This is a genomic window from Corynebacterium yudongzhengii, assembly GCF_003065405.1.
In the GTDB taxonomy this organism is placed as follows: domain Bacteria; phylum Actinomycetota; class Actinomycetes; order Mycobacteriales; family Mycobacteriaceae; genus Corynebacterium; species Corynebacterium yudongzhengii.
This window is the reverse complement of the sequence record NZ_CP026947.1, coordinates 1,838,966-1,896,123: the sequence shown is the minus strand read 5'-3', so window position 1 is coordinate 1,896,123 and position 57,158 is coordinate 1,838,966. Positions and strand designations below refer to the sequence as shown.

Annotated in this window: 53 protein-coding genes, 6 pseudogenes and 1 CRISPR repeat array (2 of these 60 running past the window's edge); of the genes and pseudogenes, 28 read left to right on the top strand and 31 right to left on the bottom strand. The window is 62.0% G+C overall.

The genetic code is table 11. The annotated features are described in order from the left end of the window. Positions 1 to 1,143, top strand: partial view of a YeeE/YedE thiosulfate transporter family protein gene (locus C3B44_RS08810; RefSeq protein ID WP_108432045.1) — the 3' portion only. 261 nt of this gene lie to the left of the window's left edge; the window shows 1,143 of its 1,404 coding nt (coding positions 262–1,404); the start codon falls outside the window, past its left edge; it ends in the stop codon at positions 1,141 to 1,143. Here C3B44_RS08810 and C3B44_RS08805 read toward each other — a convergent pair. Then, positions 1,140 to 1,898: an aldose epimerase family protein gene (locus C3B44_RS08805; RefSeq protein ID WP_108432044.1), complete on the bottom strand. Its 759-nt coding sequence runs from the start codon at positions 1,896 to 1,898 to the stop codon at positions 1,140 to 1,142. The genes C3B44_RS08810 and C3B44_RS08805 overlap by 4 nt on opposite strands. A gap of 62 nt (positions 1,899 to 1,960) precedes the next feature. Between C3B44_RS08805 and C3B44_RS11685 the strand changes: the two genes are divergently transcribed. The 4 genes and pseudogenes from C3B44_RS11685 to C3B44_RS08790 all read left to right on the top strand — a co-directional run bounded on the left by C3B44_RS11685 (position 1,961) and on the right by C3B44_RS08790 (position 6,738). After that, complete coding sequence (locus tag C3B44_RS11685) at positions 1,961 to 2,101, top strand: hypothetical protein (protein ID WP_158268621.1); 141 nt, start codon at positions 1,961 to 1,963, stop codon at positions 2,099 to 2,101. Positions 2,102 to 2,103: 2 nt separating this feature from the next. Then, positions 2,104 to 2,616, top strand: coding sequence for a hypothetical protein (locus tag C3B44_RS08800; RefSeq protein WP_108432043.1), 513 nt, complete (start codon positions 2,104 to 2,106; stop codon positions 2,614 to 2,616). Positions 2,617 to 3,219: 603 nt separating this feature from the next. Further along, positions 3,220 to 4,571: pseudogene (locus tag C3B44_RS08795) on the top strand (IS256 family transposase). Between the two features lie 703 nt (positions 4,572 to 5,274). Continuing rightward, positions 5,275 to 6,738: an HNH endonuclease signature motif containing protein gene (locus C3B44_RS08790; protein ID WP_108432042.1), complete on the top strand. Its 1,464-nt coding sequence runs from the start codon at positions 5,275 to 5,277 to the stop codon at positions 6,736 to 6,738. Between the two features lie 225 nt (positions 6,739 to 6,963). On the opposite strand, the gene C3B44_RS11805 is transcribed toward C3B44_RS08790, so the two are convergent. From C3B44_RS11805 to C3B44_RS08715, 16 genes and pseudogenes are all read right to left on the bottom strand, one after another. Further along, positions 6,964 to 7,194, bottom strand: coding sequence for a carboxymuconolactone decarboxylase family protein (locus C3B44_RS11805; protein WP_412841961.1), 231 nt, complete (start codon positions 7,192 to 7,194; stop codon positions 6,964 to 6,966). 17 nt (positions 7,195 to 7,211) lie between these two features. Continuing rightward, positions 7,212 to 7,370, bottom strand: a complete 159-nt coding sequence (locus tag C3B44_RS11800; protein ID WP_199222465.1) for a hypothetical protein — start codon at positions 7,368 to 7,370, stop codon at positions 7,212 to 7,214. A gap of 2 nt (positions 7,371 to 7,372) precedes the next feature. Further along, positions 7,373 to 7,597 (bottom strand): hypothetical protein, encoded by a 225-nt coding sequence (locus tag C3B44_RS08780; RefSeq protein WP_108432041.1) that lies wholly within the window; start codon positions 7,595 to 7,597, stop codon positions 7,373 to 7,375. Positions 7,598 to 7,600: 3 nt separating this feature from the next. Continuing rightward, positions 7,601 to 7,933: pseudogene (locus C3B44_RS08775) on the bottom strand (FAD/NAD(P)-binding protein); the annotation flags it as partial. A gap of 102 nt (positions 7,934 to 8,035) precedes the next feature. Then, a complete protein-coding gene (locus tag C3B44_RS08770; protein ID WP_108432039.1) occupies positions 8,036 to 9,118 on the bottom strand; it encodes an NAD(P)H-dependent flavin oxidoreductase in 1,083 nt (360 codons plus the stop codon). Between the two features lie 194 nt (positions 9,119 to 9,312). Beyond that, positions 9,313 to 10,740 (bottom strand): ATP-binding cassette domain-containing protein, encoded by a 1,428-nt coding sequence (locus tag C3B44_RS08765; RefSeq protein ID WP_235840505.1) that lies wholly within the window; start codon positions 10,738 to 10,740, stop codon positions 9,313 to 9,315. After that, positions 10,733 to 11,557, bottom strand: coding sequence for an ABC transporter permease (locus tag C3B44_RS08760; protein WP_108432037.1), 825 nt, complete (start codon positions 11,555 to 11,557; stop codon positions 10,733 to 10,735). The genes C3B44_RS08765 and C3B44_RS08760 overlap by 8 nt, the downstream gene beginning before the upstream one ends. Beyond that, positions 11,554 to 12,498 (bottom strand): ABC transporter permease, encoded by a 945-nt coding sequence (locus tag C3B44_RS08755; RefSeq protein WP_108432036.1) that lies wholly within the window; start codon positions 12,496 to 12,498, stop codon positions 11,554 to 11,556. Before C3B44_RS08755 ends, C3B44_RS08760 begins: the two co-directional genes overlap by 4 nt. Beyond that, entirely contained in the window at positions 12,495 to 14,006 is a 1,512-nt protein-coding gene (locus C3B44_RS08750; RefSeq protein WP_235840504.1) for an ABC transporter substrate-binding protein, read from the bottom strand. The genes C3B44_RS08755 and C3B44_RS08750 overlap by 4 nt, the downstream gene beginning before the upstream one ends. Continuing rightward, entirely contained in the window at positions 13,999 to 14,754 is a 756-nt protein-coding gene (locus tag C3B44_RS08745) for a GntR family transcriptional regulator (protein WP_108432035.1), read from the bottom strand. Before C3B44_RS08745 ends, C3B44_RS08750 begins: the two co-directional genes overlap by 8 nt. A gap of 75 nt (positions 14,755 to 14,829) precedes the next feature. Further along, entirely contained in the window at positions 14,830 to 15,870 is a 1,041-nt protein-coding gene (locus C3B44_RS08740) for an LLM class flavin-dependent oxidoreductase (RefSeq protein ID WP_108432034.1), read from the bottom strand. A gap of 37 nt (positions 15,871 to 15,907) precedes the next feature. Continuing rightward, positions 15,908 to 17,254: a branched-chain amino acid transport system II carrier protein gene (gene brnQ / locus C3B44_RS08735; RefSeq protein ID WP_108432033.1), complete on the bottom strand. Its 1,347-nt coding sequence runs from the start codon at positions 17,252 to 17,254 to the stop codon at positions 15,908 to 15,910. 80 nt (positions 17,255 to 17,334) lie between these two features. Beyond that, positions 17,335 to 18,507: a hypothetical protein gene (locus C3B44_RS08730; protein ID WP_108432032.1), complete on the bottom strand. Its 1,173-nt coding sequence runs from the start codon at positions 18,505 to 18,507 to the stop codon at positions 17,335 to 17,337. Next, positions 18,507 to 20,321: a maltose alpha-D-glucosyltransferase gene (gene treS / locus C3B44_RS08725; RefSeq protein WP_108432031.1), complete on the bottom strand. Its 1,815-nt coding sequence runs from the start codon at positions 20,319 to 20,321 to the stop codon at positions 18,507 to 18,509. Before treS ends, C3B44_RS08730 begins: the two co-directional genes overlap by 1 nt. Before the next feature lie 21 nt (positions 20,322 to 20,342). After that, positions 20,343 to 21,479 (bottom strand): MalY/PatB family protein, encoded by a 1,137-nt coding sequence (locus C3B44_RS08720; protein ID WP_108432626.1) that lies wholly within the window; start codon positions 21,477 to 21,479, stop codon positions 20,343 to 20,345. A gap of 10 nt (positions 21,480 to 21,489) precedes the next feature. Further along, a complete protein-coding gene (locus C3B44_RS08715) occupies positions 21,490 to 23,361 on the bottom strand; it encodes an ABC transporter ATP-binding protein (protein ID WP_108432030.1) in 1,872 nt (623 codons plus the stop codon). Positions 23,362 to 23,479: 118 nt separating this feature from the next. On the opposite strand from C3B44_RS08715, the gene C3B44_RS08710 reads away from it, so the two are divergent. Beyond that, positions 23,480 to 24,034 (top strand): hypothetical protein, encoded by a 555-nt coding sequence (locus C3B44_RS08710; protein ID WP_108432029.1) that lies wholly within the window; start codon positions 23,480 to 23,482, stop codon positions 24,032 to 24,034. 21 nt (positions 24,035 to 24,055) lie between these two features. After that, entirely contained in the window at positions 24,056 to 24,619 is a 564-nt protein-coding gene (gene idi / locus C3B44_RS08705) for an isopentenyl-diphosphate Delta-isomerase (protein ID WP_108432028.1), read from the top strand. On the opposite strand, the gene C3B44_RS08700 is transcribed toward idi, so the two are convergent. Then, positions 24,589 to 25,887, bottom strand: a complete 1,299-nt coding sequence (locus C3B44_RS08700; RefSeq protein ID WP_108432027.1) for a carboxylesterase family protein — start codon at positions 25,885 to 25,887, stop codon at positions 24,589 to 24,591. The two genes, idi and C3B44_RS08700, sit on opposite strands and share 31 nt — an antisense overlap. A gap of 38 nt (positions 25,888 to 25,925) precedes the next feature. On the opposite strand from C3B44_RS08700, the gene C3B44_RS08695 reads away from it, so the two are divergent. The 4 genes from C3B44_RS08695 to C3B44_RS08685 all read left to right on the top strand — a co-directional run bounded on the left by C3B44_RS08695 (position 25,926) and on the right by C3B44_RS08685 (position 30,201). Beyond that, positions 25,926 to 27,986, top strand: coding sequence for a M3 family metallopeptidase (locus C3B44_RS08695; protein ID WP_108432026.1), 2,061 nt, complete (start codon positions 25,926 to 25,928; stop codon positions 27,984 to 27,986). Beyond that, on the top strand, positions 27,983 to 28,168 hold the full coding sequence (locus C3B44_RS08690) for a hypothetical protein (RefSeq protein ID WP_108432025.1): 186 nt from the start codon (positions 27,983 to 27,985) through the stop codon (positions 28,166 to 28,168). Before C3B44_RS08695 ends, C3B44_RS08690 begins: the two co-directional genes overlap by 4 nt. 2 nt (positions 28,169 to 28,170) lie before the next feature. Next, a complete protein-coding gene (locus C3B44_RS11795) occupies positions 28,171 to 28,311 on the top strand; it encodes a hypothetical protein (protein ID WP_199222464.1) in 141 nt (46 codons plus the stop codon). A 636-nt stretch (positions 28,312 to 28,947) separates the two neighbouring features. Continuing rightward, positions 28,948 to 30,201: an IS256 family transposase gene (locus C3B44_RS08685; protein ID WP_108430618.1), complete on the top strand. Its 1,254-nt coding sequence runs from the start codon at positions 28,948 to 28,950 to the stop codon at positions 30,199 to 30,201. Positions 30,202 to 30,242: 41 nt separating this feature from the next. Continuing rightward, a CRISPR array of direct repeats spans positions 30,243 to 31,308; the repeat unit is 29 nt; unit sequence GGAAATACCTCCGCGTGCGCGGAGAAGAG. A gap of 18 nt (positions 31,309 to 31,326) precedes the next feature. Here the strand turns inward: C3B44_RS08685 and cas2e are convergent. From cas2e to cas6e, 4 genes are read right to left on the bottom strand one after another with little or no spacing between them, the layout of a single operon-like run. Then, positions 31,327 to 31,641 carry a type I-E CRISPR-associated endoribonuclease Cas2e gene (gene cas2e, locus C3B44_RS08680; protein WP_108432024.1) on the bottom strand — a complete coding sequence of 105 codons (315 nt, stop codon included), beginning with the start codon at positions 31,639 to 31,641 and terminating at the stop codon, positions 31,327 to 31,329. A 9-nt stretch (positions 31,642 to 31,650) separates the two neighbouring features. Further along, complete coding sequence (cas1e, locus tag C3B44_RS08675; RefSeq protein WP_108432023.1) at positions 31,651 to 32,583, bottom strand: type I-E CRISPR-associated endonuclease Cas1e; 933 nt, start codon at positions 32,581 to 32,583, stop codon at positions 31,651 to 31,653. Between the two features lie 4 nt (positions 32,584 to 32,587). After that, positions 32,588 to 35,230, bottom strand: a complete 2,643-nt coding sequence (gene cas3, locus C3B44_RS08670) for a CRISPR-associated helicase Cas3' (protein WP_146183503.1) — start codon at positions 35,228 to 35,230, stop codon at positions 32,588 to 32,590. Next, positions 35,230 to 35,889, bottom strand: coding sequence for a type I-E CRISPR-associated protein Cas6/Cse3/CasE (gene cas6e, locus C3B44_RS08665; RefSeq protein WP_158268676.1), 660 nt, complete (start codon positions 35,887 to 35,889; stop codon positions 35,230 to 35,232). Before cas6e ends, cas3 begins: the two co-directional genes overlap by 1 nt. A gap of 218 nt (positions 35,890 to 36,107) precedes the next feature. On the opposite strand from cas6e, the gene C3B44_RS08660 reads away from it, so the two are divergent. The 8 genes from C3B44_RS08660 to C3B44_RS08630 all read left to right on the top strand — a co-directional run bounded on the left by C3B44_RS08660 (position 36,108) and on the right by C3B44_RS08630 (position 42,716). Next, positions 36,108 to 37,703 carry a type I-E CRISPR-associated protein Cse1/CasA gene (locus C3B44_RS08660; protein WP_108432020.1) on the top strand — a complete coding sequence of 532 codons (1,596 nt, stop codon included), beginning with the start codon at positions 36,108 to 36,110 and terminating at the stop codon, positions 37,701 to 37,703. Continuing rightward, positions 37,703 to 38,323 carry a type I-E CRISPR-associated protein Cse2/CasB gene (casB, locus tag C3B44_RS08655; protein WP_108432019.1) on the top strand — a complete coding sequence of 207 codons (621 nt, stop codon included), beginning with the start codon at positions 37,703 to 37,705 and terminating at the stop codon, positions 38,321 to 38,323. Before C3B44_RS08660 ends, casB begins: the two co-directional genes overlap by 1 nt. 17 nt (positions 38,324 to 38,340) lie before the next feature. Then, positions 38,341 to 39,426 carry a type I-E CRISPR-associated protein Cas7/Cse4/CasC gene (cas7e, locus tag C3B44_RS08650; protein ID WP_108432018.1) on the top strand — a complete coding sequence of 362 codons (1,086 nt, stop codon included), beginning with the start codon at positions 38,341 to 38,343 and terminating at the stop codon, positions 39,424 to 39,426. After that, entirely contained in the window at positions 39,419 to 40,117 is a 699-nt protein-coding gene (gene cas5e / locus C3B44_RS08645; protein ID WP_108432017.1) for a type I-E CRISPR-associated protein Cas5/CasD, read from the top strand. The genes cas7e and cas5e overlap by 8 nt, the downstream gene beginning before the upstream one ends. 376 nt (positions 40,118 to 40,493) lie before the next feature. Next, complete coding sequence (locus C3B44_RS11790) at positions 40,494 to 40,733, top strand: transposase (RefSeq protein WP_108430616.1); 240 nt, start codon at positions 40,494 to 40,496, stop codon at positions 40,731 to 40,733. 105 nt (positions 40,734 to 40,838) lie between these two features. Further along, entirely contained in the window at positions 40,839 to 41,324 is a 486-nt protein-coding gene (locus tag C3B44_RS11785) for a transposase (RefSeq protein ID WP_199906014.1), read from the top strand. Continuing rightward, entirely contained in the window at positions 41,209 to 42,096 is an 888-nt protein-coding gene (locus C3B44_RS08635) for an N-6 DNA methylase (RefSeq protein WP_341458501.1), read from the top strand. Before C3B44_RS11785 ends, C3B44_RS08635 begins: the two co-directional genes overlap by 116 nt. Before the next feature lie 200 nt (positions 42,097 to 42,296). Beyond that, entirely contained in the window at positions 42,297 to 42,716 is a 420-nt protein-coding gene (locus C3B44_RS08630; protein ID WP_268876473.1) for a TIGR02391 family protein, read from the top strand. Between the two features lie 32 nt (positions 42,717 to 42,748). On the opposite strand, the gene C3B44_RS08625 is transcribed toward C3B44_RS08630, so the two are convergent. After that, positions 42,749 to 43,573 (bottom strand): IS30 family transposase, encoded by an 825-nt coding sequence (locus C3B44_RS08625; protein WP_235840518.1) that lies wholly within the window; start codon positions 43,571 to 43,573, stop codon positions 42,749 to 42,751. After that, complete coding sequence (locus C3B44_RS12200; RefSeq protein WP_235840517.1) at positions 43,563 to 43,721, bottom strand: helix-turn-helix domain-containing protein; 159 nt, start codon at positions 43,719 to 43,721, stop codon at positions 43,563 to 43,565. The genes C3B44_RS08625 and C3B44_RS12200 overlap by 11 nt, the downstream gene beginning before the upstream one ends. 130 nt (positions 43,722 to 43,851) lie before the next feature. Between C3B44_RS12200 and C3B44_RS11970 the strand changes: the two genes are divergently transcribed. From C3B44_RS11970 to C3B44_RS12195, 7 genes and pseudogenes are all read left to right on the top strand, one after another. Beyond that, complete coding sequence (locus C3B44_RS11970; protein WP_235840516.1) at positions 43,852 to 44,451, top strand: alcohol dehydrogenase catalytic domain-containing protein; 600 nt, start codon at positions 43,852 to 43,854, stop codon at positions 44,449 to 44,451. Continuing rightward, positions 44,348 to 44,884: a zinc-binding dehydrogenase gene (locus C3B44_RS11965; RefSeq protein ID WP_412841965.1), complete on the top strand. Its 537-nt coding sequence runs from the start codon at positions 44,348 to 44,350 to the stop codon at positions 44,882 to 44,884. The genes C3B44_RS11970 and C3B44_RS11965 overlap by 104 nt, the downstream gene beginning before the upstream one ends. 88 nt (positions 44,885 to 44,972) lie before the next feature. Then, the gene (locus C3B44_RS08615) at positions 44,973 to 45,254 is read left to right on the top strand and encodes a CDP-alcohol phosphatidyltransferase family protein (RefSeq protein WP_108432014.1); all 282 of its coding nucleotides are present in this window, start codon (positions 44,973 to 44,975) and stop codon (positions 45,252 to 45,254) included. A 104-nt stretch (positions 45,255 to 45,358) separates the two neighbouring features. Beyond that, positions 45,359 to 45,667: pseudogene (locus C3B44_RS08610) on the top strand (transposase); the annotation flags it as partial. A 410-nt stretch (positions 45,668 to 46,077) separates the two neighbouring features. Continuing rightward, positions 46,078 to 47,332, top strand: a pseudogene (locus C3B44_RS08605) (IS3 family transposase). A 42-nt stretch (positions 47,333 to 47,374) separates the two neighbouring features. After that, a complete protein-coding gene (locus C3B44_RS08600) occupies positions 47,375 to 48,451 on the top strand; it encodes a S66 family peptidase (RefSeq protein ID WP_235840514.1) in 1,077 nt (358 codons plus the stop codon). Between the two features lie 99 nt (positions 48,452 to 48,550). Beyond that, the gene (locus C3B44_RS12195) at positions 48,551 to 49,009 is read left to right on the top strand and encodes an ABC transporter transmembrane domain-containing protein (RefSeq protein ID WP_158268677.1); all 459 of its coding nucleotides are present in this window, start codon (positions 48,551 to 48,553) and stop codon (positions 49,007 to 49,009) included. An 18-nt stretch (positions 49,010 to 49,027) separates the two neighbouring features. Here the strand turns inward: C3B44_RS12195 and C3B44_RS08590 are convergent. Continuing rightward, positions 49,028 to 49,171, bottom strand: a pseudogene (locus tag C3B44_RS08590) (IS256 family transposase); the annotation flags it as partial. A gap of 48 nt (positions 49,172 to 49,219) precedes the next feature. On the opposite strand from C3B44_RS08590, the gene C3B44_RS08585 reads away from it, so the two are divergent. Further along, a protein-coding gene (locus C3B44_RS08585) for an IS3 family transposase (RefSeq protein WP_108431797.1) occupies positions 49,220 to 50,445 on the top strand; the annotation gives its coding sequence in 2 pieces (ribosomal slippage) (positions 49,220 to 49,499 and positions 49,499 to 50,445; 1,227 coding nt in all). 31 nt (positions 50,446 to 50,476) lie between these two features. Beyond that, positions 50,477 to 50,942: pseudogene (locus C3B44_RS08580) on the top strand (transposase); the annotation flags it as partial. Here C3B44_RS08580 and C3B44_RS08575 read toward each other — a convergent pair. From C3B44_RS08575 to C3B44_RS08550, 6 genes are all read right to left on the bottom strand, one after another. Continuing rightward, complete coding sequence (locus tag C3B44_RS08575) at positions 50,938 to 52,053, bottom strand: IS630 family transposase (RefSeq protein WP_108432012.1); 1,116 nt, start codon at positions 52,051 to 52,053, stop codon at positions 50,938 to 50,940. The pseudogene C3B44_RS08580 and the gene C3B44_RS08575 overlap by 5 nt on opposite strands. Before the next feature lie 65 nt (positions 52,054 to 52,118). Then, entirely contained in the window at positions 52,119 to 52,451 is a 333-nt protein-coding gene (locus tag C3B44_RS08570; protein WP_108432011.1) for a hypothetical protein, read from the bottom strand. Then, positions 52,433 to 53,239, bottom strand: a complete 807-nt coding sequence (locus C3B44_RS08565) for an MFS transporter (RefSeq protein ID WP_108432010.1) — start codon at positions 53,237 to 53,239, stop codon at positions 52,433 to 52,435. The genes C3B44_RS08570 and C3B44_RS08565 overlap by 19 nt, the downstream gene beginning before the upstream one ends. Before the next feature lie 32 nt (positions 53,240 to 53,271). Next, complete coding sequence (locus C3B44_RS08560) at positions 53,272 to 53,754, bottom strand: response regulator (protein ID WP_108432009.1); 483 nt, start codon at positions 53,752 to 53,754, stop codon at positions 53,272 to 53,274. After that, positions 53,751 to 55,667 carry a sensor histidine kinase gene (locus tag C3B44_RS08555; protein WP_108432008.1) on the bottom strand — a complete coding sequence of 639 codons (1,917 nt, stop codon included), beginning with the start codon at positions 55,665 to 55,667 and terminating at the stop codon, positions 53,751 to 53,753. The genes C3B44_RS08560 and C3B44_RS08555 overlap by 4 nt, the downstream gene beginning before the upstream one ends. Continuing rightward, positions 55,668 to 57,158: the 3' portion of an SLC13 family permease gene (locus C3B44_RS08550; protein ID WP_108432007.1), read on the bottom strand. Its footprint extends 3 nt past the window's final position; 1,491 of the gene's 1,494 nt are visible here — the last part of the coding sequence; its start codon lies beyond the right edge, outside the window — the gene reads right to left on this strand; it ends in the stop codon at positions 55,668 to 55,670.

Here is a 57,158-nt window from a genome sequence, read left to right as displayed (position 1 = left end):
GCCGGTGGCTGTGCCTCGGGCACGTGGTATCGCTCGGGCGAAGGCCTGGTCGGCTCCTGGATCGCGCTGATTATGTACGGCTTGTCGGCGGCGGCGATGAAATACGGCATCCTCGCCGACTTCGACGCCTGGATGAAGTCCTGGGATACCGGATTGACCACCATCCCGGCCCTACTGAACGTGAGCCCCTGGGTCTTCGTGATCGCTTTCGGCGCCTTCACCATCCTGATGGTGCGCCACTTTTTGGCCAAGGACGCCGGGCAGGCGAAGGCGAGGCTGGATCAGCCCTGGTACAAAAAGCCGCTGCACATGTACACCGCCGGTGCGCTCATCGGCCTGCTCGGTGTGATCGCCTGGCCGCTGTCCGCCGCGACCGGCCGTAACTATGGTTTGGGCATCACGACGCCGACCGCCGACGTCGTCACCTATCCCGTCACCGCCGATGCCCAGCACCTGAACTGGGGCACCATGCTGGTTATCGGCCTGCTCATCGGCTCGTTCATCGCCGCGAAGGCCTCTGGCGAGTTTCGCGTGCGCGTGCCGGATGCGACCACGACGAAGCGTTCCGTCGCTGGCGGCCTGCTCATGGGTGTCGGCGCCAGCCTGGCCGGCGGCTGCACCGTGGGTAACGGCATGGTCGAGACCTCGATGTTCAGCATCAAGGGCTGGGTGGCGCTCGGCATGATTGCGCTGGGTATCGGCGTGGGCGCGAAGCTGTGGATCAAGCCCGCTAAGACCGCGACCACCGGCGAGGGCTACTCCACGCACGAGTCCATCGGCACGCATGCCCCGGTCTCGGCTGAAGACAAGGTCTTAGATGGCACTCATAACTTCTCGGTGGCCACGGGGTTGGTGTCCGTCGCTACGAAGCCGAAGGCGGCCGACAAGCTCACCCCGCTCGGTGATCACCGCTACCACCTCGATGCCATGGGCATGGTCTGCCCGTTCCCGACGGTCGAGGCGAAGGATGCTATCGCCACGCTGGATGATGGCGACGAGATGGTCATCGACTTCGACTGCACCCAGGGCACGGAGGCGATCCCGCAGTGGGCGGCCGACGCCGGGCACTCGGTGACCGAGTTCAACCAGAAGGAAGCCGCCGGCTGGTCGATCACCGTGAAGAAGAACGGCCTGAACGCTTAGAGCTCTTCCGCGCTGACCGTCATCTCGAGGGTGTTGATCTCGCCCGGGGACAGCATGATCCCCTCGAGGCTCGGCCCCAGCAGCGCCGGCTCCACGCAGATGAACTTCGCCCACTCCTTGGGGTTCAGATCGGCGAAGGAGTCGGCGAGCTTTTCGCCCGGGTTCCACACGACTACGGAGTCATGGCCCTCGGCGCGCACCGTCAGGCGGCGCTGGGAATCAGTGACCGTCACCGCCTCGGTGGTCTGGTAGATCTTGTCGTGCTCACCAGAGATGGTGAACTTATCTTCGGTCTCGGACTCTTCGTCGGTGTTCCGGTCGATCGCGGTCGCGCCGCCTAAGCCCTCGACCGTGACGTCCACAATGTCCGTCACCGCGAAATACGGGTGGAAACCGATCTGCACCCGAGCCGAATCCGGCCGAGCGTTTTCGGCGGTCAGCCGCATTTTCAGCTCATTGTCGACGAGAATCGCATCGAGGCCGAGCACCAGCCCGTCGTTTTCCAGGGAGGCACGGAAGCCGTCGGCAACCTTCTCGATCTCCCAGTCGCTCGTTCGCGCCCACCCGTGCTTTGGCTCGCCGAGCAGCGTGGCAAAGCCCGGAAAAATGATCGGGACACCGCCGCGGATGGCCTTGCCGGTGACGTTCGTGGCCGCCGAGGAGACGAATAAGAGGTCGCCGCTTGGGTGCTCGGCGCTCAGCAGAGTCGCGCCATGATCAGTGATGGTTAGCTTGTTGTTCTCGGCATCAGTCATATCTCACAGCTTACGGCCACTTCGGTGAGCGCGCTTCGGCCGCGAAGAGTAGAGTGACCGTCATGGCTGGGCATGATCATCGCGAATCACTGTTCACCGACGCAGCAGAGGCCGCATTCTGGGCCGAGCTCGCCGGCCAATTCGAGGTCCCGGAAGAACACCTGCCCGATCCCGACCTTCTGCCCCGCATCTACCGGAGCTGACGGTGTCGGGCACGATCGCCGACTACCTCGCCGCCTCCTGTGAGGCAGGGGAGACGGATATCCAAACACTTATTGACACCTCCGAGTTCCCCTCTCCCGCCGTCCGTTTTATCGCCTCCACCTGCGACTTCCGCATCGTCGACGGGCATGTCACCCGCGTCGATCCTGACCCTGAAACCTGGTTTCCCGATAAGGCCCTAAAGCGCCGCGGCAGCAGCTGGCTGGTGCCGGTTACGGTGACCACAGAGCTTCTCGACGGCGCCGCCCTCCACCTGCCCATGGCACTCGGCAACGTCTTCCAACTCTCCTACAGGCAATCGACCTCACTCGATACGGGCGGGCGCACCCGACAGGTACTCACGCTTTTCGACGACCACGTCCTCCTCGGCCCCATCCGCCGCCAGCTCGCGGAGCTCGGGGCGGAAGAAAGCGAGCGCGTGGACCTCCTCTTCGGCCCCGGGCGGCGTTTCCGGGTCGAAAAGGCGGACCGCTTGCCGGATGCGGTTTGTGGGTAGCGCTTCTCCGGCAAGACGGTTTCGGCGGTTTCCGGGTAATTTTCGGGTGCTTAGTAGCAGCCGTCCGGACCCGGCTGCCTCGTCCCAGCCTCGGGGTGCAGCAGATTCCCACCCCTCAGCACACCCTGAGTGCGGTGGCGCCCGTGCTCGCCGCACGGCGAAGGTGTGTCCCGCATGCCTATGAGTTTTTCGGATTCCATTGATTTTCGATTACACACGTGCGTAAAGCTTTCAGCCCGTACTTTGTGTCGGCAGAGTGAGCCTAGGGCTGTTCTGGTTGTGGGGGTCGTTGCGATGGCCTTGTGAAGGTGAAGGGTGAGGGAGTTCGACCCTGTTTTACGCACGTGCGTAAAAAGTAGAGGCCTCAGGTGACAATGTGGCTCGTATACCTATGAGTGCCCCGGGATTCATAGATTTCCGATTACGCACGTGCGTAAAAATCCCGGTCCGCACTGTGCGGCGGCATAGGGAATCTGGGACTGTTCTGCTTGCGGGGTCGTTGCGGTGGCCCAGTTGGGTCGAAGGACCGAGCGACTCCGATAACCGAGAGGGTGTCAGGAAATTTGTGTGTGAGGCTCTGATCCAGAAGGAGTTTCACCGATAATGACAACGGTGACAACGAAGAAAAACCATGACCAGGACAAGGTCAACGAGATCAGCGAGAAGCTGATGGAAAATCCTGAGCTCGCCAAGCTGATTGGCGAGTTGTCGACGTCCACCGATAACGCCAGCGACCTGGTCAAAGCCCTGTTGCAGGCATCGATTAACGCTGGTTTTGCAGGCGGAAATGGATGCCCATTTGGGCTACGGTCATTCCGACCGGACGATGAAGGCCCAGGTTGAACCAACACAGGGTAGTAACCACCGCAACGGGTCGTAGACCAAGACCGTCAATTCTGGGCACGGCGCGTTGGAAGGGATCGTGCCCAGGGATCGTTCCGGCACGTTTACTGCCCAGATGGTGCCCAAGGGCTCACGCCGGCTGACAGAGCTCGATGACATGATCATCTCGCTGTACGCCGGTGGGATGACAGTGCGTGATATTCAGCACCATCTTGGCTCCACCCTGGGGGTGGATATGAGCCCGGATACGATCAGCACGATTACCGATGCAGTCTTAGACGAGGTGATGATCTGGCAGAACCGTCAACTCGACGAGTTCTACCCAGTAATCTTTTTTGATGCGCTACGCGTGAAGATCCGCGATGGCCACCGTGTAGTCAACAAGGCGTGCTACATGGCGGTGGGCATCGACATAGACGGTATCAAGCACATCCTGGGCTTGTGGATTGCTGATAATGAAGGTGCCGCCTTTTGGGCATCTGTGTGCGCAGATCTGGCCAACCGTGGCGTCCAGGATGTCTTCATCGTCTGCTGTGATGGTCTTAAAGGTCTACCGGAAGCTTGTGGAGGCAACCTGGCCACATTCGATGGTACAAACCTGCATCGTGCACCTGATCCGGGCGGCGAATAGGTGGGTGTCCTATCAGGACCGAAAACCCGTCTCCAGTGCGCTACGTGCGATCTAGACGGCCGTAAACGAAGATACCGCCCGTGCCAGCTTAGATGCGTTCGAAACCTCTGAGCTTGGCCAGAAGTACCCGCAGTCGGTGAATATCTGGCGTGATGCGTGGGAACGGTTCGTGGGGTTTCTGCAGTTCCCGCCAGCGGCGCGCAAGGTGATATACACCACGAATTCAATCGAGTCACTCAATGCTGAGCTGCGTAAAGCTACCCGAAACCGGGGCCAGTTCCCGAACGATACAGCAGCACTGAAGACGCTTTGGTTGATGATGTGCACCATCGAAGACTAACGCGTTGCCAAACGCGCGAAGCAAGCCAAGCGTGCCGTTGAGTGCAACGGGTATGTTCAAGGAGCGAAGGCCAATGGCTGGAAACAAGCCATCAACCAACTAGCTGTGGCATACCCAGACCGATTCGCGGACTACCTGTAAACCACCCCCCGCACACAAACTATCGGACGCTCTCATAACCGAACCTATGAGTTCTCCGGGATCCATTGGATCCGGATTACGCACGTGCGTAAAACCACTCATCCGCACTATGCCGCGGCATAGACGCGTAGATGGTGTTTCTTCACCTAGCTCAGTAGGCCAAGACGGCGATCCGGCAATTCTTTTCCGGCTGACCGCCTCGGTGCGAGAAACACTCCAGCAGGCACATTCCGGTAAGAAAAACTTCGCGGGGTCACACACCGTGAAATCAGGCGTATCGCCGGAGCCTCTGTGTACCCAAGAAGAAGAATTCCCTTCCATATGGCCGACACAGGAAACACCGAACCCTGGGATCTCCGCATCAGAGATGCGAAGGGGTTAGGGGTGCTACCAGGTAGCCGGAACCCTAGCACCCACCACACGGACACCCGCTATCACCTACCCCGAACCAACATGCGGGGTGCCGATTACATTTTCGAAAGTGTTCAGGAGCACTGCGCTGGCCTAAAGGTGCCTCCTCGAGGCTTGTGTGCGAGCGCGGGACGTTGAGGATCCACGTGAACGGCTAGTGTATTTACACTGCTAGTAGCCTTTCTACCGGCGTTCCCACCCCCGGCTTTTACCCCCGTCGGGGGTCAGTGTCCACCCCATATTCTAGTGTACAAACCACATCGAACACATGAACTAATACCGGGGGTTATTCATGGACGACCACACCAACCTCACCAACGACGAACTCCTCGACCGCATCACCACCGCCTACGCCATGATGCAACACCACAAAGCCCAATTCCTCCTCGCACTCGCCGTCTTTGATGCCCGCGAACTTGCCCGTCTAGCCGGGGCACCGACTACCGCGGACTGGATGACACGTGCCCTTGATATCGCACCGACTACCGCCTACGACTACTTAAGAGTCGCACGCTTGTTGTTGGAGTTCGCGTATGTGGCGAAATCCTTCGAAGACGGCAAAATCACCTACTCCACCGTCCGCCTGTTAAGCAGCTATTTGAACAAAGACAACGAAATCGAGTTGCTCTTGTTGGCGGAGGAGTATTCCTACCGGGAACTCGAACGCATCCTCATGACCCGAAGAGACAACCGGAACAACGATGCCCCTAGGAAAAATACGTTTAAGATATGGGTTGATAAACACAACGGGCGTATCCGGTTCTCCGGTGATCTGGATCCGATGTTGGGGGCGAAGTTCATGGCGGCGTTGAAAATCGGGGAACTCGCCAACCTCGTCGACCTCGATGACATCGACCCCGAAGTCTTCAGCGACGATGAACGCTTGGGTGAAGAGTTAGCGAAAGCAGAAGCTGAAGCCCTCGCCGCCGAAGACGGGGCAGAATCCGTTCCGGTTGCCGAGGTCATCGACGATGCCGGTGAGAAGGGCGAGGCCTCTGGTGCTGCCACCGGTGACGCTGACGCTGATGGTGTTGACGCTGATGGTGCCGGCGCTGATGGTGACGGTGATTCAGAGACAAGGCGGGTAGCGTCGGTCAGTGGGTATGGCAGGACGAGTGCCTCGCAGTTGTTGCCCGCACTTTTGGGGTTAATCAATATTGCCCGCTCCTCGCCGGTGAATAAGCGTCGAGCCCCGGGTACTCAGGTGCATTTGATTCAGACCGAGGATGGGCAGTCTATTTTGCCGGGTCTTCCGGTTCCTAGTGAAAAGGCGTTGAGTGCGGAGGTCATTAATGGTGAGTTGCGGGATCATTTCTTAGATACCCAGGGTGTGCCGTTGATGATGACGACGAAACGCAGGTTTGTCTCCGATGCGCAGGCGTTGGCGATTTTGGTGCGCTGGGGGATGCAGTGTGCGGCTCCGGGGTGTCGCCATACGCAGTTTATGGAGTTTCATCATGTGCATCCGTGGTCGATGGATGGGAAGACGAAACCGGATAATATGGCACCGTTGTGTGGTTTTTGTCACGCGTTGGTGACGGCGGGGTTGTTGGAGCTTGTGCCTGCAAGCTCTGGTGTGTGGTTGTTTCGGTATCGCACGGGTGAGGTGTATGCCTCGAAGGCGCGTCGTTTGCCGATGAAACAGCTGGGGGAGGCGTCGTGTTTGGATGAGCCGGTGGAGGTGCCGACCGTGGTGGAGGTGTTGGAGGATGGGGCATTGAGTTTCGATGATTCGGATACCATCAACGCGGACTAACCCCAAGGGCCTCCCGGGGCCGGACCTTCGGTCATTACGCACGTGCGTAATCCGGTAGCAGGGCTGGGGCTGCGGTCAGCGTGTGGGATAACCCCCGAGTCTCAGGTTCATTACGCACATGCGTAACGAACCCCGCCGTTCCGAGAGATCGAACAGCGGTCACCTGTGCCGTGAGCACGTGCGCGACCGTTGACCATGACGTGAGATTCGTTCCCCGCGTCGAAGTTAGTCGCGCGCGGTCGCATCGTCGGGTCCCGCTTCTTGTTGCTTTTCCTGCGCGATCGCTTGGGCGACTTTCGCGCCTGCGACAGCGGCGGGCATACCGGAGTAGACCCCGGCGTGCAGGATCGCCTCGACGATCTCTTCGAACATGCAGCCGTTGCGGCGGGCGCCGCGGATATGCGTGCGCAACTCGCGTGTGCGGTCGAGAGCGGCGAGGATGCTCACAGTGATCAGTCTTCGTTCGCGCAGAGTCAGCTCGTCGCGGGGCCAGAGGACCCCGACGGAGTGTTCTCGAGCAGTTCGAGCACCGGCTCAGCAGGAGCCCAGCCTTTCAGGCTCGTGTTGACGTAGTTGTTGCCGAGCACCTGTCGCCGGATCGCGTCGGCGTCGGGTCGTTCTGCGGTGGTCATGGCTAGCTTCCTTCGTGGTGAGTTGCCGCTGGGTTGTCGCTGTCGCCTGTGAGCATCGTATGGGCGATGGAGTTCGCGTCCTCCGCCGTCATCAACCACCGGTTCTCCCTCGAAGTTGGCCGGGCCTTCAAGTGCCCCACAGCGAGCGCGACGTAGTCATAGTCCCGCTGGGCGTCGTCGCTGGTAGAGATCCGGCGGATCTCCCGGTCGCGCTCAAGAGCGGTCACCCTCTACGAGATACGCCGGATCCGCAGGTTTGGTCCGGCAGTGCTGACAATACGGTCGGCGGACCAGGTCAGGTAGGCACCGTAGAGGGCACAGGAGGTGTAGGTGTTCGGCTCGACATCGGCCCGTTCGGCTTGGAGGACAGGGTCATCCTTGAGCCAGTGCGCGGCCTCGGATGTCTGGAGCCAGTCATAGAACGCCGGGCCGTGCACGTAGTCCTCCCCGAACCCGGCCGAAGTATCGGGAAAAGCGGACAGCTGGGAGCACACAGTGTTCATCAGCAGCGCGGTCGTCTGGTACGGGCTCCACACCCGTCCGGCCCCGAACGCAGTGTCGTCGTACCAGCCGACATCGAACTACCTGCCGGTGGCCGCGGCCAGGGACACGAGACGCTCGATGACAGCCAACCCACGCGGTCCAGCGTCAACGACCGCGACGCACTACCGCCGGGAACCACCCTTGGCCGCGGCGACCTCTTCCACGGGTGGTGTGTATGGGAGAAGCCCGCGCACGATGCTGGCGGCGGGTTGTGCGTTCACGTGAGTGAAGCCGGTTCCGGCCCAGAGATTGAGGTTCTCGGCATCGTTGTGCTCGTCGGCGTCCTTGCGCAGAGCGGACGTGAGGAAGTGCAGCTGCGGGTAGAAGCCCGGGGCGATCTCGGACAGGGAGTCGGTGAACCGGTTCGCGATCGCACGCGCTGGTCGCCCGGTGAAGGCCGTCGTGATAACCGTGTTCCGGTCGGTGAGCTCATGAAGTGCCCTACGGTGGGTCTTTTTGGTTCCTGCCTCGTCGGCATCGAGGAACAGGGTGCCGACCTGGACGGCGGTCGCTCCGGCGCGCAGCAGGGCAAGTACATCGGCAGCGGTGGCAACACCGCCACCGGCGAACACGGGGTTATCGGAAACAGTCAAGGCGTGCTCGATCAGCGTGACGAGCGACTCGTTGGAGTCATCGTCGATTCCAGCGACAGTGGCCCGGTGGCCACCAGCCTCCGGACCCTGGATACCGATCACGTCGGCTTGCGATGCTGCGATGGCGTCGATGCCCGGGCGGCTCGTCGCGTAGAGCACGACGAGCTTTCCGGCCTCGTGGATACGCTCGATCACCGATGGCGAGGGATGACCGAAGGTGAAGGACACGAAGCGCGCGGTTGAGGCGAGGACGACCTCGAGCTTGTCATCGAAGGCGTCATCGGACCAGACCGGTTCCTCCGGCAACAGTGCCTCGTCGGCATTGGCAGCGTCGAGGACCTTGTCCCGGTAGCGTTGATAGGTGTCGAGATCGCAGTCCTGGCCGCTCGGGTCCGGGGTGAAGAGATTCACGCCGAAGGGCGCCGAGGTCCGGCTCTCGAAGTCCTCGATGTCCTCCCGGAGCTTGCCGGGGGTCAAGTACCCGGCTGCCAGGAACGGAAGTGCGCCGGTCTCTGCGACGGCGGCGGCTAGTCGCGGTGTTGACGGTCCTCCGGCCATCGGTGCGAGCACCAGGGGGCGCGCAAGTCTCAGCACAGGTTCCTCGGAGTTCATGATGTTGTCCTATGCGTGTCTGGATCTCGGGCATGGGGTGTCGGCTTCATCTTCAAACCGAGAGTCTAGTTGGGCGAAGCGATCGGCGCGGAGGCCTTCCAGTACGTAGTCGACTCCGTCTGCGGTGCAAGACCACTAGGAGCTTCAAGCCGGCCGCTCCTGCTTTACGCACGTGCGTAAAACACCCCACAGCCCTACAACGTCAACACTCCATCCCGCAGGCGACGCGTGTAGTCGTGCTGCGGGTGGTCGAGCACGTCGGCGGTCTCTCCGCGTTCGACCAGCTGGCCATCGTGCATGACAGCGATCTCCGGGCACACCTCGCGCACCACCGAGAGGTCGTGGGTGACGAAGATGAGGGTGAGCCCGTAGTCGTCGACGAGCGCGTTGAGCGCGTCGAGCACCTGGGCGCGCACGGAGACGTCGAGGGCGGAAACGGGCTCGTCGGCAAGCAAAATCTCGGGCCGGGCGGCCAGTGCGCGGGCGATCGAGATGCGCTGGCGCTGCCCGCCGGAGAACTCGTGAGGGAAGCGCTGCAGCCAGTCGGGCGTTCCGCCGACGGCGGTGATGACTTCGCGGACCCAGTCGCGGTCGCCGTCGCAGGCCTCTGCGATCGAACGCTCGATGCTCAGCCGCGGATTCAGGGAGGAGTAGGGGTCCTGGAAAACCATCTGCACCCCGCCGCGCACGTTCACGGTGCCGTCGGTGGGGTCGTCGAGACCCGCGATGAGCCTAAGCAGCGTCGTTTTCCCCGAGCCCGATCCGCCGACGAGGCCCAGCCTCTCGCCGCGACGAACCTGCAGATCCACCCCGTCGACGGCCGGGACCCCGCGGTAGGTGCGCTTGAGCTGCGAGATCTCGACGACCGGCTCACCCACCGGGCGCGCCACCGCCGCCGGGCCCGGCTGCGAGGACTCCACGAGCCGCGCAGTGTAGTCATGCGCCGGCGCCGAGAGCACCTCTCTGGTCGCCCCGCGCTCGACGATCTCGCCGTCACGCATGACCACGACCTCGGGGCACATCCGCGAGATCACCGCGAGGTCGTGGGTGACAAACAGCAGCGCCATCTTCCGGGAATCCGCCAGCGTTTCCAGCAGGCTTAGGATCTGGTCCTGGACGTCGACGTCTAAGGCGGTGGTCGGCTCGTCGCAGATGAGCAGGTCGGGATCCCCGGCGATCGCCATCGCGATGAGCACGCGCTGACGCTGGCCACCGGAGAGCTCAAGCGGGTAGCGAGACGCCAGCTCCGGGGGCAGCTGGACGGCGTTAAGGAGCTCATCGACACGCGAGCGGCCCGCGGCCTCAGCGATCTGGCGGCCGATGCGCATGAGTGGATCGAGCGCCGTCATCGGTTCCTGGAAGATCATGGCGATGTGCTTCCCGCGGATGCGGCGCAGGCGGCGATCGCTCAGGCCCTGCAGGTCGGTGCCGTCGAAGGTGATGGTGCCGGAGGCGTGCAGGTGGTCGTCGAGAAGCCCCATCAGCGCCAGGGCCGTCAGCGTCTTGCCGGAGCCGGATTCGCCGATGATGCCCAGGCGCTCGCCGGCTTCAAGCTGGAAGCTGATGCCGCGCACGAGTTCTTCGTCGCGGGTGGAGATTCGCAGGTCAGAGACATTAAGCACGACGCGACCTCCGGGCGGTGCGGGGATCGAAGACATCGCGCAGGCCGTCGCCCAACAGGTTGAAACCGAGCACCGTGATGGCGATGGCGAGCGCCGGGTAGATCGCCAGCTGCGGCGCGGAGGCGAGGTAGGCCTGGGAGGCCTGGAGCATCCGCCCCCACGAGGGATCGGGCGGCGGGGTGCCGAGCCCGAGGAAGGACAGCCCGGCCTCGGCGAGCACGGCCATCGGGAAAGCGACGGTGACCTGCACGATGAGCAGGCCCGCGAGGTTCGGCACCACGTGGCGCAGGGCGATGATCGGGCCGGGAACCCGCGAGAGGCGGGCGGCGTCGATGAAGTCTTGCGTCATGACGCGCAGCGTGCCGGCGTGGACCACGCGGGCGAAGGCGGGGATGCCCGCGATGCCGATCGCGATCATGGCCGTCAGCGTCGAGGCGCCGAACACCGCCGTGGCGATGATCGCCATGAGCAGGGCGGGGAAGGCGAGCAGGATATCGTTGCCGCGCATGATCAGCCGCTCGGCCCACCCGCGGCGCATACCGGCGATCAGACCGATGGCCGTGCCGATCACCCCGGAGATCACGACGGCGACCGCACCGACGAACAGGGTGATCTGTGCGCCTGCCAACAGGCGCGACAGCAGGTCGCGGCCGTAGCGGTCCGTGCCCAGCAAATAGCCCTCGCCCGGGCCCTGGAGGCGGTCGGCGGGATGCGCCTGGAGGGGGTCGAAAGGCGTCCAGAAGACGGAGAGCACGGCGCATAGGATCACGCCGACGACGAGGATAAGGCCGATACGGCCGGTCACGGGAAGTTTCATGCTACCTTCCTGCGCAGTCGGGGATCGAGGACTTTCTGGCTGAGGTCGATGAGCAGGTTCACCGTCAGGGTGAACGCCACTAAGAGCATGACGATCGTCTGCACGACGGGGATGTCACGGTTGGCCACGCCGTCGAGAAGCATCGTGCCCAGCCCGGGGATGACGAACACCTGCTCGATGACCACCGCGCCGACAATCAGCGTGCTCAGCTGCACGCCGGTGACCGTGAGCACCGGCAACGCCGCCGAGCGCAGCCCGTGGACGAGGAGCACACGCATCGGCGATTTCCCGAGCGCCCGGGCGGTGCGCAGGTGGTCGGCGCCGATGACGTCGAGCACCGCCGTGCGCACATAGCGGGTCAAAATCGCCGCCTGCACGAGGCTCAGCGCGATCACCGGCATGACCAAGCGAGCGAGGAAAGCGCCGAAGTCCGCCCCCGGCGGCACCCAGCCACTGGCGGGCATCCAGCCGAGGTGCACCGATAGCACGGCGATCAAGAGGATGCCCACGAGGAAACTCGGCACCGCGATACCGGCCTGGGTGACCAGCGCGATGACGACCGCCGGCCAGCGGCCCCGACGCACCGCCGCGATCACCCCCAGCGGCACGGCGATGAACAGCGCTAACACCATGGCGCTGAGACACAGGATGAGGGAGACCTGCGCGCGGTCGATGATCAGCTCGGTGACTGGGGCGCGCGAGACCAGCGAGTAGCCGAAATCGCCGGTCAATAACCCACCGATCCACGAGAAGTACTGCTCGATCAGCGGGCGGTCGGTGCCTAGGAGATGCGAGAGCTCCGCGACGGCGGCGTCGGTGGCCGTGGTGCCTAGGGCGATGCGCGCGGGGTCTCCCGGGATGAGACGCATGATCACGAAGATCGCCACCGAGGCGACCAACAACCCGATCACGTAGCGGGCCACGATGCGAGGAAAGCTCATGCGTCCTCCCGGCTAAGCGGTGAGAGCTCGACGACGTCGGTCGCCGAGGTGGCCTTCACGCCCTCGATGCCGGGGGCGGTGAGCACGATGTTCGGCATGTTCGCCACGGTCAGCGATCCGGTCTCAGCCATGATCTGCGAGACGGCCTCTTCCATGAGCGCGGCCTGCTCCTCCGGGCCGGCGGCGGTATCGGCCCGGCGCAGAAGCTCACGCACCTCAGGCGAGTCATAGCGCAGGTAGGCCTCCGGGTCACCGAACAAGGTGGGAATATCGCGGGGTTCGACGTGCGCGATCGCCGACATCTGATAATCGGCCGCCCCCATGACCTCGTTGAGCCACAGCGCCGGGAACTCGATCGACTCCAACTCGACGTCAAAGCCCACCTCCTCGAGCTGGGAGTACACCAGTTCGGAGAGGTTTTCGGTATAGGTCTGCGAGGGCACCTTGAACAACACCTGCGGGCGATGGTCGTCGTCATAGCCGGCCTCGCGCAGAAGCTCGCGGGCCAGCTCCGGGTCATAAGGAGCGTAGTCCTTGCCCGTGAACCACGGATCTATCGGGGCGACCGGAGCCCCGCCGGTGTCGGCGGCCAGGCCCTCCCAGACGACCTCGGAGACATGCTCACGGTTGATCGCATGCGCCACGGCGCGGCGCACCCGCGGGTCGTCGAAAGGCGCGGCGTCGTTATTCAGCGAGAGCAACACCTCGCCGTTCGTGGTGCCGACCTCGATGCCATAACGCTCATCCAGAGTGTCGAGCAGCTCCGGGGCCTGCATGCCATAGACCACGTCAGTATCGCCGGTGCGCAGGGCGTTGACCGAGCTCATCGCGTCGGGGTAGTAGCGGATGGCGGCGTCATGATCCGCCGGCTTGCCCCAATAATCCGGGCGGGCGGCAAAAGAGATGGACTCGCCGGGCACGAAACGCTCGACGGTATAGGGGCCGGTGCCGATGGCCTTTCCGGCGAGCGAGTCCATGGCGCTCGGCGTCATCATCGCCCCGGTGAGGGTGGCCATCGACCACAGCCAGTGCTGCGACGGGCGCTGCAGGTCCACCTCGAGGGTGTGCTTATCGACCACCCGCGCCTCGTCCACCACCTCCATCTGGGAGGCCAACCCATTCGTCCAGTTGTTCAGCACGTTGTCTATCGATGCCGCGGCGGTCTGCGCGGTGAACTCCTCGCCGTTGGAGAAGTGCACGTCGTCGCGCAGGTAGAAGGTGTAGCGGGTGCCGGCGTCGTCGATATCCCAGTGCGTGGCCAGATGCGGCTGGATTTCACCGTCGTCGTCGATGACCACGAGGGTTTCGTAGACATTCGACATCAAAGCTGCCGGGATGCCGGCGCCGCCGGTGGTGGTGAAGTCCAGCGAGGTCGCGGGGTTGGTGGTGGCGACGACGATGTCGGCGTTGGCGACGCGACCCACCTGGGTGGCGGTATGCCCGGCGGTGCAGGCAGTCAGCAGGCCGGTCAGCATGATAGCGCCGGTGAGAACTAGGCGCTTAAACATTGACCGCGACCCACAGGGGAGAAGGCGTGCACGAAGAGCTGTTCATGCCCATCGAGACGTTGTCGGCGCGGTAGCGGTAGTCGGCATATTCCATGGGCACGCCCGCGGAGGTGAAACAGCGCATGCTCAGCCGCAACAGCGGCTCGCTGATATCGCTCTCGAGCAGGCGCGCCTCCTCCTCACTCGGGGTGAGGGCGGTCAGCGTGCGCGAGACCGTGTGGAAGCTAATGCCCTGACGCTTCAGCTCCTCGTGCACGGAGTGGGCGTCGGTATCGAGATCGAGCAGGTGGCGGCCGGCCTCCATGCGGAAGTGTTGCTGCTCGATGAGGAAGGGCACCTCGTTGGCGGTGCGTACGCGGCGGATGGTGACGATGGGCTCGCCGTCGTCGAGCTCCAGCTGTTCGGCGACCTCGCCGGTGGCGGAATGCTCGGTGACGTACTGGGTGCGCGCGCCGGGAGTCAGCCCCGTCTGGCGCAGCCACGTCGTCGCCGAGATGATCGACTCGAAAGACTCCGTGCCCGGCGAGTCCAGCACCCGGGAGCGCCGGCCCCTCCCAGAGGTGATGAGCCCTTCGGAGCGCAGCGTCGCCAAGGCTTGTCGTACCGGGCCGCGGGAGGAGTCGAATTGGCGGCACAGCTCAGCCTCCGAGGGCAGCAGGGAGCCAGGTTCGAGCGTGCCGTCGTGGATCTGCCCGTGGAGGTGGGCAGCGATCACTTCGTGTTGCTGCGCAGGCTGGCCTTGCTGCATAAGGTGGCACTCCGATTCTTTTGTTCCTGATGTCAGGGCGCTATATCGCGTTCGGGCAATATAACGCCTGAGAGCCTACAGGTTACGCGCCCAGTCCCCGGGAGCACCAGCGGTGTCGTTCGGATCCAGGCCCCACGCCTCGGCGAGGATGTCCATCGCCTTGAGGGTGTGGTCGTAGGTCGGGCCCTGCAGGGAGATCATCAGCTCGTCGGCCTTTGCCGTCTCGCTGAACTCCTCGAGGTAGTCGGCGACCTGCTCGCCGGTGCCGGTGGCGGTGTAGCGCAGCATGTCGATCATCTGCCGGCCCTGCGGGGAGGCCACGAGCGAGTCGAGCTGCTCCTCGGTCACCGAGGACCCAGAGCGGGTGATCATCTTGCGCACGCGCTCGCGTTCGACCTTCTCGCGCTGCTTGGCTGCGGCCTCCTCGCTCTCGTCGGCGACCACGTTGACCGCGGCGACGACATAGGGCTCGGAGAGGATCTCTGAGGGAGTGAAGTTCTCCCGGTAGTGCGTGGTGGCCTGCTTGAGGCGCGTCGGCGCGAAGTGCGAGGCGAAGGCGTAGGGGATACCCAGCTGGGCGGCCAGGGAGGCGCCGTACATGGACGAGCCCAGCACGTAGAGCGGGACGTTGGTGCCCTCGCCGGGAACGGCGCGCACGCCGGGGATACGCGAGTGGCCGGAGAGGTAGCCGCGCAGCTCGACGATGTCGTCGGGGAAGTGCTCGGCGGCATCCGGGCTGCGGCGCAGCGCCCGACCCAGGGTGTTCATGTCCGTGCCCGGGGCACGGCCCAAGCCTAAGTCGATGCGGCCCGGGTGCAGCTCGGCGAGGGTGCCGAACTGCTCCGCCACGGTGTACGGCGCGTGGTTCGGCAGCATCACGCCACCGGCGCCGAGGCGAATCTTCTCGGTGTGCGCGGCGACGTGCGCGATGAGGACCGCCGGCACCGACGAGGCGATATGGCGCATGTTGTGGTGCTCGGCGTACCAGATCCGGGAGAACCCCAGCCCCTCCGCCTTGCGCGCAAGTTCGACGGAGCGCTGCATGGATTCACCGGGGGACTCATCCTGGTAGATCGTGCAGAAGTCGATGAGCGAGAGCGGAACGCGACGGGTCAACAGTATCTCCTTCGGTTTCCTTAAAGGTTTTTAGGTTTTATGCCTCCACCCTAGCGCGCTCTGCCGGGGCCCGGTCTTTCTGCACGACATCCAGCACGAACGCGATCACCACCGTGACGATCACCGGCAGGACCCAGCCCAGCGAGAGTGCCTGCATCGGCGCCCAGGAGATCAGCGGCTCGATGATGCTGGCGCCCCAGCCCAGCGAGTGCAGGCTGGTCAGCGCAGACCAGATGACGGCGACCCAGATCGGCAGACGGTAGGTCCAGTAGAAGTGCGGGCGGCCCCGGAAGGCGGGCTCGACGAGCGCGATGAACATCAGGGTGATCGCCGGCGGGTAGATGAAGCTGATGACCGGGGCGGCGACGGCGAGCACCGTATCCAGGCCCATGGTGGCCATAGAGAAAGACATGAGGGCGAAGATCACCGCCCAGATGTGGTAGCGCACACCGGGCAGCAGGGACTCGAAGAACTCGGAGGTCGCGGTGATCAGGCCGACGGCGGTGGTCAGGCACGCCAGCAACACGATGAGGGCGAAGACCACCTGGCCGGGCTGGCCCAAGGTCTGGTTGGCGGCCTCGGACAGCACGTTGGCGCCGTTGTCGAACTGCTCGCCGCCCGGCAGGCGCTGGCCGATAACACCCAGGCCCACGTAGATCAGGGCGAGCAGGATACCGGCACCGATGCCGGCGGCGATGGTGCCGGTGACCAGCGGGCGGCCCTCCTTGACGCCCTGGTAGCGCAGCGAGGAGATGACGACGATACCGAACGCCAGCGCGGCGATCGCGTCCATGGTGAGGTAACCCTCGAGCAGGCCGGTGGCCATCGGGGCCTCGACGAAGTCCTCCGAGGGGCTGCGCTCGATGGTCTCGAAGTTCATCACCGAAAACGCGATCAAGAGGACGAGCAGCAGAACCAGGATCGGGGTGAGGAACTTACCCAGCGTCGAGGAGATCGTCGACGGGCGCCAGGACAGCGCCAGGGCCACGCCGAAGAAGGCGAAGTTAAAAAGCCCCGAGGCGAGCATCGAGTCCCAGCCGAACAGTGGGGTCGCGGCGGTTTCGAAGGCGACGGCGCCGGTACGCGGCAGGGCGTAGAACGCGCCGATGGAGAGGTACGCGAGGATCGGGAAGATCAGCCCGAAGATCCAGCCGGCGCGGTTCGCTAGGTCGCGCACGCTGTTGCCGGACATGGCGATGGCGATGATCGCGATCACCGGCAGCAGCACGCCGGCACCTAAGAATCCGAAGATGGCGGGCCAGAAGTTCTCTCCGGCGCCGATGCCCAGCATGGGCGGGAAGATGAGGTTACCGGCCCCGAAGAACATGGAAAACAGCATCAGGGCAGTGACGACGATGATCGTCGTCCTACTGTTGTTGGCCATGGGAGTTCCTCATTCCAAGTGATCGTGAGTCGTTTCACATCACACTACCCGGATCATCCCATCTGGCGAAACGCTATTTCTCACCCCATGATGCGGGCGAGCGCATCGAGGGGGATCCCGGCCCAGTCCGGGCGGTTGTTGAGCTCGTAATTCACCTCGTACAGCGCTTTATCCAGCAGGTATGCATCCAACAGCGGGGACGGGGAGATGCCGTAGCCCTCGAGCAGCGCCGCGGTGGATTCTTTCACCCACTGCGCCGCATCGACGTGGCCACCGGGGAGGTGCGCGGCATAATCCAGCGATCGTAGCATTCCGGCGACATCGCGCAGCGGGGAATCTGGCAGGCGCCGCTCAGCCAGCGGTCGCGCCGGCTCGCCCTCGAAGTCGATGAGCACGAAGCGATCTGCCGTACGCAGCACCTGACCCAAATGCAGATCGCCGTGGATGCGCTGGACGGTGACCTCGTCGTCGGCCAGCGCGTCATAGCGGCTCAGCACGGCGTCGCGGTAGTCGGCGAGCTTATCGACGCGGCCCAGGTGCTCTGCGGCCTTATCTCGCAGGCGGGAGGTGATCTCGGTGCCGGGGACGGCATGCGTGCCGAAGGCTTCGGCGAGGTGGTCGTGCACGGTGCGCATCGCGGCACCCAAAAGGCGGGCCTCGGCGGCAAAGGAGCGCCCCTCGGCGGCGAAGCTCAACGCGCGCTCGAAGCCGTCGCGTCCGCCGGCGACGTAGTCCTGCGCCATCGCCAAGGTGTATTCCTCCTCGCCGATCCGGTGGCTCACCCAGCCGCGCACGGCGGCGATGTTCTCGCACTCCGGGATCTGGCTGAGCAACTCCACATCGGGTGAGAGCCCCGGCTCCAGCCGGCGAAAGACCTTCACCATGATCGTGCCGGCGCCGGTGGCAGCGTCGCGAAAGACCAGCGAGGTGTTCGACTGCTCGCCCTGCAACGCCGAGCCGGTGTCGGTGTCCTCGATCATCCCGATATCGCCGTGCAAGGTCCCCAGCCCCGCGGGCACCCCGGCGGCGAGCGCTTGGCCGTACTCGGTGGCGACGGCGTCGTCGCCAAGCACATCGCGGCCGTCCTCATCGACGAGCACCTGGTAGAGATCGCGCACCCCGCCGTGGGTGACAGCGACGATCTTTAGGGTGCCGCCGACGGCCGGGGCGGAGGCGACGGTCTCGATATCGTCGATGGGCTCCGACTTCGCGCCATAGAAACGGGCGTTTTTGAGCATTTCTTGCAGGCTCATTACTCGTCCTCCTCGATGCCGCTGAGGTCGAACCAGAAGAAGCCGTGCGGGGCGAGGGTGAAGGTCTGCGGGGTGTCGTCGATCGTCGGGAACTCCTGGCCGCCGGTGAGCTCGCGCGGGGTGACGCCGTCGAACTCGCTGAGATCCAGGCGCACCGCCTGCGGGGAGGCGGAGAGGTTGTTGACGCACAGGATCGTCTCGTCCTTGTACTCGCGCAGGAAGGCGAGCACGGCGTCGTTTCTGGAGTAGAGCTCGCGGTAGTTGCCGCGGCCGAACGCCCGGTACTGCTTGCGCACATGCACGTGCGCCCGCGTCCATTTCAGCAGGGTGTTCTCCCGCTTCATTTGGTTTTCGACGTTCACGGTCTGGTAGCCGTACTGGTCGTTTTGGATCGCCGGCAAGTAGAGCTGCTCCGGATCAGCCTTGGAGAACCCGCCGTTGCGGTCGCTCGACCACTGCATCGGGGTGCGCACGCCGTCCCGGTCGGACAGCCAGATGTTGTCGCCCATGCCGATCTCGTCGCCGTAGTAGAGCACCGGGGAGCCGGGCAGGGAGAGCAACAGGCCGGTGAGCAGTTCGAGCTTGTTGCGGTCGCCGTCGAGAAGCGGGGCCAGCCGGCGCCGGATGCCCACGTTCGCCTTCATCCGCGGGTCCTTCGCGTAGTGGCGGTACATGTAGTCGCGCTCGTCGTCGGTGACCATCTCGAGGGTCAGCTCGTCGTGGTTGCGCAAAAAGATGCCCCACTGCGCGGACTTCGGGATGCTCGGGGTCTCGTGCAGGATCTCCGAGATCGGCGTGCGCACGCCCTGGTGCACCGCCATGAAGATGCGCGGCATCACCGGGAAGTGGAAGGCCATGTGGCACTCGTCGCCGACCTCGGTGTCGCCGAAGTAGTCGACGACCTCGTTCGGCATCTGGTTCGCCTCGGCGAGCAGCACGCGGCCCGGGTACTCCTCGTCGATGACCTGGCGGATCCGCTTGAGGAAGTCGTGGGTCTCCGGCAGGTTCTCGCCGTTGGTGCCGTCGCGCTCGTAGAGGTAGGGCACCGCGTCGAGGCGGAAACCGTCGAGGCCCAGCTCCAGCCAGAAGCGCATGACCTCGAGCATGTCCTCCTGGACCGCCGGGTTATCGAAGTTGAGATCCGGCTGGTGGGAGAAGAACCGGTGCCAGTAGTACTCGCCGCGCACCGGGTCGAAGGTCCAGTTCGACTCCTCGGTGTCGATGAAGATGATCCGCGCCTCGGAATAGCGGGTCGGGTCATCGCCCCAGACGTAGTAGTCGCCATAAGGCCCGTCTGGGTCGTGGCGGGACTCCTGGAACCAGGGGTGCTGATCGGAGGTGTGGTTGACCACCAGATCGGTGATCACGCGGATGCCGCGGCGGTGGGCGTGGTCGACCAGCTCGACGAAGTCATCGACCGTACCGAACTCCGGCAGCACCTCGCGGTAGTTGCGGATGTCATAGCCGCCGTCTTTGAGCGGGGAATCATAAAAAGGCGGCAGCCAGAGGCAGTCGATGCCCAGCCACTGCAGGTAGTCGAGCTTCTCGGTCACGCCCTTCAAAGAGCCGGAGCCGGAGCCCTCGGCGTCGTAGAAGGCGCGCACCAAGACCTCGTAGAACACCGCGTCCTTGTACCACTGGTGATCCGGGCGCTCCCAGGGATTATCGCCGGGAGCTGGAGCGGCGGTCTCATAGGATTCGGCATCGCGCTCGACGATGTGGCCCTCCGCGTCGGTGACCGGGCGCGGGGATTCCTTGCCCGGATCGACCGGGAGCTGGGTGGACTGATTGACGTCGGTGAGGTCTTCGCTCATAGCCACCCAGCGTAGAGAAAACTACTCAGCGTCGCGCACCGCGGCGGCGATCCTGTCGACGGCCTCGCTGAGGATCTCGCGGGAGGTGGCGAAGTTCAACCGGGCGTGGTGCGCCCCGTAGGCGCCGAAGGTCACGCCCTCGTTGAGCGCCACCCGCGCGTGCTCGCGCAGCCACTGCGCCGGCTTCTGCTCCGCGCCGATCGCGGTGTCAGAAAAGTCCAGCCACATGAGGTAGGTGGCCTGCGGCACGGTGCAGCGAATGCCCGGCACGGCCTCTTCGAGCTTCTCGACGAGCCATGTCCGCGTCTGCGCCAGATACGCCACTTGGTCGTCGAGGAAGGAGGAGTCGTCGCGGTAGCACGCCTCGGCGGCGAAGACACCGAGGGTGCCGGTGCCGTCCTTGGTCACGCCGGTCAGCGAGTCCCAGACCTCCTTGTCCTTCTCATTGCTAAAGATCAGCTGGCCGCACTTCAGTCCCGCCACGTTCCAGGCCTTGGAGATGGCGGTGGCGGTCACGCACACCCGGGCGGCGGTGTCGCTGACGGAGGCGGCGACGGTGTGGCTGCCCTCGTAGACCAGCGGGGCGTGGATCTCGTCGACGATGACGCGCGCGTCATAACGCGCCGCCAGCTCGGTGAGCTCGCACAGGAAGTCTTCCGAGTACACCACGCCCAGCGGGTTGGTGGGATTGGCCAGCAAGATGGAGCCGGCGCCGTCGGCGAAAGCCCGCTCCACGGCCGCGAGGTCGATGCCCTCCCGGGAATCCACCTCGATCTTCTGCCTCCCGGCTGCCTTCGGCAGCTGCAGAAACGGCGGGTAGATCGGCACCGGCACGACCACGGCCGAATCCTCGCGCGTCAGGTGCTGGATGGCCAGCAGCATGCCGCGGACCACATCGGGGATCGGCACGACCATCGCCGGATCCGGGCGGTAGCCGTAGCGCCGGTCGTAGAAGTCCGACAGCGCCTGCGGCAGCTGGGAGTTCGACGGGGTGTAGCCGAAGGACTCCTTCTCGACCCGCTCCTTGATCGTGGCCAGCACATGCGGGGCGGTGGCGAAGTCGCTCTCGGCGATCCACAGCGGGATCACGTCCTCGTCGTAGGTGGTCCACTTGCGGGTGGAGCGTTCCTTAAGCTGATTCAGTGTCGGGAAATCCATGTCCCACACCCTACCCGCGCTCCGGTTCCTCCCCGTCGGCGAGAAAACCGAAGCGCTTCAGCCGGGCGCGATCCGCCGAGGAGCTCGACGCCGTCAGCGCCAGCAGTTCGGCGTAGATGCCGCCGGCCGCGGCGAGCTGATCCGGGCTGCCGATCTCGTCGACACGCCCGCCCTGCAAGGTCACGATGGTGTCGACGCCGGCGATCGTCGACAAGCGATGCGCGATGATCAAGGTGGTGCGATTCTTCATCAGCTCGTCGAGGCCCGCCTGCACCGCGCGCTCGGCCTTGGTATCCAGCGCGGAGGTCGCCTCGTCGAGCACCAGCACCGGGGCGTCCTTGAGCATCGCCCGAGCCACCGAGACGCGCTGCTTCTGCCCGCCGGATAACCGCAGGCCCCGCTCGCCGATGACGGTGTCATAGCCTGCGGGAAACTCCATGATGAACTGGTGCGCGTTGGCTCGCTTCGCGACGTCGACGATCTCCTCCTCGCTGGCCTGGGGCCGCCCGTAGGCGATGTTCTCGCGCACGGTGCCCGAAAAGAGATAAGGCTCCTGGAAGACCACCCCGACGGAGGCGCGCAGCGTGGCCGCGTCGACCTCGCTGACATCGCGCCCGCACAGTCGCAGGGTGCCCTCGGACAGCGGGTAGAGCCCGAGCAGCAGGTTCACGATCGTCGATTTGCCGCCACCCGACTCGCCGACCAGCGCGATCTTCTCGCCCTCGGAGGCGGAAAAAGACACCTCGCGCAGCACCGGGTGGCCTTTTTCGTAGGCGAACGTGACGTCATCGAGCTCGATGACCGGCTTCTGCGGCAGCGGGCGCAGCGCCTGCGGGTGAGCGTGCTCGATGCGCGGGGCCTGGGAGGCTTCGGTGGCGGCGACGATCTCCGGGTTCGCGGTCTTTTCGGCCTCTTCCGCCATGACGCGGAAGTAATCCCGCGAGCCGGCGATGGCGCGCTGGGCGGCGTCGACCATGAAGCTCATCATGAACACCGGCTGCTTGGCCATCTGGACCAGCTGGATGAGCATCACCATATCGCCGATGGTGAAATGCCCCTGCAGGGTGCGCGAGAAGATCACCAGGTAGATGCCGAAGAAGATGATCGCCATCGCGGCGCCGCGGGCGGAATCCATCCGGTGCCACCACGAGGACTGCGGCCGGGTGATCTGAACTGTGCGCGCATAACGCTCGCCGAAGTCGGTGAGCTCGCGGGCCTCGGCGACGAAGGACTTGACCACCTTCGCCTGGCTGACGGTCTCCGAAAAACGGCCGTTGGCGAGATCGATCTGGCGATTCTTCTCCGCCTCGTGCGCCTGCCAGCGCGTGGACGTCTTCGCGGTGAGCCACAGGTAGACGGGAAAGAGCAGGCACAACAGCAGCGTCAGCGGCCAGTAGTAGAAGGTGGTGACGATGAGAATCGCCACCACCTGCAGGATCATCGGCACAAACGTGTTCGCCGAGGACTGCAGAAACTGGGTGACCGAGGTGATCGAACGGTCCAGCCGGGCGATGATCGTGCCCGTGACCTGGTTGTCGAAGTACTTCTGCGGCACGGACAACAGCTGGGCGTAGTAGCGCGTCGACAGGATCTGGCGCAGCCGCGCACCCATCACATCGCCAATGTAGCCGCCGAGGTTTTGTACCAGCGTGTGCAGCAGGTCCGCGACCAAGAGCCCGATCGCCAGCCAGATGATTGTCTGCACGACCGCCTCGGTGGCCACCTGGCCGGAGACCGCTGCGACGATGGTGTCGGTGGCCTCGCGCACGATGAACGGCGAGACCATACCGAGACCGGCGACGAGCGCCGCGGACAGGAAGATGCCGAGGTAATAAGGCCACAGCGCCGAGGCGCTGCGCAGGATGGAAACGAGAGAACTCATGATCCTCCGCTGAAGCCGGTGGACGGTTCCACTGGGCGTTGATGACTAGGCAGTGTGGGCAGGCTAGACTTTGCACGATAGTCGAGCCCCCATAACCAGTTCCGCCCGGGAAGGTCATATGACAGTGCACGTCCGCACCCGTAGAACCGCCGCCCTCGTCGGCGCACTGACGGCAACGAGCCTGCTGGTCGCCTGCGCCGACGGCGATACCGTCGACCAGGTGTCCCCGGGCGGCGAGCTGAGCGTGACCACCTCCGAGACCCCCACCGCCGCGGCCGAGGACATCGACCCGGTGCGCCCAGAGGAGATCACCGGCCCCGTCGAGGACCCCGGTTTGGGCGTGACCTGGCATTTCCAGGGAACCCGCGCGGGTAACTACGGCGGCACCGTCGTCACCGTCGCGGTGACCAACGAGAACGAAGAACCGCTGGACCCGGAAGCGATCGGCGAGCCCAGCCTGCGCTACGCCCTCGGCGGCGACCAGGAGGAAGCCCCGCTCTTTGAGACCGAACTCCCCGAAGGCGCCCCGCCGCTGCAAGTGCCGCTCGACCGCCCGCTAGGTGTCGGGGCGACGACGAACCTGCACTTCACCTTCGAGGTCAGCCGCCCGAACCTCTACGACGCCGAATTCGAAATCGGCAACGTGATCTGGGACGGTAACCTCGTTATCTAGAAGCATCCTGATCGGAGATATGTGAATTCCCCGCAGCCTGCCCCGGAACTAGTTGTCCTTGCCGATGAGCACGGACGGCCCGCCGGCACCGCCGTCAAAAGCGAGGTGCACACTGCTGATACCCCTCTGCACTTCGCCTTTTCGGCCTACCTGCTCACCCATGAGGGCACCACTGTTCTGACCCGCCGCGCGCTGAGCAAAATCACCTGGCCGGGGGTGTGGACCAACAGCTTTTGCGGACACCCGCTGCCCGCAGAATCCACCCGCGATGCCGTGATCCGCCGCGCCGGGTTCGAACTCGGCATCGCTGAGGAAGCCATCGCCGAGATCACCGAGGTGCTGGGCGATTTCCGCTACCGTGCCACGGATTCCTCCGGCATCGTCGAGTGGGAGATCTGCCCCGTCTACACCGTGAGGCTGCGACCCGGCGCCACGGTTACCCCGAACCCCGAGGAGGTCGACTCCCACTTCGAGATCACCCCGGCCCGGCTCATGGACGCCGTCGATGCCGCGCCGGGCGCGTTTTCCCCGTGGCTGGTCGAGGAGCTGGCCGATCATCGCTTGCGCAAAGCCTTAGCCGAATAAGCATCCGGAAACGCCAGGCGCACATACCGCAGGGGGTCGCGGGTGGGGGTGAACTGGCCGTCGACAAGCGAAATATCCATCGCCTGGCGGCCGGTGTCTTCGTGATAGGGCTGCCAGCCGGGCTCGCCCGTGCGCGCGAACTCGACGAGCCAGCGGTGCAGCGGGTGCTCGGCGGAACAACCGCCGGAGGCGAACAGCGGCGCCAGCTCGGCGCAGTGTAGAGCAGGCTTATCGACGCCCCTAAACTCCGCCATCCAGACCCGCCCCGGGGCGCCGTCGGCGAGGTATTGCGACCAGCGCCTGATCACCGCATCACCGATGAGCCGGCCGCCGAGGCGGTCGGGGTCGATCGCGCGGGCGGCCTCGAGGTAGGTGGCGGTGGTGCCTGAAAGGCCCAGGGCCCGCGCGGAGAGGCGCGCCATGGCAGGGCCCAGGCCGTGTTCGTCGAGCCAGCGCACCGACGGTTCGTGGTAGAGCTCGTCGCGCGTGGTGGTCACCACGATATCGACGTCCGCCATCGCGGCCGTCTCCAGCGGCCACGGGCCGAGCGCGATGTCGGTGCCCGCCAGGGTGCGGAAGCGCCCGTAGGCCTTGGCGGTCTTTCGATCGTTGACTTTCGTCAACGCCGCGCGGGTCAGCGGCTTGCCGAGCATGCCGCGCAGCAGCTTCTTTCGGTCGTGCCATCCGCGGCGCGGGAAGGAGGCGGAGGCGGCGAGGACGCGTCGAAAAGCGCCGCGGTAGTGATCACGCCGGCACATCCACGCCGCGATACTCGCGCCCGCCGACTGGCCCACGAGCGTGACGTTGGTGGGATCGCCGCCGAAAGACTCGATGTTCTTCTGCACCCACTCCAGCCCGATGAGGCAGTCGTCGATGGCGCGGTAGCGATTTGGTTCGTCGTCGTGGAAGCGGGCCAGACCCTCCAGCATCACCCGGTAGCCGATCTGGACGACGATGACGTCGGAGGAGTACAGGGCGCCGTCGACACGCGGGTCCTCGTGGGTGCCCTCCTCGAAGCGCCCGCCGTGGATATAAACGACGACCGGCTTATCGCGGGTGGCGGTATCCGGGCAGGTCACGCTGAGAGCGATGGCCTCGGGGCGGGCGACGGTCGCATCGATCTCCTCGCCGCCGCGGCGCGGGCGAGGGTCGGCATAGGGGCTTTCGAGCTCGGAGTAGGGGATCGAGTGGAAGCGGCGGGTGCCATCGCCGGGGGTGATCCCGGTGATCGTGCCGGCGGGGCAGGTGACGATCGTGGTGGCGCTCATGCACGCCCATACTAGGCAAGTGGTTACGATGGCGGGTCATGGTTAATAAGAACCCCTTCACCCACCCATCCCAGCTGCCGTACGGCCTGCCGGAGTTCGCGTCGATCACGCTTGCCGACGTCACCCCCGCCGTGCGCACCGGCATCGCAGAGCAGCGCCGCGAGGTCGAGGAGATCCGGGCCCAAGGAACGCCCACCTGGGCAAACACCGTCGAAGCACTCGAGGCCTCCGGGCAGGTGCTTCAGCGCGCCCTCAGCTGGTTTTTCAATCTGCAGGGCACCGACCACACGGAAGCCTTCGACGAGGTCGCCGCAGACATCATCCCGCAGCTGTCCCGGCACACCGACGAGATCTTCGCTGACCCAGAGCTCTACCAGCGCGTGCGCGATATCGACGTTCCCGACGACGAGCAATCCCGCCGCCTCCACGAGCTGCTGTGCACCCGTTTCCGCCAGCGCGGGGCGGGATTGGACGATAAGGACCGTGCCCGCCTCGCGCAGATCAACGCCCGCCTCGCGCAGATCAACGCCCGCCTCGCGCAGATCAACGCCCGGCTGGCCGAGCTTTCCGAAACCTTCGGGCGCAACCTTTTACGCGATACCAACGAGCTCGCCGTGCGTTTCGACTCCGCCGAAGAACTCGCCGGCCTCAGCCCGGCGCGCATCGACGCCCTCTACGACCCGGAGACCGAGCAGTGGGTTTTGCCCGTCGAGTTGCCGACAGTCCAGTCCGCGCTGTCCGAGCTGCGCGACGCCTCCGCCCGCGCCCGGGTGCTGGATGCCTCCCTGGCCCGCGGGCGGGGATCCAACGTCGAGGTGCTGCTGGAGACCGTGCGCCTGCGCGCTGAGAAGGCCCGCCTGCTCGGCTACGACACCCACGCGGATCTGGTCATCGCCGAAGAGACCGCCCCAGATGCCGACGCCGCCCGCGCCCTGCTCACCGATCTCGCCCCCGCGGCCAGCGCCAACGCCGCCGCCGAGCACAAGTTCGCCGCCGAGCGCGCCGGCGGGGAGATCACCGCCGCCGACTGGCCCTACCACGCCGCCCGCCTGCGCGAGGAACAGCAGGGTGTCACCGACGACGACGTCCGCGCCTACTTCCCGCTGCGCCAGGTACTCGTCGACGGCGTCTTCTACGCCGCGCAGCTCCTCTACGGCATCACCGTCACCCTGCGTGAGGACCTCGAGGCCTACCGCGACGACGTCGACATCTGGGAGGTCACCGACCACGACGGCCGCGGCCTCGGCCTGCTGCTCACCGACTACTCCGCCCGCGACTCGAAGCGCGGTGGGGCCTGGATGTCGTCGTTTAGCGACCAAGCCCACCTCACCGACTCCTATCCCGTCGTGGTCAACGTCTTGAGCATCAGCATGCCCACCGACGGCTCGCAGCCCCTGTTGACCATCGACGAAGTCACCACCTTGTTCCACGAGTTCGGCCACGCGCTGCACGGGCTGCTGTCGGACGTGCGGTACCCGTCGATTAGCGGCACCAACGTCCCGCGCGACTGGGTAGAGTTTCCCTCCCAGATCAACGAGAATTGGGCTTTCGACGACGCCGTCGTGCGCCACTACGCCCGCCACGTCGACACCGGCGAGGTCATCCCGGAGGCTTACCTCGAGGCCGTGCGCGAGCAGCAGAAACTCGGCCAAGGCTTCGCGACGGCCGAATACCTCGCCGCCGCCATCATCGACCTCGCGTGGCACTCGTTGAGCCCGAAGGAGGCCGCCGAGATCCACACCCTCGACGACATCGACGCCTTCGAACAGCGCGCACTTTTCGACGCCGGCCTCGACGTCGACGACCTCCACCCCCGCTACCGCTCCACCTACTTCAACCACATCTTCGCCGGCGGCTACTCGGCCGGCTACTACTCCTACCTGTGGGCCGAGGCTCTCGACGCCGACGGCTTCGAGTGGTTCCGCGGCCGCGATGACCTCCGCGCCGCCGGCGAGCACTTCCGCACCCACATCCTCTCGCAGGGCGCGGGCCGCGACTTCGCCTCCGCCTTCCGAGCCTTCACCGGCCACGACCGCGACGTCACCGCCCTGCTCAAGCGGCGCGGACTCTACGGCACGCAGACGGACAGCGCCTCATGAACTGGCTCATCGACGCCCCGCTCTGGGCCCAAATGGCCATCGCGCTCTTGGTGCTCGTCCCCCTCGCCGGGGTAGGGGCCGCGGGGCTGCTCTGGCTCCTCGACACCCTCACCAACCACGGTCTCGCCCTCTACCGACGCCTCCGGGGATCTCGTGCCGACGACCAACCGCTAGACTCGTAGCCATGGCCAACCCCGAACAACTTCGCAAGCAGGACCAGGAGCTGCCCCGCCGGCGTCGCAAGTACCCGCAATCCCGGGTGACGCAGGCGCTCTGGCTGCTCCTGGGACTCGTTCTCGTCGCCTGGTTGATTGGGTTGTTTTAGTTCGGGGGCGGCTCCTTTCGACTTCGGTGTCGGGGAGCGTCGACCAAGGCGAGGCGGTGCCTGCGTCTGCTCCGCCGGCGCTCTTCGAGGCGAGTTCGAATCCGCACTTCTGCCTCACCTGCCACAGCTGAAACTTAACGCCGTTTAACTGGCTCTTCCGGTCGAAAGCAGCCGGTCGAAACGAGCACTGAACTCGACCTCGCGGGACTCGTTTCGGTGCACCTGATTTCGACTTCGCGAGTGGCTCTGCGCAGCGCTCTCCAGCAGTGGCGCGAATTATGCCATGGCATAAAACCCGCCGCGGTCTGCTACGCCCCTGTGGGCACTATGCGGCCGCATAGTTAGTCACGGGGTTCGCGTACCCACGCGCCTATGACTCCGGGGACTACTGGCGGGCGTTCGCCGAGCGGTAGCCACTACCTCTAGGTAACTTGGGTCATATGCACTCACGATCACGTTTCACACCAAAACCATTGCTCACAGTGGCTGCTCTCCTCGCAGCAGTAGTGCCCCATAGAGTGGTGTAACTCGGTGGCCGAGATCGTCTGCAGATTCGTGTTGTGCACGGATGTAGAGCGGCCACCGTGTGATCCTTCGAGTCAACCGTCTAAAGAATCCTCGAATGGAGTCATCACGATGACCGCACCTCATATTGTCGACCCTGCCGGCCTTCTTGGCCAAGCCCTCGCCGAGGCGTCGCCGGATCTGATGCGCGAGCTGCTGCAGACCATGATCAACGCCTTGCTGTCCGCCGATGCCGACGCCGTCTGCGGGGCGGAGTGGAACGCCCGCTCTGCCGAGCGCACCAACTACCGAAACGGCTACCGCCACCGCCCGCTCGATACGCGGGTTGGCACCGTCGACGTGGCGGTGCCCAAGCTGCGGTCGGGGTCCTACTTTCCCGAGTGGCTGCTCGAGCGCCGCAAGCGTGCTGAGTCCGCGCTGATCACCGTCGTGGCGGATTGCTATCTGGCCGGAGTGTCCACCCGCCGCATGGACAAGCTGGTCAAGACCCTGGGCATTGACTCACTGTCGAAGTCGCAGGTCTCCCGCATGGCCGCCGACCTGGATGAGCAGGTCGCCGCGTTCCGGCACCGGCGCCTGGATGAGGCAGGGCCGTTGACTTTCGTCACCGCCGATGCGTTGACGATCAAGGTTCGGGAAAACAAGCAGGTCGTCAAGGCCTCGGTGCTGCTGGCCACCGGGGTCAACGGCGACGGGCACCGCGAGGTGCTGGGCATGCAAGTGGCGACCAGTGAGACCAAGGCCTCGTGGAACACCTTCTTCGCCGACCTGGTCGCCCGCGGCCTGGGCGGCATGCGGCTGGTGACCTCTGATGCGCACGCCGGCCTCGTGGATGCGATCTCGGCGAATCTGCCCGGAGCCGCCTGGCAGCGCTGCCGCACCCACTACGCGGCGAACCTCATGGCGGTGTGCCCGAAGTCCATGTGGCCGGCCGTGAAGGCCATGCTGCACAGCGTCTATGACCAGCCCACCGCAGACGCCGTCAACGCCCAGTTCGACCGACTATTGGACTACACCGAGCACCGGCTGCCCGAGGTCGCCGACCACCTCGGTGACGCTCGAGAGGACCTGCTCGCCTTCACCACGTTCCCCGACGACGTGTGGCGGAAGATCTGGTCCAACAACCCCACCGAGCGGCTCAACCGCGAGATCCGCCGCCGCACCGACGTTGTAGGGATCTTCTCCAACCGGGATGCCATCGTCCGCCTCATCGGCGCCGTCCTGGCCGAGCAGACCGACGAATGGGCCGAAGGACGTCGCTGCCTCGGCCTCGAAGTCCTGAGCCGATGCCGACTCGCCCTGACCACCGACACCAGCTCGCAGACGGAGGTAAACACCGACCCACTGATGCAACTACCCGCCTGAGCACCAACGAAGGATCAAAAACCAGTTACACCACTACCAGGGGCTTGACCTCCGCGTGCGCGGAGAAGAGGCGCACCAGCTCCACCACATCATCAAGATCCAGGAAATACCTCCGCGTGCGCGGAGAAGAGGGAGATTGTAAACCCTCTGTAACCTCCGCAGGGGAAATACCTCCGCGTGCGCGGAGAAGAGGTACCACTGACATCACCTTGGAGGAGAGGTCTGGAAATACCTCCGCGTGCGCGGAGAAGAGAAACTTTCCGAGAAGCACTCAACGACACCCTGGGAAATACCTCCGCGTGCGCGGAGAAGAGGCCCTTTAGAGCGTTTTACACCTCGTTTGTATGGAAATACCTCCGCGTGCGCGGAGAAGAGATCGCGCCCTTGCTGAGCTGTCCGCCCCCGCGGGAAATACCTCCGCGTGCGCGGAGAAGAGTCGCTACGGGTGTTCCCGTTACCGCCCCCTACGGAAATACCTCCGCGTGCGCGGAGAAGAGATCTCGCGGTCTTCCTCAGTGAATGACACGTTGGAAATACCTCCGCGTGCGCGGAGAAGAGGTGTCATGCCGGGCTACACCCCGGGGCGTGATGGAAATACCTCCGCGTGCGCGGAGAAGAGCCGCCGCCGCATTAAACGAATCACTAATCGACGGAAATACCTCCGCGTGCGCGGAAAAGAGTTTGTGTCTCCCACGGGCGGGGTGCTGGAGCTGGAAATACCTCCGCGTGCGCGGAGAAGAGGAAGGCAAAGGCGGCACTATGGCGCGGGTGTCGGAAATACCTCCGCGTGCGCGGAGAAGAGACACGCAGGTCATCCACAGGGCCTGCCTCAAAGGAAATACCTCCGCGTGCGCGGAGAAGAGGTTCCGCCCCCCTCGTAGTAGGAAATGCCATAGGAAATACCTCCGCGTGCGCGGAGAAGAGTCACCGCCGAGCACAAAGCAACCCGCCGCTATGGAAATACCTCCGCGTGCGCGGAGAAGAGGCGTGTAGGTGAAGTCATTTTTTCTCCTATTCGGAAATACCTCCGCGTGCGCGGAGAAGAGCGGTCCGTGTGTTGATTGCGCCGCGGTTCGTCGGAAATACCTCCGCGTGCGCGGAGAAGAGAGTGCGGCACCAGCGAGTTTAATCGACGATACGATCGTTTTCATGTTTTACGGCCGATAAGCTCACCGGCAAGAGCAGCCCATCGAAGTCCACAATTTTGCGCCGGTTTGGGCCCAACGTGTTGACTGCGAAGCCCTGTTCCCGGGTGGGGTCGTTGTTGATCATTGTCAGCCGGCCGTCCTGCATTGCCTGAGTACATCGCTTCCACAGATTGTCACGCACACGCCGCGACACGTTCCCCACGAACACCCCCGTGTCCACCTCAGTGAGGAAACGGCTCACATACCCGTGGAGATGATCCGGAATCCTCGTCGCCGTAATCACGAGAAACATGATGCACTCCTATTTCTTGCCGTACTGGGTGTGCCCATCGACCTCGTCGCCGCGCCCAGCAATGAGCCGGTCGTCGTCTCGCTCGGGCAGATGAGGCTCCAGGATCTCCATCAGCGTAGCCAGCATTCCCTTGAGAATGTCTCGCCGATATATTTCGTCACGAAGGGAACGCCTTAACGCCGCCATGGGATCCGTGTCCGCCGAGCTCTTGAAAGCGAGCGGTATGGATACCGTCGGTTTATACGTATCGGCAAGGTCAAACAGCAGGGCGCGAGTATTCCCACGGTGAATCACACCCAGCGCGGGATTCACACCGATGGCGTGGCAGGCGGAGGCCGCGCAGCCATAAAGAATGGAATTAGCCAGATTCAGCGCCAGGTTTACGGGGTCCTCAGCCTTAGTATCGCGCCGGAAATTCTTCACGCTATACTTCTTCGCCTGCTCTCGGTAGACCCCCTTCATCATGCGTCCTTCAATGCCCCGCATCACGGCGATGCTCGTCTCGTCCGCTTCCAGTTCTACCCCGAGCTGTTTCTTGTATAGCTTGATCGCCGCCTTGCGCTGGTTGCGCTCAGATGCCACGAGCCGTGCCTGCGCAATGGCCCACCGCGAGGAATTGGTCAGCGGCACGGCATGCGAGTACGCCGGCACTCCGCCGCCACCTGTGAACATCACCGTGGCCCCCGCCCGCGTGCAGGACGTCATTGCCGCTGCGGTGATGCTCGTTCCCGGCCCCAACTGTATGACCACGATCCCGGATACGGGGATCTGAATCCGCTGCACATACGACTCGCCATCGACGGCCGAGTACGCGACCACGCCCGTCTTGTCCTGCTTGATGGTGCATCGTTCCAGGTAAAGGAAGCTTACGCGATCCTCAAACCGTACCTGGCTTTCGGCGGGGATCTGTGCGAACACCACCGCGTCTTCGGAGTACGCCATTGACTTATTTCACTTCGTTTGTATCGCTTATCGACGCTCCGAGGTAGCCCACAAAGGGATCGTAAAGATCTTTCGCCTCGACGTACCAGAACTGACTGATCACTGAGCGTGACTGCTCAAGCGATACTGCTTTATCTGAAACCTGGTCGAACTTCCTCCTGCGCATGGGCATGGAGCCGGCGAGGGCGCGCCGGACCTGATCTTGTTGGAATCCTTTTACAGATTGGAGTTCCTCGAGGGTCCCGTCCCAGGCCCCGGGGATAGTGCCGGTGGAGTCCCCGAGGATAACCCGCACCGATTCTTCCTCGATGTCCCGGGTTTTCACCTCGCTCGCATCCGGGCTGATCATGTTGCCCAGTCCGCCGAAAGTCCTGCCGATGGTAGTCAGCGATGTATCCGGATCCAGGAAATCTTTCATGGAATAAGAGACACTGCGTCCTTTTTGCGTCTTTCGGGCGTCCTCGGCAAACATATCGGTGTCCGCATCCGTGGCATCTTCATTGTCGAGGTCGCCGAATGTCACTGACGAAGCATCGACGAATTCCTGGCATTCCTCCGGCATGCGCAGTCCCTCGCGGGCGCTCAACCAGGCGCTTGTACGTTGCAGTTCAGCCTCTCGGTAGGGGAAACGGAAGCCGTCGTTGGTATCCAGGGCGTCAACCACCCGGATGGTGGCCTGGTCCATGCCGGGGACGCGGTGCGCGCGTGTGGCGTCAATACGCCTCCACACGCGGCCGGCTCTTTGAATGAGCGACGCGGAGGGGCACAGATCGGTGGAAAGAATATCTAGATCGATGTCCAGGGACGCTTCAATCGCCTGGGTGCCAACGACCGTAATCCCTTCGGCGCTTCCCTCCGGCCCCAGCTCTTTCTCCAGGTATTCGGCGTTGTCGCGGCGGTGCTGTGAGGTCATCGCGGAATGCAGCACGACTACTGTGTGTCCTTTATCCCGGAGCTGGTGCGCGACGCGTTGCGCCCAGGCTACCTGGTTACAGATGATTCCTATGCGGGCCTGCGGGTACCGCGCTCTGGCCGCCTCAGCCCACTCAATATGGCTGCGCACGTTATCCGGATGGTGGAGCTTGTCCAACTCTATGTGCAATTGTCGCGGATCTGCGGGGAAGGATTCTGCTTCTTTAGCGGTCGATCGCGCTATTGCGGGGAAGGACGCCCCCATTGTCTGCTTCTCACCGCTATATGCGCCCAACAATCTGTTGAACTGCCAGCTGGGGAACGTAGCTGTTAGAAGGGTAACCCGGCTTCCCGTAGCTCCCAACCATGCCAGAAGTGTTTCCGCCAGAACCGTTTGATAGTGGTCCAAGGTGTGCACCTCGTCGATCACCACATGGGCGTTGGCGAATGAGAGCAGAAGAAGATGCACCCACTTGATTTTGAGGCTTGCTTTGAGCGCCTGGTCCACGGTTGCCACAGATACAGATGCGAGCATCCTGGACATGCCAGCCCTCACGAATGAACCCGGGAAGAGTCCACCCTGCTCATGGGCGCATTCGTCGTGCTCATGGTTGTCATCGGAAAAGGGAACGACAGGAGTGGTGTAGAAGTCTTCCACGCTGGCGAGCCCGTGCGCCAGCGACGCAACGTTTGGTGTGTTCGCATAGGCCCGCTGAACACGGCGCATGAGAGCATTGGTGGTCGCCTGGGTGGGAAGCAGAAACAGCAGGCGTTCATCTTTTTGCGCATGCCGCAGAAGGGCAGCTTCTGTCTTACCGCACCCAGTGGGGGCCATGACGGCGACGAGGCCATCGCCTGCGTCCCGTACCTTCTCCTGGACCTCCCGGGGACTTCGGCCGCGCAGGATATCGTGTTCTGCTTCTTCCTGGGATTCCCATCCCTGGTACAGGCCTAATTCCCGGGCGACATAAGGTTTAGCTGCTTCTCGTTGCACCTGATACCAGGTTTCAGGATCGCTCAGGCTTAAGTCTCTGGCGAGCGTTTCCGCTATCCATGCCTGGTTGGAGGCAAGCCGATCCGCCAGAACAGTCAGCCCGCTGATCAAGATGGTCACAGTGGGGGAGACCTTCTTAGGGGCATCGTCAATTCTGACGCCAATGGCGGTAGAAAGTGCATCCTTAAGATCCCGGCGGGCCTCTGCCCAGCCGGGTGATTCCATGAGCTGCCTAGCCGCTTGCTTTTGCGGTTTTCGAGCTGCCTGCAGCGGAACGGAGAAATACCCGTGGTGTGCCATGGGAGGCACGAGCCTCCAGGCCTCGCCGAGATTGATGGCCGCGAGATTGCCTCCAGAGAGGTCTAACGCCGAGATCTTTTCGTGTCGTTTCAGCTCCCGTGATAGCCGAAGCCACCGGTCCAGCTGCTTAGACTGAACCGGCTCATAGAAACCGCTGTTGCGGATCCCATTCCTGATCTCCGCCCAGGAGTCATCGCTCTGAGTGGGCTGAAATTGGAAGATCGGGTTGGCTTTACCGATGTCATGGGTACCGATAACCCATGACACGATTTTTTCAGTGTCAGTGCCCAGCTCTTTTTCGATGAGATTGCGGAGGCCTGGCCTCAGCCAATGCTGGTAGAGAAACGCGCCCATAGCAGCAGAATCCAGGAGATGGGCAAGCAGCGGGTACGTGTGATCCAAGCCGTCTTTCTTTGCCCAGAGCTCTTCGTGTGTGCGCACTAGACCGGCCTCACGCTCAGCAGGCCGCAGCCATAAGACTTTTCACGTCCCACGCCCGCATGGATAAGGTGGGCGAGCGTTTCAGGATCGTCTACAACGCCAACACCATCGATCGTGTCTACCTGCAGCGCCATGCCCTTCTTGGATTCGCGCAAAACATCACGAACGTGGTTGGTCACCTGCATCTGCGTCAACGCACCGGCCAGCTTGTTCTCCAGCCACGGGGTTAACGCAGTTTCACCCCTCGCTCTTGCCCCTTCATCATGATCGTAGGGAACGCTTGAGGTTCGGGTTTTTTTCCTGCCGGCTTCCTCGATCGTCTTTCTTCGAATTGCGTTCACAGCGATGCGAAAGACAACCGTCTGACCGGCACCGGGAACCTGCCCGAGCTCCCGGGTTTCCACGCCATCCACATCGGCGATATTTGTGGGTTGGATATCGGATTGCACAAGAAAGAAGGGCGTCTGCCCCGGAACCCGATCAAGGCGGAAAAGAATACTGTTGCTCTGTCGAGGCGACTGTCCGAGCTCGCCGAATAACCCCATCACTGCACGATGCCGGAACCGTGGCGAATTGATGTCCCAGGTTTTATTTCCGTTGCTGACTTGACGGTTCAAAAGCGAATGGACCGGGACCTTTGTTAGGTACAAGGTTTGCATCGTGTTCCTTCTGTAAGAGATCATCGGTACGGTACGGGTTGTTCTCCGCAGCAGCGGAGGTATTTCATTGCCATCTGCAGTTTGCTACCCTTCTCCGCTCTTGCGGAGGCACCGGGCGAACTGCCTGATTTAATTATTTCATACTTGCCTTCTGCAGTTGACTCTATCCGAACAAGCCGCTATATTCAAGACCGCAACCCCATGGAAGTGAGTCGCCCATGACACTAAACGCTTTGACGGACATTGCGTTCCTTAAAACTACGGACGGTAGATCAGACGTTCGAGGCTTTCTGCGTGATAGCCATTTACAGGGCACGCAGCTAGATATGAAGGAACCCGGGTATACGGTATCTGCGCAGATCAGGCTGCTTAGCGCCGTCGCAGCCGTAGCGATGCGACACTCGTCAAGAACCCCGGAGGAGCTGCGGACGGAAGGCTTCGAGGAAGGTGCACTCGATGCTGCAATTGATGACCTCGCCCCCGGATGCGATCCTTTTTCGGCCACGATACCCTTCATGCAGCGGCCAGCGCTCAAACCTGGTGGACCCAAGGACACCGCGCGGCAACTGGGGCCCGGCCAGCAGCCCGTCAAGAAGCTCAGTCCATCCATGCTCCCCGACCAAGGCGAAAGCTACTGGAACCTCTTGGCGGAGGACAGTACCTCTTTGAGCCTCCCCGATGCGCTCTTATCGCTCGTAGTTTTCCATCACATGTCCATGGCTGGGAACAACGCATACGATGGTGATAAATGCCAGATGGGCTCGCCCGCGATGCGTTTCGTGGGCGTTGATCTCACCGCTACGGAGATGTTCTTCCATGGCCCCACCATGATGGACACATTCCTCTACGCCATCTCCCAGTCATGGATCGAGGGCGAGGGATTGCCAGCATGGGCAGACAGAACAGCGGAGCACTCCATCACGGAAATCGACGGCGTGCCACAGGCACACCCCCTCTGGGCGGCAACCTGGAGCTCTAATGCCCCTGCATGCTGCTGGGATGAAAATCGGCTCGTCGGCGTTCGCACGGGCGGCATCCCAGAAGCATGGTATTTGAACTCTGAAATGGGCACCACTAAACAGTCGCGTAAGGACTGGTGGGATGTCCGTAATACCCTAGACCCCTTTTACCTGTACATCCGCAACGATTCTGGAGAATTGAAAGTACAACGGCTGGATATGGGTCGTGACGGCACGGAACTGGCAGTCGAATGGGCGTCGGAAAACAAAATGGAGCAAATGATAAATGCTCTTATCCACCGCTGTGTCGAGCAGCCTGACGATGAGGCCGGCGTCGTTTTCATCCGGCATCAGATTGGTGGTAGCGCGAGTTCTCCGAACATCCGGGCAAGCGAGGTTTTCTCGCCCTCGCCAGACGAGTGGGCCTTCGACCTCGACGAGGATCTTCTCACAGAGATCCGAATGGAGGCCGGCATGATCCGCCAACTCCATGACGCTGTCTGCAATCCATTCAGGCGTAAGCCTTCGAATAGTAAATACCCTCCAGCCGTGCTGGACGACCTGGTGGATCGACGGTCGGATGCCTCCAGCGCCTTCTGGCGAAAAATCTCACAGGTCTACCGATCTATGCTTGCAGACATCCGGCAGCGTCACTCCCGTGACGAATCCATTGGCTATGAGCTCCCGGACTCTCTCAAAGATCAATGCGTTGCTGCGTCTCTGGCAGCATTCGACGAAGTGGTTAACCCGCACTCGCTGCAGGAACCCGCCAACATCGCCTTCGTCCGCGGAGTATTGGAGCGCCGACTGCGAAAAATCACCAACAGCAACACCGCTAAAGAAGAGAGCTACTAATGACTGATTCCTCGCGCCCTCTGTGGGAATCCCGCCTCGGCTACATTCTGGCTCAACGGGATAAAGCGCACACTAACCCCGCCCCGTGGCGAAAAACCCGGGCTGCCCTGCGCAAGGGGAACTCTCCGCACACAGAGCACTGGGCCTATCCAGAAGTCCTGCCCTACGCTGATCCGACCTTCTCGGATGAGCAGAAAACTATTCTCATCAGGCTTTTTGCTCTCGTCGCCGAGTTTGATGGCATCACACAATACCGGGCTACAGAACCGAGCCGACACCGCTCATTCGGACAGTGGGCTTTCCATGTCTCCTCCGCCTTGGCGAAAGCCAAGAATGAAAGCTTTACCCCGAATCCCGATGAACTCGACGCAGTGGGGCAGCGGCTGCAATTCCTTCACTCCCTCGACGGTGAAGAAGCCCTGGCCAATGTCAGCCGCATCATGCAGTTGGCCTCCGGCCTGCCCGGGCCGGTACCTGCCATCGACTTCTACGAACTGTTCAGAACCTTCCTCTACTGGGGAAAGGGCTTCACGCCCGCATCTCAGCAGGTCAGACGGAGAATACTGAGGGATTACTTCTCTGCCTTCTCCACCCCGAAAACTGAATCAACCAACGATTAAACCGAAAGGACGCCACCATGTCTCACCATCTGACCATCAACATCGTTTCTGCCATCCCCTTCAGCAACCTGAACCGTGATGACACCGGAACTCCGAAACGCATCAACCAGGGAGGCGTCATGCGTGCGCTTCTGTCTTCCCAATCCATCAAACGAGGCATCCGCAAACGCTATGAGGATGCCTCCCAAAAGGCGTCCGTGCGTTCGGGAGAGCTCTCCGAAGCAATCGCACAACGAGCAGTTGAACTCGTCCCGGAGACTGACGGAAACAAAGCGCTGAAAGAAGCCAAAAAGATCATCAACAAGCTGACCAAGGGCTCGGAGACGGAAGGGGAGTCTGCACGTTCAATCTGGCTTTCGCAGGAGGAAATCAACACCGCCGCGCAGACCGTCGCAAACATCCTTTCCCCGGATTCTGCGGAAGAGAAGGCCGAGATCGAAGCCTTCATAGACGGTACTAAGACCGGTTCCCTCGCCATCGCGGCGTTCGGGCGCATGTTTGCCAACGCGCCTCAGAATAACACCGAAGCCGCGCTGAGCGTGTCGCCCGCGGTAACCACCCACGCCACGAGCATCGACACCGACTACTTCTCCACGGTCGACGACCTTCGGGAAGAGCGCAACGAAACAGGCGCTACTTTCCTGGGTGTCAGCCAGTACACCAACGGCGTGTTCTACCGTTCAGTAAGCATTGACAAGAAACAGCTTCGCAAGAGTTGGTCCGCCTTTAACGATGAAGATTCCCGACAGAACCTGGAGCAGCTCATTCGCGCCGTGATCTACGGCTCCGCGCGCGGCAAGGAACACAGCACCGCCCCCTATACACTTCCTGCCGTCGTTCTCGTCGAGGAACAGCGCTACCGTACGGCCTACGACTTCGAGACCCCGGTTGCAGCCGAAGGCCAGGGCGGTTATCTGGCAGGAACCGTCGACGAGCTGGCGAAGCAGTACCAGCGGGCCCGTGATTTCGACGCCGGCAACTTCGGCCCGGTGGAGGCCCTCGCCGGCACATACCCAGAACTGGACGGAAAATTCGGTGACCTGCACAAACAGCAGCTTGATGACGTCATTCGGGAAATCGTCGATTGGATCTACCATGACTGATTCGGTCTTCATACGCCTCGCTGGCCCCCTGCAAAGCTGGGCGAAACCGGCTATCACCGGCAATTATGTCCACACCAACGAGATCCCCACCGCTAGCGCTCTGCGCGGGCTCATAGCCGGCGGACTCGGCTACCAGCGAAACCACTGGCCGGAGTGGATCCAGGCCGCCGGCTTCGAAGTTCGTGTCGACAGCGATCCCACGCTTGTTGATGACTTCCACACCATCGGGTCCAGGGAGGACGAATACGAGTTCAGACGTCGATTAGCAATCATGCAGGGGCTCAAAGCCTCCTCCGCCAAACAGCTGGCATTCAAACCCGGTGTGGGAGCGACGGTGATCGCGAAGCGCACCTACCTGGCCGACGCGGAGTTTATCGTGCGTATCACCTGCGAAGGACATACCGAAGAGATAGACAAGGCGGTCTCGGCCCCTGTGTTCTCAACCTACCTGGGCCGCAAAGCCTTCCCCGCTCACTTCCCGTTCTACCTGGGGTTGAGCAACGCGGACATGCTCAAAATGATCCCCGCGATCAGCGACACCCGAAACTCCAAAACCGAGGTGCCATTGCATTCTTTGGGCATGGGCCCCACCGCCCGGCCATCCCGTATTCCCGTTCCTGCAGTCAAGAACCGGGACGAGTGGTTCGCTGAGCTCGCCGCCCTAAACCTGCAGCGCCGCGCGGCCGCCTGAATTCGTGGGGACGGCGGGTACGTGGGTGAGGTAGGGAAGGGGCGCCGAGAAGTGGGAGGCCTCGGGGTACGGGTTTTCACAGGCCACCAACCCGCATCCCAGGCTGAAAAACCGGGCTGGTGGCTCGGGAAACCACCAGAGTCCACCACAAAAATAACTGATGTCTCATTTGCTGCCAGGAGCGCAACTCAACCCCACACCCAACGGCGCGGGGTTTAGCCATTGACTACTCAGAGCCAGCGGGGAGGTTTCGGAAGCTTGCCATCCGGGCAGGCCACGCCCTCAGCGCCGCGACCAGAAGCCCAGCGTCCTAGGGCGTGTCTGACAATTGAGGGAAGCGTGGCATGGGACCCTGGCTCCCGTGTCGCGTTTTCACATGTTGAGTGATGCCCAGTGGGAGATGGTCGAAGAGCTTCTGCCCCGTCGCACGGGGAGAAAAGGCCGACCGTTCTCCGATCCCCGGCAGATGCTCGAGGCCATCCTCTACTGCCTTCGGGCAGGGATCGCGCGGTGTGACCTGCCCGCCTGCTTCGGGTCCTGGCAGACGGTCTACACCTGGCACAACCGGATGGCCAAGGACGGACACCTGGGACGTGATCTTTCAGCGACTTCTTAGACAGGCCGATACGGAAGACCTGATCGACTGGTCGGTGTCGGTGGACTTTGACGATCGCCCGGGCCCATCAGCACGTCACGAACATCACGCGGGTCACAGGGGGCTTTGTCGAATTACAACAACCTGCTGGCCGAGCCGCCTGATCACGCGGTCGGCCGATCACGGGGTGGTCTGTCTACCAAGGTCCACGCCCTGGTCGACGGCCATGGCATGCCCCTGACCATGATCGTTACTGCGGGCCACCGCGGTGACTGCCCGGTGCTGATCCCGTTGTTGAAACGCCTGCGGGTGCCCGGGATGGTGGGCCGACCGCGCACCCGGCCCGATGAACTGCGCGCGGATAGGGCGTATGCATCGAAGGCTGTGCGCAGGTATCTGCGCGAGCGCAAGATCACGGCGACGTTCCCGGAGAAGAAGGACGTGATCGCCGTCCGGAAGCGGAAAGGCTCGATGGGTGGGCGTCTACCGACGTTCGATGCGCAGTCCTACAAGGGCTGCAACGTGGTGGAACGGTTTTCGGCAACCTCAAGCAGTGGCGGGGTGTGGCAACCCGGTACGACAAGCTCGCGGTTGTCTACCGGGTCGGCGTGATGGCTATCGCCGTCATGACCTGGCTGAAGAAATTGTCAGACACGCCCTAGAAGATAACAGGTACTTCACCATGGATAAACGACAACTCGCATCGCGCATTTGGGGATCTGCGAACACCATGCGCTCCAAAATCGAGGCGCAGGAATACAAGGACTACATTCTCGGCTTCATCTTCTATAAGTTCCTCTCTGATTGGGTTGAGCGGCTGATGTGCGCCAGCGACGTAGAACCCGATGAGCTTGCTGAGGTGCTTGTCGGAGATGATCCTGAAACAGTGGAGTTCGTGCAGTACCGTCTGGGCTACTTCATCGCGTATAACAACCTCTACTCGACGTGGCGTGCTGCAGGCAGTGACTTCAACGTCGCTAATGTCCGTGATGCGCTTGCGGCATTTGACCGTCTTCTCCTGCCGAGCCGTGCCCATGTGTTCAAAGACATCTTCCGCGCGTTGGAAACGGGTCTGTCGAAGCTGGGCAGTAGCGCGACCTCGCAGACTAAGGCGATTAAGGATCTGCTCGACCTTATTAATGACATTCCCACCGACGGCTCTCCTGGCTACGACGTGCTTGGGTTCATCTACGAGTACTTGATCTCGAAGTTTGCAGCGAACTCCGGCAAAAAGGCGGGTGAGTTCTACACCCCGCACGAAGTCTCTGAGGTGATGAGCCGCATCGTTGCAGCACACATCCAGGGGCGCGACACAATCACCATCTACGAAGCTTTCAGCCCGACTTGGATACAAAACGGCGGCACAGTCGCGCTTGCGGCGTGAGTGGTTCAAATAGGAGGTCGTTGGCTCATGCCCTTGCCAGACATCATTAGCCGCTCAGGGACTCGAATGGTCACCCTGATCCGTGAGCCGGTTCCATCTGAGCAACGCTCCTAAGTAGAAGCCTCGATCCTGAACGACCAAGGGATCGACAAGGCCTACGTAGCGAAAAAACTCCTGTCTACGAAGGAGGCATCATCGAGTTGCCGCCACGCACAGCTCCAGTAAGACGACTCAGTTTTGAGGGGCTGCATCCTGCGGTGGCAGAGGCAAGCGCGGACTTGTTCGCTGACGGCCACTTCAGTCGGGCTGTGAACGAAGCTTTCAAATTAATCGAGGTTCGGGTTCGTGACCTCCTAGGTTCAGAGACTTCAGGCACCAAGTTGATGGATGAAGCCTTCGGCGGCAAAGCACCGCGATTGAACATTCCGGGTCATGAGGGTCGCTCAGGACAGGATGAGCAGACCGGTTTTCACGCCATCTTCAGGGGCGCGATGCTTGGCATTTGTAACCCCGGAGCACATGAACTCGTTGTCGAGCAAGATGCCCAGGAGGCGCTGGAATACGTGGCGCTCGCCAGCTTGCTTCATCGCCGTTTGGACAGCTCAACGGCTGAGTCGTGACTCCGCACTTGCCGATCATCTGCTGACGGGAGCTACCGTCCCTGAACGTGAATATGATGGTGGCGTCGACGCTGACTTCGGCGTGGTCGACGAGGGTGTGCCATAGGTATGGGGGTGAACTCGATGCGGTCGATGTCGAGTTTGTCGAGTTCTTTTCGGTAGTGGCGGTAGGCGGCTTGCCGGTTTTCCAGATCGCTGATCTGGGCCAGGAGTTTGTCGTAGTCGGCGAGTAGCCGGGCTTGGTCGGGGGTGAGGTAGCCGAGCCGCCGGCGGGGCCGGTTGTTGATCTCCTCGGCGATGGTGGTGAGGTAGGGCTGATGATCCGGGATCACGGTGCCCTTGGGCAGGTACTCCCGGTAGAGCCGGTTGGTGTTCTCGTTGCTAGGACGCTGCCAGGGCGAGTGGGGGTCGGCGAAGTAGACCGGCATGCTCGTGGCCAGGGAGACCTTCGCGTGCTGGGCCATCTCGCTGCCCTGGTCCCACGCCAGTGACGCCTTCATCATCTGGGTCAGCTCGTTGAAGTACTCGATGACCGCGTCCGCGGTGGGCTCGGCCTGTTTGGAGGGCAGGGCCAGCAGTCCGGTGAAGCCGCTCATCCGCTCCACCAGCGTCGCCGCGCACGAGGCACCATTCTTCCCGATGGTCAGGTCCCCCTCCCAGTGACCCGGCACCCGGCGCTCGGCGGCGTCCTGGCCCCGTTCACTCAGGGGCACCATCCCCACGATCACACCGCCCCGGTACCGACCGGTGGTGCGGGGCCGGCGCTTGGTGCGCTTGGACTGCAGGAAGATCCCCCGCCGTGCGAGCTCCCCGCGGGGCATCGCGTAGATGTGCTGGTAGATCGCCTCAGCGGACACGGTGCGGCCCTGGGCATCGGGAGAGTTTCCGGGAGGTCACTGACGGGCAGCGCCCCAGGTGACGAGCTATTTTCCGCACGGACCATCCCGCCTTCAACGCAGTCGAGATCTCCGACCTGTCACTGAAAGATAACCCCACTGGCGACATCCGCACACTCCACCGATCAGACCCCCGCCAACCGGGAGTGTTGCTTCGACGCTATAAGACCACCTTCGGGTTCGCCGGGGTACACTCGTGTGGAGACGTACACCACCAGCGAAGAAAGGTAACAATTACCGTGTCTGAACGTACTATGAAAGCCGCCCGCATGCACCTGGGGGACGGCAATCGCACCCTATCGATTGATGAGGTTCCGGTACCCGAACCGGATAAGGGTGAGGTTTTGGTGAAGGTGAAGGCGGCGGGGGTGTGCTTGTCCGATGTTCATCTGCTCAGCGGCGACCTGACTCCGCCCCATCTGAAGAACGACGTGGTGACGCTCGGCCATGAAACCGCCGGCATCATCGACAAGGTCGGCGAGGGCGTCACCGGCTACCACGAGGGTGACCGCGTGGTGCTGCGCAGCGGTTACCGCGACGAGAACGGTGACGTCTTTGGCCACGGCATCGATTTTGATGGTGGGTGGGCTGAGTATGTGGTGACGAAGGAGTCGACGCTTGTGGCGTTGCCGGAGTCTGTGCCGTTTGAGGTGGCGGCTATTATTCCGGATGCTGTGTCGACCCCGTGGTCGGCGATTAGTTATACGGCGAAGGTGGAGCCGGGTCAGTCTGTTGGTGTGTGGGGTCTTGGGGGGGTTGGGTGCGCACGCGGTGAAGATTTTGCGGGCGTTGGGGGCGAGCCCGGTTATTGCGTTGGATATTGCGGAGAAGGCGCGTGATCGTGCCAGGGAGTACGGGGCGGATTATGTGCTGGATTCGGGTGCGGATGATTGCGTGGATCGGGTGCGCGAAGTGACCGGTGGGGAGGGGTTAGATGTGGCGTTTGATTTCGCTGGGGTTGCTCCTGTGCGTAAGCAGGCGTTATCGGTGCTTGGTGTTGGTGGCAAGCTCGTGCTCGTGGGAATTACCGGCAAGGAGGTTGTGATCCCCAACGATCTCGACTTCTCCATGAACAACCAAAGCCTGGTCGGACACTACGGGTCGCGCCCTGGCAGCATCGAAGACGTCGTTAAGATGCTCGAAGAGGGAAAAGTGAATTTCGACGATTCGGTGACTGAGGTGCTTCCTCTGGCGGAGGCGCAGACCGCGGTCGATCACTTGGAAAACAAGGTGGGTGACCCGATCCGCATCGTGCTCCACCCGGAGGACTAGGAGCGCCCCGCTATACTTTCCGCACCGGCGTGATCGCCTGCCCCTGCGGCAGGTGATGTAACGCCCAGCCTCTACGGAAAGTATTCTCGTGCCCCCTTCCACTATTCCCGCTCTTCAGCATCACCCTACCGACGCGCAGAAGGCGCGCGCCTGGGCCGTCCACGCCTTCACGCTCAGCGGCCGGGTGTGGGCCACGCTGGCGGTCACCGCCCATCTGGATGGCAAGCCCCAGTGGATGTGGTTCTGGCTGGGCGTGACGCTTATTGTCGACGGCATCGACGGCAACCTCGCCCGGAAGTTCCGGGTAAACGAGGTGATCGGCTGGTTCGCCGGAACCGTGGTGGGCGGTGTCAAGGGTTGCGTCCGTTAGCGTGGTGTATCTGTAGCTGCCGGTGAGGACCCCATGAACGATGTGGGCGGCCACCGCAGTGCCTTTCGAATCCGTAACCACACTTCCTCGAAAGGGACACCACGATGGCCGCTGGCTTCCATTCTATCGACCCGACTACCTACCTCGACGAACTACTGGCCCAAGCCTCCCCGGACCTAATGCGCGAGATGCTCCAAGGTTTATCAACCAGATCCTTTTCGACCCAGGCCGACTAAGTCTGCGGCGCCGAGGACGCCACCGTCAGTGACAACCGCACCAACGTCCGAAACGGCTACCGCCACCGCGACCTCGACACCAGAGTCGGCACCGTCGACGTCGTCGTGCCCAAACTCAGAACCGGCTCGTTCTTCCCGGACTGGCTGCTTAAACGGCGCACCCGGGCCGAACGGGCCCCAAATGTGGCGGCAGTTGAAACGTAAAATCTTTCTTACCAGCCGGTTATCAAGACACCGTTGGCGTAGTTGGGCCATGTTTTATCCCATCTAATGAAAATAGCGCCTGTTTGACTTGTGCCCAGCGAAATGTTTTTCATAACCTTGACGACGATATGTATAACTCAGCAGCCGGAATCGAACACTTTGAAGTACTTACAACCCGCTACCAGGCGCCAAGCTTTGGCCCATTAAATCTTATGGTCTCCTCAATCGCAGCTAATGAAGCAATTAGATTTCTGCTAACTGAGGAATCTAAGTTAATGAATGCCCGCGCGTATATTTCTCTTACCGACATCTACATCAAGATGGAAAGATACTAAACCGGCCTGGGTTGGTGAGAGGGCATGATGTAACGCAGGAGGAACATCATGGCTATCAGCCTCTACGACCAGGAGACCCGCCAGCGGGCGGTGCGCCTGTACTTCGAGGAGCTCGCTGACGGCGCTTCATCCAAGGCAGCCGCACTACGCGCTGTCGAAGCTGTCATCGGCATCAAAACATCCACTATCCGCAACTGGGTACGCGCAGAAGAGAAAAAGGTGGACCTCACCGTCGAGCAATCCGACACCGAGAAAGACGCGGAACTTGCGGCCCTGCGCAAAGAAAATGCCCGGCTCAAAGAAGCCAACGAGATTTTGAAGCTGGCCTCAGCTTTTTTCGCCCAGGCTTAAGCTCGACCGCAAACTGAAGTGATCGTGGACTTGACCCGCACTCACCGGCACCTGTATTCCACCTGGCGGATGTGCCGCGTGCTCGGGCGGGCATGAATACGCTATTTCACCAGCAACGTTCTACCGCTTCCAGGCCCGTGGTTTCGGGCCCACCCCTGCCGAGCTGGACGAGGCTTACACCGCGCACCGGCTCTTTGAGCTGTGGCGGGCCAATCGGCGGGTCTACGGGCGACGAAAACTATGGAACCCCGCCCACCGGGCAGGCTGGAACATCGGCCGTGACCAGGTGCAACGTCTGATGAATATCCTTGGAATCGCGGGTGTACTCCGACGCAAGACCACACGCACCACCGTTGCTGATCCCACCGCCGAGCGTTTCCCGGATCGTATTCAACGGGCCTGGTCGCAGGCTCAGCGCCCCGATCAGTGGTGGGTCGCGGATTTCACGTATGTGCACACCAGCTGCGGTTTCAGCTACGTGGCTTTTGTCACCGACGTGTTCACCCGTGAGATCCTGGCGTATGTCGTAGACACCCGAGCCACGAAATCTTTGGTCAACCGGGCGCTGCGACAGGCACTGGCGCTACGCCAGCGCCAGGACCCGTACTTTGAATCGGCCGGGGTGATCCATCACTCGGATGCAGGCTCACAGTACACCTCCACAGATCTCCGCCGGCTGCTGGCCGTCCACCAGATGGACGGGTCTATCGGCACAGTCGGCGACGCCTACGACAACGGTCCGATGGAGTCAACGATCGGGCTGTACAAGTCTGAGCTCATTGATTTCGAGGCAGGGACGTGGACGAACTGGGGTGAGGTGGAACGCGCCACAGCCGGATGGGTCCACTGGTATAATCACCAGCGGTTGCATTCCTCGCTCGGGCATATCCCGCCGATCGAGCACTACACCAACTACCAACGAGAAAACTACGCAGGCCTTCACGCCGCGTAATACGCCACTCTCAAAAATTCAGGTCGATTCAATACCTAAAGGATGAAGGCTGCCCAGATTGTTCTGACCGAAAAGCTGAATGAAATGACGAGACCCGACATAATCCGTAGGCACATCGCTGTGGTTGCCCCTTCCTTGCAAGCTGCACTCATCGGGCCGGCGGTACACAAACAAGCTATGCGGAGAATTGGTTCCGAATTTGGGTTTCCGCCCGTCGAGTATCAATCAGTCAGAGAGCCACTTTCCGCACAACAAAGAGCAAACGACATTAATAGCGCAAGTAAACAGCGAAATTGTAAGGCTATTTTCGCTGTAGCCGGCGGGAACGACTCAATCACATTACTGAAGTACCTCGATCGGAATGTCCTAGCCACCAGCAGAACGCCATTCGTGGGATATTCCGATAATACAGCAATCCACAATTTTTTATGGAAGATAGGCAGAACCAGCTACTACGGGGGTTCAACGCAAATTCAACTCGGACCGGGCCCCTCTATAGATCCTATTCAATCAGGTTCGATTAAAAAGGTGCTGGAGGGGAAGGGCTATCTTGAGCTTCTAAAACCTAGCCACTACGAGGTAAGAGGAATAGACTGGCATTCTCCTCTCGCTTTAACAGAGGGCGGGCTCCGATCTCCTTACCCCGAATACCTTTGGGCAGGTGAACCCAAGATTACTAAGGGTCGCTCATGGGGAGGGTGCGTGCAAACACTCCTTCAGCTAGCAGTAATGAATGAACTTCCGACCCCGCTACAATTGCGCGGCGCAATCCTTTTCCTTGAGCTTTCTGATGAGCATTTAGGAGATGGCAACGTCCTCAAACTTGTGAGAGCTTTCGGAGAAGCGGGATACTTTAATGCGGTAGGAGCCGTCCTTTTCGGTCTTCCGCCGCATTCAATTAGTCAAGAGACCGCGCAATTAGCCGTACCTAATCCAAGTGCAGCGACCAAGCTTCTTAGTGCCGTTTCTAGTGAAATAGGAAAGTACAACGATGAGCTGCCTAGGGTTCTGGGTGTTCCCATAGGCCATCTACGCCCCCAATACGTAATTCCCTACGGAGGGACAATAGAGGTCGATGGGGTAAACAAAACGGTGAGAGCATATTATGAGGCTTGTTAAGCATGTTGTAAAAGAGAAAAAGGAAGCCAGAACCTCACGGGATCCTTTTGGTATTATTTGTTTTTCCGACGGTGGAAGTCGTTTATTGGATTTTCTCTCGTGGGGTTACTAGGTGGCTTATTAGATCTGGCGTTGCCGGTAGTGATGGGCCGTTTCATCGATAGCCTTTGGGGGCCCACCTCGAGTGGTGAATCTGTGACGTATCTTGCTTTTCTCGCGGTTCTTATGGTTGTTTCCGCGATACTAATGACTGTCGGGGATTACTCGTTAGGGCTAATAGCGGAAGAAACTGTTTTTGGTCTACGAACAAGGCTCGTTCAAAGAGCTTTTAGGCAGCCCATTGGTTGGTATCAAAAAGTCTCCCCGGGTGATTTGAGTTCTCGCTTAACAAACGATACAGAGAAACTGCGCGCAGCTATTAATAACGGCCCCATTGAGATTTTTCTCAATGCGGCGCTATTGCTTGGAACTGTCTCTGTGATGATATGGCTCAGCCCCTTACTTGTACTGGTTGTCATAGTAATAGCAGTAATCGGGTTGGCTGAGAGCGTCCGATAGTTTGTGTGCGGGGGTGGTTTACAGGTAGTCCGCGAATCGGTCTGGGTATGCCACAGCTAGTTGGTTGATGGCTTGTTTCCAGCCATTGGCCTTCGCTGCTTGAACATACCCGTTGCACTCAACGGCGCGCTTGGCTTGCTTCGCGCGTTTGGCAGCGCGTTTGAAGCGTCCTGGGTTTAGTTCCTACCTCAGCTAAGGAAGGATTGAACTATGCCTAGAAAGTATTCCGTCGAGTTCAAGGAGAAGGCAGTCCATCAGATCATCGAAATGGTCCGCCTGGAGTCTTGCTCACTGCAACGCGCCTACACGCAGGTCGGTGAGCTGCTTGGAGTATCCCACCACACGTTGCGGGCTTGGTACCGTGACAGCGCCTGCGTACGCGATAATTCTGACGCTTCAGGCGGCGAAGAAATGGAAGAAGAACTCAGGCGTCTGCGTCGAGAAAACCGCGAACTGAAACGAGCAAACGGGATTCTTAAGACAGCCTCGGCTTTTTTCGCAGCGGAACTCGACCGACCCACGACCAAATGATCTCCTACATCGACGCGTACGAAGATCAATGTGGGGTCGAGGCCATCTGCAGAGTTCTAAAACAGGCAGATCGTGGATTCATCACCTCTCGTGGCTACCGCAAGGCGACCACTCGTGTTCCCAGCGCAAGGGCCTTAAGCGATAGCCTGCTCATCCCAGAGATACAGCGTGTGCATGCGGAGAATTTCTCGGTCTACGGCATCCGCAAAATGTGGCACGCGATGAACCGTGAAGGCTTTCATATCGGCCGCGACAAGACCGCACGTCTGATGAAACTCGCTGGCGTTTCTGGCCGCAGACGTGGGCGAAGCCCACTAACAACGATCAGCCCGAAGACACCGGATCATCGCCCGGACCTTGTGCGCCGAAACTTCCGTGCGCAGGCACCAGGCAGGCTTTGGGTTGCTGACATTACCTACGTTCGCACCCTGTCAGGATTCGCCTATACCGCGTTTGTCGTGGATGTATTCAGCCGAAAAATTGTTGGTGTCGCTACACGCTCGACAATGCGCACCGACGCGCTGCCGATGGAGGCTTTGGAGCATGCGTTAACGACTGCAGGGCGAATCCATGGAAACCAGCTAATTCACCACAGCGATCGGGGCAGCCAGTATGTGTCACTGAAGTATTCCACTGCGCTAGCTGAGTCAGGAATCCGCCCGAGTGTGGGAACAGTCGGCGATTCTTACGACAATGCACTAGCCGAAACAGTCAACGGTCTCTACAGGGCTGAACTGATTCATGCCCAGGGCCCGTGGACGTCGGTCGGAGAAGTCGAACTGGCCACCTTGCGGTGGGTGCATTGGTGGAACACTAAGCGATTTCACGAAGCATTGGACTACGCTACCCCACAGGAAATAGAAACCGAGTACTATCTCACCGAGCCCATCAACACAGGGCCGTAAAAGAAGCGGAACTAAGGAAGGATTGAACACTATGCCCAAGAAGTATTCTGTCGAGTTCAAGGAGAAGGCGGTCCATCAGATCGTTGAAATGGTCCGCCTGGAGTCCTGTTCACTGCAACGCGCCTACGAGGAAGTCGGCGAACTCCTTGGTGTATCCCACCACACGTTGCGGGCCTGGTACCGCGAAAGCGCAACAGCGCGCGACAATGGCGAACCGTCTGGTGGCGAATCCATGGAAGAAGAGCTCAAGCGGCTGCGTCGGGAAAACCGCGAGCTCAACGAGCCAACGGGATTCTTAAGGCCGCATCGGCTTTTTTCGCGGCGGAACTCGACCGACCCACGACCAGATGATCTCCTACATCGACGCTTACAAGGGGCAGCTTGGGGTCGAGGCCATCTGCCGCGTTCTTTCACAGACAGATCGTGGTTTCATCACTTCCCGCGGTTACCGGAAAGCCAAGACACGCATCCCCAGTGCTAGTGTAGTGTCCTCTAATTAGGTATCCGGTCGGTGATGGTATCGAGGGTTGTGCGTGCTCGGTTTATCTTGGCAAGGATTGTTTCTGCGTCTTTGACCCAGGTAACTTTGACCCAGGTAAAAGGAGTGGGATTCGTGTTATGCCTCGTGATCCAGTCCATGATCTTTTCCTCCAAGTCAGCCGCTGAGTGGAATGTTTGATTGCGGATGATTTTATCGGTCAGGATCCCAAAGAATCGCTCGACTTGGTTCAACCACGATGACGAAGTCGGGGTGAAATGGAAGTGAAAACGTGGGTGTTTATCAAGCCAGGCTTTGATATTCGAATGCTTGTGGGTGGCGTAGTTATCAAGCACGATATGCACGCCTAACTCTTTCGGCACACTGTGATCAATACGACGTAAAAAGCTTAGAAACTCCTGGTTACGATGACGCTTCGTGGTCTGGGCAATAACTTTCCCGGTAGCCGTATCAAGAGCCGCAAACAACGCAGAGGTGCCATGACGTTTATAATCATGGGTCATCGTCCCCGCCCTACCAGGTTTCAAGGGAAGTGAAGGCTGGGTGCGATCGAGTGCTTGGATGGATGATTTTTCATTCACGCACAACACCACGGCCTTTTCCGGCGGGTTAAGATACAACCCCACGATATCGACGAGCTTCTTGCTAAACTGCGGGTCATTGGACAGTTTAAAAGTATCCGTGCGCTGGGGTGTGATATCGAGGGCTTTCCAGATTTTCGCCACCGTTGACTTACCCATCCCACAGGCCTTAGCCATGGTGCGCACGCTCCAGCGGGCATCACCATTCGGTGAGGTGGAGTTAAACACCATCTCCAGCATGGAGATGTAATCGTCATTGCTATAGGTGGGTTTACGGCCCCTGCCTGGGGCTATGTTCCCGAAACCGGCAAGGCCTTGCTTACTAAAGCGTTGATGCCACGCCCTGACGGTAACCGCCGAGACTTCACGCCGACGCGCAATCTCCAGGTTGGCAATACCATCGCAAGTATCTAATAAGGCTTTGGCGCGCACCACATCCCGGTAGGGGCGTGAGGGGGATGACGCGATCTCTTCTAATCCCCGGCGTTGTTCATCAGTAACCTGCAACGCGGCAGCAGCATGAGAAATGTACTAAACATACCACACCACAAAGCTATTTATAGGACACTACACTAGCTCATGCGGGCGCCGCCCTACACCGTCCCCCGCGCCTTCGCTGCACCATAGATCCCCAGCGTCACCAGCACGACCACCGCCGGCAGGAGAAAAGCCCCGGCCACCGAGTAGCCGAATACCGGGATGAGGACTGCGGGCGTGGCGGAGATGCCGAAGAAGCGGAAAGCCTGCACGGTAGAGAGGAACGCCGAACCACGAGGGTTGTTGAGCACGAGTACGTTCACGCAGGTCTGCACCCCTTGGCACGCCAGCGTCGCCGTCACCCAGCAGGCCGCCAGCATCACCGGCCCCGGGGCCACCGCCAGCAAAAACACGCCGACGGAAGAGACGATCAGCGAGTAGATGAGCACCTTTTTACCCCATGGTGATCGGCGAAGCGGCCCACGAAGCGCACGAACAAAAACGCCGCCGTGCCCCCGCAGGCCACCACCAGGCCCGCGCCCGTCGCGCTTAGGCCCATCTGGGTGTTCGCGCGTAGGGCCACGAGCGTTCCCACACCGATGACGCCGAAGCCGATCGCGAAGCAGCACAGGCAGTACACCGCCAGAGCCACAAAGGGAGTCTGGCCCGCCTCCGCCGGTGCACCGCCCCTAGGATGCGCCTGTGGTAGCCGAATGATTAGGATGACCAGCAGCACCGCGGCGACGAGAAAGTAGACGTACTGCCAGTTCGTCACATCCGCCAGCACGCCCGAGACCAACGGCGCGGAGAGCAGCCCCAGAGACTGCATCGCCGCATACGTGCTGATCGCCGTTGCCAGCTCATCCGGCGGCGTGACTGATTTGAGGATCGTCTGCAGCAGCGGAAGTGTAAACGCGTTGGCGATGCCCATGGCGGCATAGACGATGACGAACGTCGGCCAGCTGTCGCTGACAGCCAGCACGATCGCTCCGGTGGCCATGACCACGTAGGCCAAGAGCACGATGCGATCGAGCCTTCTGCCGTGGACGAGGCGGGAGGAAAACAGCATCGTGATGGAAAACGGCAGCAAAAACGCGGTGATGCCGAACGCAGCGGCCTGCACCGTGATGTCGAAGCTCGCGGCGACGTCGGGAAGAATCGCCACAAGCGACTGGCCGAGGAAGGGCCCTAAGAACCCGCCGAGGTAGATGCACAGCAACTGCAGACGTTTCGGCACACTACCTCCCGAGGCTTACCTAGGGTAAGCCATTATCGCCGAATGTTGCGGGAAAGCTCAATAGCGCGCTGGGCATCGAGGGCGTCGTAGAAGGGAAGCGGGTTAAGCTCCAGGTCTTCGACGTAGTCGGTGAGCATGGTGCGCACCACTTGGTGTAACTCCTCGACGTCCCACGGCTTCGCGATGTAATGATCCAGGTCCGCCTCGTTGACCGCGCGGACGGTATCCGCCAGCTGCGCTTGCCCGGTGACCAGGACTTTGCGGGTGGCGGCGGTGCGGTCGTCGCTCATCATCTGCACGAGGAACTCCACGCCCGTCGTACCCGGTAGGCGGTGGTCACACAGGGCGAGGGCTAAGACGTCGCCGTCGTCGTTGATTTCCGTGACGACGTCCCACGCCTCCTCCACATCGGAGGCCACTTCTAGGCGGACGGTCTCGGCGAAAGGCAGAAGGTCACGCTCTAAGGCGGCACGAACTTCGGCTTCGTCCTCGAGAATCAAAATGGCTAGGTTCATGATGGCTGTCCTTCGTTGTGCTGGTGCGGGCCGTCGACAGGCAACTCCACGATGGCGGCGGTGCCTGCCGGTGATGATTCCAAATGGATGCTTCCGTGATGCTTGCTGACGATACTGCGGCAGACACTCAACCCGATGCCCATACCGAATCGCACCTGCCCATTGCGGGTGGTAAACCGCGGCTCGAAGAGGTTCTCCAGGCGGTTTTCGGGAATGCCGGGGCCGTCGTCGATGACCTCCACCCGGATCCGCTCCGGGTGGGCTAGGGAGGTGCGCACCGTGATCGTGGAGCCCTTGCCGGATTCCTCGATGGCTTCGGCGGCGTTGGTGATCAAGTTCGTCCACACCTGCGACAGCTGGCCGGGGGTGCAGGTGATCGCCGGCAGCTCGGCGAACTCGCGGCGAATATCGATGTCGCGCAGCTTGTGGGAGATCAAATGCAGGGTGTCGTCGATACCTTGGTGGACGTCGACGTCGGTGATCGGGTCGCCGTCGGGGCGGGCATAGGAGCGTAACGACGCCACCAACTCCGTAATCCGCGTGGCCGCCGTCGATAAGTTACGCAAGCCCGTGCCTATCGACGCCGCGTGCTCCACCGTCTCATAATCCAATTGCCGCGACTTGCCCACCTGCCGGGCGAAATCAGGATCATGCAGGCCCGCCAGCACCCAGCGCTGGGCGAGCGCCCGGTCGCCGGTGATCTCAGTGAGTTCGCGATGCAGCCGGCGCGCCTCCTTGGTGGACACCGCATGCGAGGTGCGCGCGGCCTTGAGGGCGTTGAGCGTGCCGCGGCGCCACTTCTTGTCGGGGGCGGAGGCGAGGAGGGCCTCGACGTCGTCGACCAAGTGCTCGGCGGTGCGCCCGATCGCCGACATGGGGTTGTTGAGCTCGTGGGCAACACCGGCGGCCAGCTCGCCGAGGGAGGCGAAGCGGGCCTGGCTCATCAATTCTCGACGGGCGGCCTCCAGGTTGCGCAGCGCCGTGGTGAGGTGTGCGCGTTCCTCTTCGAGCTGGGCGGTCAGCTCGTGCTGCTCGACCTGGATGTCCTCGGCGCGGCGCAGGCGGCGGTCGTAGGAACGCACGAACAGCACGGCGAGCAGGCGGGTGAGGTCGGGTTCGAGTTCCAGCAGGTAGTTGAGCTGCTCGGTGGGTAGCTGTACGGCGACGACCTCGGTGGTCGTGCGCGCGGTGAAGAAGCCGATGCGGCTGCGCGCCAGCGCCAACAGCCCGATGACCTGGCCGGTGGAGGCATGGTGCATCGTGATGTCGCCAGCGTCGGTGAAGCGCTGCAGCAGCACCCGACCGGAGAGCGCGAGGATGATCTCCTCGACGACGTGGCCCTCCTTCGTCAGATACACTCCGGGAGGAAACGTCAGGCGCGGCTGGTAACCCAGATGGCGGTCGGCGGCGTCGATGATGCGGCGGATGATCTGCTGGTCGGTGAGGTCGACGTCGAGAGCCGAGCTTTCCGGCTGGTCATAGCGCCCCGCGAGCTCCGGGTCGCGCCGGGTGCGCTCGTGCCAGTAGCGGGTCAGCTGCTGGCGGATGTTGAGCGCGAGCGCGTCCTCTTTGATCTCCGGGGTATAGACCAGCATGTCGAGCCGCCCGAGATCCGTGAGCATATCCAGACCCGAGATCGTCGGTGCGGTGGTCAACACCATGATGCGGGTGTGCCGGAAGCGCTTGTTGCTGAGGAAATCGACGAGCGGGTGATCGCGGTGCAGCCCGTCCTCGTGCACGGTGACGGTGACGAGGGCGAGCTCGCTGTCGTCGTCAAGCATCTGCGGCAAGGCCTCGACGGACTCGACGGCGAGCACCTCGTGGTCCTGGCCCAAACGTTCCTGCACCAGGCACTGGATCGCTCGGGTGGCCTCGGACTTACCGACGATCGCCAGTGTCGAACGCGGCAGCATCTAGCCCACCAGCCCGAAGATGTTCCACAACCACGGCAGCGCCAGGATCAACAGGAGGGTGCCCAGGGAGCCGACGACCACACCGACCATCGCCATCTGCGGAATCTTGATCTCGTTGGTGGCATAAGCAATCGCGTTCGGCGGCGTGGAGATCGGTAGCGACATACCCAGCGAGCAGGCGATAGCGACGACCGCCGCGACCACGATCGGGTCGATGTTGTCCAGCGACACCGCCAAGGAGACAGCCAAGGGCACGAGCAGGTTGGCGGCGGCGGAGTGGGAGATGACGTTGGCCATCGCGAAGCCGATCGCCCCCAGCAGGCCGATGATTGCCAGTCCGCCCAGCGAGGTCCAGTCGACGGAGCCGACGAGCCACTCGTCGAGACCCGTGGCGCCGACGCCGGTACCCAGCGCGATACCGCCGGCGACCAGCCACAGCACCGGCCAGTCGAGGGCCTGGATGTCTTTGCCCTTCATCACCTGCAGGCACAACAGCGCGACGACGGGGAAGAAGCCCACCGTGTTCGACGAGACCCCGTGCACCGGCTCCGTCATCCAGAGCAGAATGGTCAGCCCGGCGACGACGTAGAAGATCCACGCGTTGCTCGTGGTGTTCCACTTCGAGGTCATGTCGATGGAAATCCGCGTATCCGAGGGGATGAACACCACGCAGAGGAACACCCACGCGATGGCGAGGACCACCAACATGAAAGGCACCGCCATGAGCATCCAGTCGATGAAACTGATCCGGATGCCCTGCTCGGCGAGCGCGCCGATGGCGATCGCATTCGGCGGGGTGCCCACCGGCGTGCCGATGCCGCCGACATTCGCCGACAGCGGAATCGACAACGCCACGCCGGCGCGAACCTTCCCGGCGGGCAGAGTCTTCAAGATGGGGATGACCACGGCAAACATCGTGGCGGTGGTGGCCGTGTTCGACATGAACATGCTCAACAGCGCGGTGATGAGCATCAACCCCAGCACCGTCAGGCGGGCCTGGCTGGGGAAAGGACGCAACATGATCGCCGCGAGGTTGCGATCTAAGCCGAACTTCTCCGCGCCGTAGGCGATGATGAACCCACCGAGGAAAAGGATGATCACCGGATTCGCGAGGGCCGCGAAGTACTCCGCTGGGGCCAGCGCATTCTCCGCGAGGGCGGGATCGCCGCCGGTGGGGTCGATGAGCGCGTCCTCGGACACGAGCACGACCTCGAGCAGGATGACCAACACCGCCGTAGCGGTGAGGGGGACCGGTTCGAGGACCCAGAAGATGATGGCGAGCAGGAAAATCGACAGCATCCGGTGCCCGGGCTGTGACAGCTCCGGGATGGTGACGAAGAACGGCACCAAAAACAACACGATGCCGAGTAGGAGCCCGATCAACTGCTTCGGGCTCATATCCGGCATCCGGGAACGCAGGACGGGCGGCAACTGCTGCGAGCGCCGCCCGCGGGAAGCGGGCCTCTTATCGACTTTTACCTGCTTATCGGC

Bases quoted from the DNA above. Each gene is read 5' to 3' on its own strand.
- C3B44_RS08805 (WP_108432044.1), bottom strand. From the start codon at position 1,898: ATGACTGATGCCGAGAACAACAAGCTAACCATCACTGATCATGGCGCG.
- C3B44_RS08760 (WP_108432037.1), bottom strand. From the start codon at position 11,557: ATGAAACTTCCCGTGACCGGCCGTATCGGCCTTATCCTCGTCGTCGGC.
- C3B44_RS08660 (WP_108432020.1), top strand. From the start codon at position 36,108: ATGACACTAAACGCTTTGACGGACATTGCGTTCCTTAAAACTACGGAC.
- cas5e (WP_108432017.1), top strand. From the start codon at position 39,419: ATGACTGATTCGGTCTTCATACGCCTCGCTGGCCCCCTGCAAAGCTGG.
- C3B44_RS08710 (WP_108432029.1), top strand. From the start codon at position 23,480: ATGACAGTGCACGTCCGCACCCGTAGAACCGCCGCCCTCGTCGGCGCA.
- C3B44_RS08560 (WP_108432009.1), bottom strand. From the start codon at position 53,754: ATGAACCTAGCCATTTTGATTCTCGAGGACGAAGCCGAAGTTCGTGCC.
- brnQ (WP_108432033.1), bottom strand. From the start codon at position 17,254: ATGGCCAACAACAGTAGGACGACGATCATCGTCGTCACTGCCCTGATG.
- C3B44_RS08635 (WP_341458501.1), top strand. From the start codon at position 41,209: ATGCGCAGTCCTACAAGGGCTGCAACGTGGTGGAACGGTTTTCGGCAA.
- C3B44_RS08745 (WP_108432035.1), bottom strand. From the start codon at position 14,754: ATGCAGCAAGGCCAGCCTGCGCAGCAACACGAAGTGATCGCTGCCCAC.
- C3B44_RS12200 (WP_235840517.1), bottom strand. From the start codon at position 43,721: ATGTCGCCAGTGGGGTTATCTTTCAGTGACAGGTCGGAGATCTCGACT.
- C3B44_RS11790 (WP_108430616.1), top strand. From the start codon at position 40,494: ATGTTGAGTGATGCCCAGTGGGAGATGGTCGAAGAGCTTCTGCCCCGT.
- C3B44_RS08600 (WP_235840514.1), top strand. From the start codon at position 47,375: ATGAAGGCTGCCCAGATTGTTCTGACCGAAAAGCTGAATGAAATGACG.
- C3B44_RS08750 (WP_235840504.1), bottom strand. From the start codon at position 14,006: ATGTTTAAGCGCCTAGTTCTCACCGGCGCTATCATGCTGACCGGCCTG.
- C3B44_RS11800 (WP_199222465.1), bottom strand. From the start codon at position 7,370: ATGACCACCGCAGAACGACCCGACGCCGACGCGATCCGGCGACAGGTG.
- C3B44_RS08555 (WP_108432008.1), bottom strand. From the start codon at position 55,667: ATGCTGCCGCGTTCGACACTGGCGATCGTCGGTAAGTCCGAGGCCACC.
- C3B44_RS08695 (WP_108432026.1), top strand. From the start codon at position 25,926: ATGGTTAATAAGAACCCCTTCACCCACCCATCCCAGCTGCCGTACGGC.
- C3B44_RS11685 (WP_158268621.1), top strand. From the start codon at position 1,961: ATGGCTGGGCATGATCATCGCGAATCACTGTTCACCGACGCAGCAGAG.
- C3B44_RS08690 (WP_108432025.1), top strand. From the start codon at position 27,983: ATGAACTGGCTCATCGACGCCCCGCTCTGGGCCCAAATGGCCATCGCG.
- treS (WP_108432031.1), bottom strand. From the start codon at position 20,321: ATGAGCGAAGACCTCACCGACGTCAATCAGTCCACCCAGCTCCCGGTC.
- C3B44_RS08685 (WP_108430618.1), top strand. From the start codon at position 28,948: ATGACCGCACCTCATATTGTCGACCCTGCCGGCCTTCTTGGCCAAGCC.
- C3B44_RS08770 (WP_108432039.1), bottom strand. From the start codon at position 9,118: ATGAACTCCGAGGAACCTGTGCTGAGACTTGCGCGCCCCCTGGTGCTC.
- C3B44_RS08755 (WP_108432036.1), bottom strand. From the start codon at position 12,498: ATGAGCTTTCCTCGCATCGTGGCCCGCTACGTGATCGGGTTGTTGGTC.
- C3B44_RS08790 (WP_108432042.1), top strand. From the start codon at position 5,275: ATGGACGACCACACCAACCTCACCAACGACGAACTCCTCGACCGCATC.
- C3B44_RS08700 (WP_108432027.1), bottom strand. From the start codon at position 25,887: ATGAGCGCCACCACGATCGTCACCTGCCCCGCCGGCACGATCACCGGG.
- C3B44_RS08715 (WP_108432030.1), bottom strand. From the start codon at position 23,361: ATGAGTTCTCTCGTTTCCATCCTGCGCAGCGCCTCGGCGCTGTGGCCT.
- C3B44_RS11795 (WP_199222464.1), top strand. From the start codon at position 28,171: ATGGCCAACCCCGAACAACTTCGCAAGCAGGACCAGGAGCTGCCCCGC.
- casB (WP_108432019.1), top strand. From the start codon at position 37,703: ATGACTGATTCCTCGCGCCCTCTGTGGGAATCCCGCCTCGGCTACATT.
- C3B44_RS08720 (WP_108432626.1), bottom strand. From the start codon at position 21,479: ATGGATTTCCCGACACTGAATCAGCTTAAGGAACGCTCCACCCGCAAG.
- cas2e (WP_108432024.1), bottom strand. From the start codon at position 31,641: ATGTTTCTCGTGATTACGGCGACGAGGATTCCGGATCATCTCCACGGG.
- cas1e (WP_108432023.1), bottom strand. From the start codon at position 32,583: ATGGCGTACTCCGAAGACGCGGTGGTGTTCGCACAGATCCCCGCCGAA.
- C3B44_RS08730 (WP_108432032.1), bottom strand. From the start codon at position 18,507: ATGAGCCTGCAAGAAATGCTCAAAAACGCCCGTTTCTATGGCGCGAAG.
- cas6e (WP_158268676.1), bottom strand. From the start codon at position 35,889: ATGCAAACCTTGTACCTAACAAAGGTCCCGGTCCATTCGCTTTTGAAC.
- cas7e (WP_108432018.1), top strand. From the start codon at position 38,341: ATGTCTCACCATCTGACCATCAACATCGTTTCTGCCATCCCCTTCAGC.